Genomic DNA, 55,864 nt, shown 5'->3' with positions numbered 1-55,864 from the left:
GCCCAGATGGCTGCCGGAATCGTGTGCGAACTGCTCGGCGGCGGCGCGGGCGTTGCGCGTGGCTTCGGCGATCATCGCCGGTTTCAGCTGGTTGAGTCCGTTGAACAGGTAGCTGGGCGCGCTGCCGCCGTTCTGATCGCTCAGCACTACGCCGGCGTCGACCAGTTCGCCGGTGGCCTGCGAGGCCTTGGCCACGGTGTCGACCTTCGGCGTGCGCACCATCACCGTGCGCGTGATGATGAAGCGGTTCGGGTAGTTGGCGTTGCCGTAGGCCTGCGCGGCGCGGTCGGTGACTTCGAGCTGGCGGAAGTCGATGGCGTCGTCGCCGATGCCGTGCCGCTTCAGGAAGGCGTCGACGCTGGTGTCGTCGCGCTGGATCGCGGTCTGCACGGCCTTGAGGTGGTTGCCGGCCTCGACGAAGCGGATCGGCCACAGCGCCAGGTCGGCTTTCACGTCGCGCTCGGCCAGTCCCTTCACGGTGACGGAGCGATGCGTGCGCCCGGCTTCGAAACCGTGGCCGATGAACCAGCCTCCGGCGATGAGTCCCACGGCGACAAGCGCGGCGGCGAGGATGCGTTTCATGACGGTGTCCTCCGAGCGAATGTGTCGGCGACCCGCGTCGCCGTGCCGTCCATGCTAGCGCCGGGTGATGACCATTTCCTGTCCCCGCGCGGGCGTCGTGTGGATCAGGCCTGCTTGCGCTTGAACAGCTTGCGCAGGAAGGCCGCCACGGCCGCGACACCCGCCAGTACCAGCTTCTTCGCCGCCAGCAGCATGGCGAACAGTTTCGCGAACAATCCCGCCTTGGCCGCCAGCGTGCCGGCGATCAGCGCACTGATGCCGTAGGCGGCGACACGATCGGTGTGGGCGTCGAAGTCGGCATAGCGCGCGCCCTGATCGAATTCGACCATCGGCAGAATCTGCTGCATGCCCGCCTTGACGCTGTCGAGCTGCCCCATGCGGGCCACCGCGTTGAGACTGAGATAGCCGTGCCGGCCCAGCGCGCGAATGTCGTAGTTCAGGGCGTCGCTGGAAAGGCCGTCCACGCGCAGGTCCTTGGCCCAGTAGAGCTTGTGCTGGCTGCGGTCGTAATGCGGCGACTCGGCCCAGCCGACCAGCTTCATGGTGCGATAGCCCTGTTTGCGACGCTCGTCGTTGGCGTTGCGGGTCGCCTTCTGCATCTTCTGCAGAAGCTCGCTGTAGTCGATGTCGGCTGCGTCCTTGTCGGACACGTAGCCATCGTCGGCGTAGGTGATGACCACGGCATAGCCGTCGTCGGCGACCAGGCTGCGGGCGTTGTCGCCCGGCACGATCATGCCCAGCACGCTGGTGTCGGGCGGGTTGCGCCACAGTTGCTCCAGCACCTTGCGCGCGTCGGCGGCGTCGAGGTAGCTGAAGGCCGGCGTCAGCTCCAGCGAGGCGTGCGCGCCGGGCACTTCGATGTGGCCGTGGCGGAAATGCAGCGAGCGCAGCAGCGCGCGGGCCTGGTCGACGTTGAGCGGCTGGTTGGCGGCCTGCGCCGGCCGCCACGCGGACAGCGACAGGCAAGCCATCGCGATCATGGCGATGCGACGAAACATCATGGCGGTTCCCCGGTGATCCCTCACGGGCGGCGCCCCCTGCGCCGCCTAGGCCGAACGTTCTACCAGATTCCCGCGCGGGGTGTCATGTTCGATCTGCGTCCCGCGCCGTGCCCGGTGCGCGAAGGACGTCACGTTGCGGTGCAGGCGACGCACCGCAGCTGAACTTCCCGTCCACCGCCGCGGTCGGAGGCTTTACGATCCGGATGTGCTTCGTGCGTCGGTGCAAGCAAAACACCGCGCACTCATAGTATGGTTCCGGGTTCATGCGCCGCAGAGGCCGCTTCGACGGTTGGCGTGTGGGGATAATGCGCACGGAGGGGGTCGTGCGTGCTGATGATGATCCGGGAGGGATGATGGTTTCTCTGGCGCAGTCCATGCGTCCGCAGCTCGAACAGGTGCGCCGTGCCTGGCGCGGTTCGCCGTTGCCCGGATTCCTGCGCTGGTGGGGCGCGGAGTTGCGCGCCTGTCTGCCGGCGCGCTGGCGCGCCAGCCTGAGCGGCGGCGCGCAATGGCGGATACTGCTTCCGGACGGCGCACGCTGGCAGGTGCGCGCGCCCGGCGATGAAGCGGTGCTGGTGCAGATCGACGCCAGCCTGTCTCCGGCCCAGCAGCAGGCCGCTCTGCGCGAAGCCTGTGCCGGCATCGACCCGCAGGATCTGCACCTGGCGCTGTGTTTGCCCGCGCAGGCGGTGCTGCGCCGGCATCTGAAACTACCGACGGCGGCCACCGCCAATCTGCGTCAGGTGGTGGCTTACGAAATGGATCGGCAGACGCCGTTCACGGCCGATCAGGTGTATTTCGACCCGCTCGAGCGACCGATCGGTGGCTCGAGCGATGCGCTCGACGTGGAGCTGGTGGCGGCGCCGCGGCAGCGTCTGGAGCCGATGCTGACCCAGTTGCGCGAGGCCGGCATTGAGCTCGACGCCGTCGATGCGCTGGATGGCGACCGACGCCTGGGCGCGAACCTGCTGCCGCCGGACCAGCGCCGACGCCGCGTGCACCCGCGCAAGCGACTGAATCTGGCGCTCGGCGCGCTGTTCGTGTTGCTGGTGGTGCTGGCCATGGGCCAGTGGCTGCACAACCGCCGCGCGGTGATCGACGCCATGCAGGCGCACGTCGACGCCATGCACGATCAGGCGCGCAGCGTGATGAAGCTGCGTCAGCGCTTGGTCGCCAGCGCCGGCGCGGCCGGATTCCTGGCGCGCCAGCGATCGCAGTCGCCGACCGTGCTGGCCGTGCTCGACGATGTCAGCAAACGCCTGCCGACTGATACCTGGCTGGAGCGCTTCAACATCGGCAACGACGGCAGCGTCGGGATGCAGGGGCAGAGTCCGCAGGCCGCGCGACTGGTCGATCTGCTGAAGAAGTCGCCGTATCTGTCCGAACCGGGCTTCCAGGGCGTGATCCAGACCGATCCGCGCACGCACAAGGAGCGTTTCTTCCTGACTGCGCATCTGAAGACCGACGACGCCGGCAAGCCGAACGACAAGGGGGGCGACGATGCAGCTCAAACCCGTTGAGAGCCGCGTGCTTGCTGTGTTTCTGGCGCTGCTGACACTGGCGCTGGCCTATCTGCTGCTGGTGCACTGGTGGTTCGTCGCGCCGCAGTTGGGCATGGCCGACCAGATGCAGCAGTTGCGCGCCGATGAGCACCGCTACGCGGCGATCATCGCCGAGCGCGTCGATCTGCAGAAGCGCCTGGCCAAGTTGCAGCAGGGGCAGGCGACCAGCAGTGCATTGCTGGCCGACAGCGATCCCAGCACGGCGTCGGCCAATCTGATGCAGCACGCGGTCGAGGTGGCCGCGGCGCATACCGGTCTTGGACCGTGCTCGGTGACGCAGAAGATGCCGGTGCAGAGCGACCCCGGCGACGGCCCCTATCGCAAGGTCACGGTGAACATCAGCCTGCGTTGCGGCATGCATGCCTTGGCCGGGGTGCTGCACGATCTCGAAGAGGGAACGCCCTACCTGTTCATCGATAACTTCAGCGCCTACCGCAGCCCGGTGCACAGCCCGGACGGCAGTCTGCAGCCCTTGCAGGTGCAGTTCAGTCTCAGCGGCTACCTGCGCCAGCCGGCATCGGCGGGAGGCAAGTCATGAACGCCGCCGATCAACGTCGCCTGACGCCGGTGCTGGGCGTGCTCTGCGCGCTTGGCGCGGGGCTGCTGGCGGCCCTGTCCATGGGACTGGGGCGCACCGTGCACTGGGATGCACCGGGTCCGGCGGCGAAGCTGCCACCGACCGCTTCGGTGGCGCGCCGCGCGGCGCCGCCGCTCAAGGATTTCGCCACGACCTGGGAAAAACCGCTGTTCACCACCGACCGCAAGCCTGCGCCGGAAAGCGACAGCGGCGGCGGCAACGTCGCCCTGGGCGACCTGCAGTTGACCGGCATCATCATCACGCCGGATCTGCGCATGGCCCTGATGCACGACCGCTCGGGCAAGGACGTGCAGGTGCGCGAAGGCGCTACGCTGGCCGACAGCAGTTGGACGCTGTCCAAGCTTTCGCCGCGTAGTGCCGTGTTCACCGGCAATGGCCAGCGCACTGAGCTGAAGCTGAAAGTGGCCAAGAGCATCGATGCCAATGCCGGCCCCGGCCAGCCGGGCGGGGGCGGCAAGGCCGAGGCCAGTGAGGTCCAGCCGTCGTCGTCGAACAAGCCGCCGCCGCAAACCGGACCGCATGGGCGCGCCCTGCAGTTCCAGCGAACGCCGCAGGGCCGGAAAGCGGCGTCTTCGGCGCGCGACCAGGCCGGTCAACGCGAAAAGGAGCGCCGCATCCAGGCGCTGAAAGCACGCATCGAAGCCCGGCGCCGCCAGATGCAGGCGCAACAGAATCAGGGACAATGAAAACCATGCAAAAGTCGATCGCCATCCTCCTGACCGCGCTGGTGGCCCTGCTTGCCGGGTGCAGCACCCTGCCGCAGCCGCGCGACAACAGCGCGCTGCAGCGTGAAGCCATGGCCGGGGTCGACCAGCCGCCGCCGAAACCGCCGGCGCGCCCCCTGCGCGGACAGAATCCGCCCGTGGCGCCGCCCAACAGCGAGATCGCCAAGGGCACCGGGGTGTTCGTGCGCAACACGCGCGCCGGCGCCGGCAAGGCCGCCGAGTCGGCGGGCAAGGTGACGTTCAACTTCGAGAATCAGCCGATCCAGGCCGTGGTCAAGGCGGTGCTGGGCGATCTGCTCAAGCGCAACTACGCCATTGCTCCGGGCGTGAAGGGCAGCATCACGTTCTCGACCTCGCAGCCGGTCGCGCGCAACCAGGCGCTGCCGATCCTGGAGACGCTGCTGTCGTGGACCGACAACGCCCTGGTGGAGAAGAACGGCAGCTATCTGGTGCTGCCGGCGAAGGAAGCCGTGGCCGGCAACATCTCGCCGAGCCTGGGCGCGGCTGCGCCCAGCAGCGGCATGCAGGCGCGTCTGTTCCCGTTGCATTACATCTCGGCCACGCAGATGCAGAAGCTGCTGAAGCCGTTCGCGCGCGACAAGGCGTTCCTGCTGGTCGACCCGGCGCGCAACCTGCTGGTGATGGGCGGCACGCCGCAGGAGCTGGCCAACTACCAGCGCACTATCCGCACCTTCGATGTCGACTGGCTCAAGGGCATGTCGGTGGGCGTGTTCGGTCTGCAGCGGGCCAATGTCGCGAAGCTGATGCCCCAACTGGACAAGATGTTCGGCCCGAAGAGCGACACGCCACTGGCCGGTATGCTGCGCTTCATCCCGATCGAGCGCACCAACTCGATCGTGGTCATCACGCCGCAGCCGGCCTACCTCAGCGAAGTGCGCGACTGGATCGAGCGCATCGACCGCGGCGGCGGCAACCAGCCGCAGCTGTACGTGTACGACGTCAAGAACGTGCAGGCGACGTACCTGGCCGACTACCTCAACCAGATCTACAACGGCACCTCCAGCAGTGGGAGTTCCGATACCGGCGGGTCGGTTGGGCCGGGCCTGAGCAGTGGCACCATCGGCGGCTTCGCCGGCAACGGTGATGGTTCGAAGACGGGTGGCAGCACGTCTTCGGGGCGCGGCAACATGAATTCGTCGAGCAGTTTGGGTGGCAGCTCGGGACTGAGCGATAGCGGCGGCGGTGCGTCGTCGTTTTCCGGTTCGGGTCTGCCGCAGCGGCAGCAGGCGCAGGCCACCACCGGAACCCTGGGCCAGGCCGACAAGGGCGGCATCGGCATCACCGCCGTGGACGCCAACAACCAGCTGCTGGTGCGTTGCCGGCCCTCGCAATGGGCCGAGATCGAGTCGGCCATCCAGCGCCTGGACATCGTGCCGCTGCAGGTGCAGATCGAGACGCGCATCCTCGAGGTGCAGCTGACCGGTCAATTCAGCTTCGGCGTGCAGTGGTATCTGGAGGGCCTCATCAACGGCCAGGCCAACAGCAGCGGCGGCTTCACCCCGGGCCAGCCGGGCAACCAGCAGCAGTGGGCGCTGGGCGGCGGCGGTGCGAGTTTCGTGCCGGGTACGGACAATTTCTTCTACTCGTTCGTCAACCACAATCTGCAGGCTGCCGTGCACGCGATGGAGACCAGCGGCAACACCAAGGTGCTGTCGGCGCCATCGCTGGTGGTGATGAACAACCAGGAAGCCAAGATCCAGGTCGGCACGCAGGTGCCGGTCAACCAGACCTACATCGCCGGCGGCATCGGCACGGGCTCGAACAATGACCTCAGCACGCTGGGCCAGGTCAGCTACAAGGACACTGGCGTCATCCTGCAGGTGCGTCCGCGCGTCAATCCGGGCGGATTGGTCTACCTGACGTTGGATCAGGTGGTCAGCAAGCCCGGTATTGCCGACAAATTCGGCAATTTCCCCATCGACAAGCGGGAACTGAACACGCAGATTGCGGTCCAGAGTGGTCAGACCGTGCTTCTGGGCGGCTTGATTCAGCAGGATGAAGGCAAGACGGACACCGGCATTCCCGGATTGAACCGGATTCCGGTCATCGGCCGCCTGTTCGGCACCACCAGCCGGCACCGCAACCGCACGGAACTGATCGTGCTGATCACGCCACGCGTCATCACCAGCAGCAGCGACGCGCAGGAGATCACCGACGAATATGCCAGCAAGTTCGAGTCGCTGGCTCCGCTGCGCGAGGCGAAGGACGCCAAGAAACAGAAGTGAGCATGGGCCGGTCCGATCATCGCGGTTCAGCCGCTTCGGGCCAGGCTCTTGCTATGCTGAACAACTTGCACGCATTGGAATCGGCGTTTGCGCCGACGAATTCAACACAAAGAGGTACTACCATGTTTTCACATCGTGTCGTGATCGCCGCCGCACTGGCCGGCCTGTTCGCGCTGCCGGCGCTCCCGGCCCACGCGCAGTCCTCGCTGGGCGGCAAGGTGGCCGGCGTCTGCATGCTTTCGCGCGATCAGGTGCTGGCGCAGTCGAAGGTCGGTCAGGCCGCCAGCGCGCGCATGCAACAGCTTGCCCAGCAGGCGGGCGAAACGGTGAAGAAGCTGCGCGAGCCGCTGCAGAAGGACATCCAGCAGTTCCAGCAGCAGGCGCAGAGCATGCAGCCGCAGCAGCGTGCGGAGAAGCAGAAGCAACTGCAGCAGCGCATGGCCACGGTGCAGCAGGAAGCGCAGCAGTACGACCAGCGTCTGCGCATCACCCGCGCCAAGGCGATGAACCGCATTGGCAACGAGATCGGCCCGCTGCTGTCGGGCATCTACAAGCGCCGCGGATGCGGCATCCTTGTCGACCGCGACTCGGTGCTGGGCGGCAACGAAGCCAACGATCTGACCAATGACGTGGTCAAGGCGCTGGACGCCAAGATGAGCACCATCAGCTTCAGCCTGGCGCCGCTGCCGAAGCAGAACGGCAAGTAAGCCGTCGTAACCGCTGCATCGATAACGCCCCGGTCGCTCTGCGGCCGGGGCGTTTCGTTTTCAGGTACGGCGGAACGTCACCACCAGCACGTCGCGATGGGCCTCGCGGCTCGCGTCGTGCGGGGTCACCGGCGTCACGCCGTGGAACACGCGGGCGTCGTCCACCAGCGCGGCGTCCAGCGGTCGGGCCAGCGTGAAGCTGCCCAGCTCGGTGCCGTCCGGAGCGTGGATGGTGGTGGTGCCGCTGTCGATGTTCCGGCGGTCGACCAGCAGCACCAGCACATAGTCGACGCCATCGCGATGCACGCCCTCGGGCGTCGGTCGGCCGGCCCAGTCGGGGTGCGCCTCGATGCGGAACTGGTGGACTTCCACGTGCCAGGCCGCCACTGTCGGTGCCAGCGTGCCGAACAGCGACCAGGCATATTTCAGCACCGTGGTCAGCGTCGGGCCGGACGCGATGGCCGGTTCCACCGGTTGGTACCAGCGCTCGATCCCGCCGTTCAGGCGGTTGTATTCGATACTCTGGAAGTGCGGCTGCGGCGGTTGCGCCTGGATGCCGTGCTCGCGATCGATCCGGAACGCGGCGTGCCTGCGCCGCCGGTAGCGGCCCTGGTCCGCCATGTAGGTGTCCAGCTGCAGCCGGTTCCAGCTGTCGGCGAAGGCATCCCAGTCGCGCAGGTCGCCGGTGTGGGTCAGCAGCGCGTGAAGCGCCGGGCCCTGGACGAAGGCATAGCCATGCTCGGCCAGGGAGGCGAGGCTGGGAGCCTCTTGGGGGGAATGCGGGGTCTGCATGGCCGAATGGTAACCGTTCGCGGAGGTTTTCATGCTGCCGGCTGAACGCGTAGCGCTCTTCGGCGCGGGAATTGACCGGGGTCAAGATTTTCCGTGCGTACGGCGCGCATGCTTATCGAACGGTGCCCGACAGGCACTGTGTCGTGTTCGATTTCCATCGGGAGATTCAGGTCATGAAACGTATCGTTCTTCTTTCCATGCTGTTGGCGGTCACGCCGTTGGTCATGGCGCAGACGCAGGATCGGACCCGCAGCCAGGATCAGACCCGTGTCCAGGATCAGACACGCACGCAGGATCGCATCTACGGCAGTCAGATGATGACACCGGCGGAGCGCGCCGCGTACCGGCAGCGCATGATGTCGGCCAAGACCCAGGCTGAGCGCACGCGCATTCGCGCCGAGCATCACAAGGCCATGCAGGAGCGCGCGCGGGCGCGTGGCATGACCTTGCCGGACATGCCGATGCGGCCGATGCATCGCGGCATGCAGGGACAGGGCCAGGGCGGCGGCATGATGCAAAAGCAGGGCGGCGCCAAGGGCGGCGGCCGGGGCGGCCGAAACGGCGGTTGACCGTTCGCGGACGCCCGTGTGGCGAGGCGGTTCGCGGGTGTTCGCGGGCCGCCTCAGCTGCGCATGCCGATGCCGCGGTGCAGCAGGAACAGACCGAAGCCACCCAGTACCACGGCGAAGAACACCATCACCGCATAGGCCACGCCGATGTGGATGTCGGACACGCCCAGCAAGCCGTAGCGGAAGGCGTTGACCATGTAAAGAATCGGGTTGGCCTTCGAGATGGTGTGCCAGGGTTCGCCCAGCTGGTCGATCGAGTAGAACACGCCGCCCAGGTAGATCAGCGGCTGCAGGACGAAGCTGGGGATGATGGCGATGTCGTCGAACTTCTTGGCGAACACCGCATTCACGAAGCCGGCCAGCGCGAACACCATCGAAGTCAGCATCGCCGTGGTCAGCGTGATCAGCGGGTGTTCGATATGCAGGTGCGTGAACAGCAGCGAGATCAGCATCACGATCACGCCCAGCGCCAGGCCGCGCACCATCGCACCGATGATGTAGCCGGACAGGATCACCCAGCTGGGCATCGGCGAAACCAGCATCTCCTCGACGAAGCGCTGGAACTTGGCGCCGAAGAACGAGCTGGTGATGTTGCCGTAGCTGTTGGTGATGACGCTCATCATGACTAGGCCCGGCACGATGTAGGTCATGTAGTCGAAGCCGTGGATCTTGTGCAGGTGGCTGCCGATCACGGTGCCGAAGATGATGAAGTACAGCGTCGAGGTGATCGCCGGCGGAATCAGCGTCTGCGACCAGATGCGCACGATGCGCATGACTTCGCGGCGGACGATGGTCCTCAGCGCGACCAGGTTGTGGGCGAAGGTATGACTCATGCGGCCTTCTCCTGCTTGCCGTTGTCGACCAGACGCACGAACAGTTCCTCCAGGCGATTGGCCTTGTTGCGCATCGAGGTCACGGTGATGCCGGATTGGTCGAGCATGGTGAACAACGAGTTGAGATCGTGCCCGCGCGCCATTTCCGCCTCCAGCGTGTGGTCGTCGCGGCGGCGCAGTTCGATGCCGTCGATGCTGGGCAGGGTTTGCGGCAGTTCGCCGGTGTCGAGCACGAAGGTCTCCACGTCGAGCTTGGCCAGCAGCTGCTTCATGCCGGTGTTCTCGACGATGGTTCCATGGTCGATGATGGCGATGTTGCGGCACAGTTGCTCGGCTTCCTCCAGGTAGTGCGTGGTCAGGATCACCGTGGTGCCGGCCTCGTTGATGCCGGTGACGAATTGCCACATGGAGCGGCGGATCTCGATGTCCACGCCGGCGGTGGGCTCGTCCAGAATCAAAAGCTTGGGCTCGTTCATCATCGCGCGGGCGATCATCAGGCGGCGTTTCATGCCGCCCGACAGCGAGCGCGCCGGATGCTGGGCCTTGTCCCACAGGCGCAGTTCCTTGAGGTACTTCTCGGCGCGACGTACCGCCTCGGCGCGCGGGATGCCGTAGAAGCCGGCGGCGTTGACGCAGATGTCGAACGGCTTCTCGAACTGGTTGAAGTTGATTTCCTGTGGCACCAGACCGATCAAGTGCATGGCCTGGCTGCGCTGCTCGTGGATCGACACGCCGAAGATCTTCGCTGTGCCGCCGCTGGCGTTGACCAGCGAGCTGATGATGCCGATCAGGGTCGACTTGCCTGCGCCGTTGGGGCCGAGCAGGGCGAAGAAGTCGCCCGGCTGCACGGTCAGCGAGACGCCCTTGAGCGCCTCGGTGCCGTTGCCGTAGGTCTTGCGCAGATCGGTGATTTCCAGTGCCGGAGCTTGGGTCATGGCGCGGGGTTCCGAAGGTTCAAGCCATCGAGAGTGATGGCCGTGCGGGGAAAATCAAGCAACCGGCGCGGTTTCGGCCCCCGGAAGCGCGTGCAGCGCGTTCCCGGGCGGCGGTTTCCAGCCGGAGCATAGCCTTCTATGATAGCGGGCTTGTCCACACGCACCATGCCGGTGCCGTGCACGCAGCGTTTCCCGGCATGCCGAATCCATGATCGAACACTTCCCGCTTCGCCTCGTCGACAGTTTCATGCTCGCGCCGACGGTCCGTCACCTTGCCTTCGAGCGCACGGACGGCGCGCCGCTGTCGTTCAAACCCGGCCAGTTCCTGCAGGTGCACTTCCACTACGACGACGGCAAGCCGACCAAGCGCAGCTATTCGGTCGCGACCGTGGGCGAAGAGGGCGCGGAATCGGTGCAGCGCATCGAGATCGCGGTCAGCTACGTCGACGGCGGTGCGGCGACCCAGCTGCTTGGCGAACTCGAGCATGGGCAGGAGATCGAGGCTAGCGGCCCCTACGGGCGTTTCTGCCTGATGGACGAGGACGCCAATCAGCGCTATCTGCTTATCGCCACCGGCACCGGCGTCACGCCCTACCGCGCGATGCTGCCGCAAATCGGCAAGCTCATCCGCGAGCGCGGCTGCGAGGTCGTGCTGCTGTACGGCGCACGCAACGAGACCGAGCTGCTCTACGGCGAGGAATTCGAGGCGTTCGCGCGCGAGCACGCGGGGTTCCACTTCCATCCCTGCCTGAGCCGCGGCGCGCGGCCGGATCCGCGTCCGCACGACCGTCTGGGTTACGTTCAGGCGATCCTGCCGGAATTCGAGCCCGATCCCGAGCGTGACATCGCCTATCTCTGCGGCAACCCGAACATGGTCGATGCGGCCTTCGCCGAGCTGAAGGAACGCGGCCTTTCGGTGCGTCAGATCCGTCGCGAGAAGTACATTTCCTCGCGCTAGGCGCCTTGACGGCCTCCGTGAAGCAGTTCGCATCCCCCAGATCGGATGGCCATGGATCTGAGATCTGTTTCCGAAAACGTGCATGGCACGAAAAAAAGCGTGACGTAGCGCACAACACGGCATCGACCGAAAGGTCTATTCGCAAAATTGTGCGGAATTCGTCACGAAATTTCGAGTGAAAACGGTTACATCCTGTACTCGCGCTTCCAGCGCCAAGATGTTGCGAGGACACGGACATGCCCGACCTAATTGGCAGGAACAAATGGGTTCAGCGCACCTTGAGTGCGATGTGTCTTGCTGTGTTGATGGTGCCGGCGGCGCAGGCCGCCAATGGGCGGATCACGTTCCATGGCGGGGTGCGTGCGCCGACGTGCAGCCCCGTGCTGCCTGTGACCGGTTCGGTGCAGGGTGCGACACTCCACGCCTGCCCGAGCGCCCGGCGTCCGGCCGAGGGGGCGCCTGCGCGGCAGTATTCGATGGAGGTCATGCCGATGCCCGGTAATCTCCTCGACGGTCGCGTGCGCGCATACTTCCCGGACTATCTGCAGCATCGCGGCGCGATGAAGCTGGTGGTGCAGCGCTTCGAGTGAGTCACGGCGCGGTCGATCGCACTAAGCGACTGATCGGCGGGCTGCAAGCTATGTGCGTCGTGAGTCTGCCAGTTCGGTCCGGGATAGCGTTGACGAAGACCGGGCCGACTTCGCGCAGACATTGCCGGTATCGCATGGCGTTGACCGCTTCGGCTCGATGGCGCGGTTCGTGCGATGGTTCCGCCTGATAGTGGCGTCGAGCGGTTCGGTGTGCAGGCAGGGGCGTCACGCCCGGAATCGGGTCACTGATAATTGATCGTGTAGGTGGCCACGCCCTTGACGTTGCCGCTGGAGACCGTGGTGGCGGTCTGGTAGTAGCGCGCATAAAGGTCAATCGTGTAGCTGCTGGCCGCCGTGGTGCCCGTGTTGATGGCTGAGCCGAACGTGACCGGCGTGACACCGTCCGCCTGAAGGATCTGCACGCCGACGCCGCTCGCGTAGCCCGTTCCCGTGGTCGGCGCGATCACGCCGGTGGCGCCGGCTTGTGGGGTGCTGGTATCGAGCGTGATGAACACGTGCAGGCCGTTTGGACACTGCGTAAGCAGCAGGCTGAAGGGTGTGCTGGCGGCGGTGGTGCCCTGGGCGGTCAATTGCTGGGTATTGACGAACGGCAGCGTGACCGACTTGGTGACCGAGCCCGGATCGATCGTGCAGGTGGGCACCTGGATGTGGATGATGGCGTTGACGTTGAAGGTTTCGACCGGCTGCGGCGATACGGAGCCGCGACATCCCCGGTAGGAGTAGCCGAAGAACTGATTGCCGTTGATGCGCGGGTTGTCGCAGATATCGATCTTCCACTGCGAAAGCTGTCCGCTCAGTGTGCTGTTGTCGGGCGGCAGGTACGGGCCGGTGTAGACCAGCTGCAGGTTGGTGGGCACGCTGAACGTGCCGCTTCCCGTGGGGTAGTAGGGGTACAGCGCCAGCAGGGTGCTGGAGTCCGGGTGCAGCAGGCGATAGGAGATGCCGGGGATGCCCGTGGGAAAGAGTCTGTTGTCACCGTTCACGGGGGTCGACGCGGCGATGGTGTTGAAGATGCCGCCGTTGGTGTTTCCGTCGCAGGCGAGCTCGGGCGGATTGGCAGGACTCGCCGAGTTCGATGTCCACAGTACCGCGCCGACCTGCGTGCTGGGGGTCAGCGTGATGGTGCCGGCGTTGAAGGTCACGGTGGTGGCCGAGCCCGATACGAACCCGCAATCGGCGCGCGCCGCGCGCGGCAGGAAGAGCAGTCCGAGCAGCAGGCTCACCAGCAGCAGGGCCTGGCGCAGGTGTCCGGAGGAGCGGTTCGGGGTGGTGGCGTGGCGCATCATGATTTCCCCTCGCTGGACGGCGTGGCCGGATGTGCGTTGCAGGTGACGTCGATCACCGACTGGGCATTCGGGCGGCTGGCGTCGGCAGGCAGCGCGTATTCGAATTGGCAGCGGTGGGAGGATTCCTGCGGTCCTTTCCACTTCGCGCTCAGGCGTCCATTCTTGTCCTTCACCCGCAGCAATGCGAGTCCGCCTTGGCCGACCACGCCCTGGTTGTGCCCTTCGGCATCGACGACTTCGGCCCCGAAGGGCACCGGCTTTCCGTCGGCCAGATGCAGGTGCGCGATCAGTGCGCGCCCCTGGCGGGTCTTGAAGTCGAGCATGACCACAGCGCCAGCGTAGGGCGCGACCTGCTCGCTGGTGCTGCCCAGTTGCACGCCCAGGGAAAGACCCTGCGGGTCGAGCCGGACGGTATTGAGCTGGTACGGGTTCATGTACGGCACCAGCGCATAGCCCGAGTCGTCCACGCGCACGCCGGGCGCATTGGTGACGCGCGCACCCGCGGCGCCGGGTGCGTGGACGATGCCGATGGTGTCGCCGGTCGGCTGCCCGAACGTGATGCCGCCCGAGTGCGCCACCACCGCGCCACTGGCGTTGAATGACGCCTGTGAATACGAGCTTCCCTTTCCGTAGCTGGCGCCGAGCACGGCGTAGCGGCCGCGATAGGTGCCGTTGACCGAGCCGGCGCTTCCGGCGCCGTTGTCGACATGCGAGGCGGTGACGCCGTAGGTGAACTGGTTGGCTGAGCCGAGGGTGCCATTGACCATGGCTTGCTGCTGCGAACCGTTCGCGTCATCGTGATTGAGGTTCAGGGTGAAGCTCGGCGCACGCGCGGATTCGCCGAGCGGAATGCTGACGCCGACGAAGAACTGATCGTCGTACCGCCCCAGCGGACCGCGCGTGCGTGTGGCCGAGACGTTGTAGCTGATCTCGCGGAACCGGTTGTTGTAGCCCACCTGGAATTGCGTGTCGTGGCCGCTGCGCTGCCAGTAATCGCTGATCGAGGCATTGGCGTACAGCGAGCCGGCATCGCCGCCCAGTTGCTGGTTGAGCGACAGTGTGAAGTGGTTGCGGCGGTGTATCAGGCCGGTCGCTACGGGAGTGATGGAGCTGGTGGAGGCGTTGCCGGACAGCGCGGCCTGCTGGGCCGGCGTCAGGCCGTTGATGATGGAAACGCCGTCGACGGTCGTCTGCTCCGAAGGCAGATACTGGGTCAGGCTCAGGCCGCGGCGCGCGTAGTCGCGCGCGCGAACGGCGTCGGACAGGCTCAGGTAGCCGCTGCTGGAATAGCGGTAGGCGGCCACGGTCAGCGCGGTCCTCGAAGTCGGGATGAGCTTGCTGTAGCTAAGTCGGATGCTCTGACCGTCCATGGCCCGGTGGCCGGGAAGAGTGGTGCCGGCCTGGGTCAGGTCCATCGCGAACGCGCCGTAACGGGTGTTGAAGGCGCCGCCGACCAGTGCCGCGGCGTATCCCTGCGATCCCTGCAGGCCGGCATAGCCGGTGAACAGGTTGCTGAAACCGTGCTGGACCGTGGCCTGGATCAGGTTCGGCTCGTGGTCGATGGCCAGGTTGCGCAGCCGGCCGAAGGCGACGTCGAAACGGGTGGTGCCGGCGCGCAGCAGCTGCGAGACCGAGGCGTAGGGCACCGAGAAGCTGTGCGTGCGGCCGTTGGCCTCGGTCACCGTGACGCGAAGATCGCCGCCGTACCCGGTCGGGTACAGGTCGTTGATCGTGAACGGACCGGGCGAGACGCTGGTCTGGTAGATCTGCACGCCGTTCTGGGTCACGGTGACTTTGGCATTGGTCTCGGCTACGCCGTGAACCACCGGCGCGTAGCCGCGCAGCGACTGCGGCAGCATGCGGTCGTCGGTGCCCAGCTGCACGCCGCGCAGGCCGAGGCTGTCGAATATTGTGCCGTCGGTGTAGCTGTCGCCGACGGTCAGCGTCGAGCGCAGCGAAGGCAGGTCGCGCTGCGCATAGGCGGCGATGTTGTTCCAGCGTTGGCGCGACGGGGCGCCGTTGCTGCTGGACTGCCAGGTTGCGGTCGACTTCTGCCGCAGGTGCCAGGGGCCGATGTTCAGGCCGGCATTCAGGCCGAGGTAGGTGCTGGTCTGGCTGATGCCGTTGCTGTCGGTGCGATAGGCATTGAAGTTGTAGTTCAGCAGCGCGGCGGGTACGCCGGCGTCCCACGAGGACGGGTTCACATAGCCGCGCGGCAGCTGGTGCATGTAGGCCTGGGGCACGCTGATGTCCAGGCGCAGGTCGGGCTGGTCGAAGTGCGCGTGGGCGCCGGGCACCAGCTGCTCGATCTGCATGCAGGCGTGATCCGGACCGAAAGCGGGTGCACCCTCGGCCGGCTTCAGCCCCATCCGATCCATCAGTTCCGGCGTGATGCAGGGCAACGCGCTGGCGCCGGGTTTCGGTGCGATGAAATGCACGTTGAGGCGGCCGACCCAGTCTCGATTCAGGTAGACATCGAGGTTGTAGATGCCTGGCAGCACCACGGCACCGCGCTCGAAGCGGCGGAGGTCGATGGCGTTATGCGAGCCGCCGGACAGCATGCTCGGGTCGAAGTCCGCAAAACCGCCTTCGGCGGAGGTGTTGGCCGCGCTCGCCGGTCCCGCCGCGGCAGCAAGCGACGCGTTGGACAGGCCGAGCAGTACGGAGGTCATCGCCACGCCCAAGGCCAGCCGCGCGGGCAGCTGCCCGCGAGCTGGCGAGACCGGGTGCGTGGCGCGACGGCGGCTCATTGGGCGGCGATGGCCCCTTCGTGGGCGTCTGCGGCGCCGTAGTCGTTGATGGTGGTGAACGCAATGTGCGTTCCCGCGGCCGGCGCGTGATGAAGATCGGACAGTGCGATGTGCTGATCGCCGAACGGGGCGACCATGCCGGACTTCGCCGTGACCTGTGTATCGCCGCTCTTCAGCGACACCTTGGTGATGGTGATGTAGTAGGGCGTGGGGTTATGCACGGTCAGCTGCACGCCCTGGCTGTCGGTCGAGGCCTTCCAGATCAGTTTCCCCGGCGCTTTCAGCGGATTGCCGTCCAGATTGGCTGGCCGATAGAACAGTTTCAGCCGCGAACGCACGGCAAACTGCAGGATGTTCTTGTCCGCGGCCTGCTTCGGCTTGGGCGGAATCTCGAGCACGTTGAGCCAGAACAGCGATTCGCGGTCGCTCGGCAGGCTGTCCGTCTGGCCGGTGAACAGGATGCGCAGGCTCTGGTCCTTGCCGGCCTCCATGCGGAACAGGGGCGGCGTGATCAGGAACGGGGCGTGCGTGTTGTTCGGGGTGGAATGCAGGTTGCCTTCGTCGATCCAGGCTTCGACCAGCGCCGGCTGCTTGCCCTGATTGCTCAGGCGAAGCGTCGTTTCACCCTGGCTGGCCGAAAACACGACCCGCGTGCCGCCGATGACGACGTTGGCCTGGGCGGTGCCGGTCCAGAAACAGAGAGCTGCTACGAGGATGCACAGGATGCGCGAAGAAAAATTCATGGGGACATGTACCGGATGAGACAAAAATCACGGGAGCATGGCGCTCACTCTTCGCCCGGTGCCCCCTGTCGCTGCGGCGGCGGTGCGCCGCAGCGAGGGACGCCAGACTTACTGGTAGATCAGCGTGAAGTCGACGGTCGACTTCACCGCACCGGCGCTGGAGGCGCCCGTGGCGTAGTAGCGCGCCTTGTAGCTCAGCGTTGCGGCGCCGCCGGAGAGGGCGACCTGCTGCGAACCCTGGGCCGTGGCGTCGGCGCCGCTCAGATCCATCGGGGTGCCAGAGGCGTTCAGCAGCTGCACCTGGACATTGCTGGCCGGGCTGGCGGCGATGTTGTCGAGGTAGCCGTCGCCGGTGTTGATGTTGCCGCCGCTGAAGTAGGTCTGCACGGACGACAGGCTCGAGTCGCAGCCGGTGACGCTGATGCTGAAGCTGGTGTCGCCGGCGGTGTCGCCGCTGCTGGCCAGTGCGGTGGTCAGCACGTCCGGCAGGTTGACGACCTTGTTGTCCGCCGTGCCAGTGGCGTTGCCGTCGACCTGGCAGGTCTGGGCGATGACCTTGCCGTTGATGGTGATGCTGCCGTCCGGACCCGAGTTCTGGTCGGCGTTGGCGACGCCGCTCAGGCCAAGAGCGAGGGCGGCGGCGAGAAGGCTGTACTTCATCTTCATTACTGGTTTCCCCGGTGTGTTGGTTGGGCAAAAGGCATAAAGCAAAAGTTATGCCAGTTATTGTTGACATATCACATGTCAAGGCATGTGCTGGAATTTTTCGAGATCGGTGCGGGCGCTGTCCGAGGGCGAAGTAGGAGAAAACTGACAAACTTCGGCACCTCATGTGCGAAGCGCGTCACATTTTCCGAGGTTCGCCGAGAAGCGCTCGGCCGGAGGGATTTGCCTTTCAAGGCGGGATTTTCCGCGTCAAAAGTCGGACATTCTAAAATAAATTATGAACTTATGTTCACGCGAGGCGAGCTGCCCTTGCTTTGGGCGCGGAGTGCGCGCTGGCCGGATTTGTGACCGAGTTCTCCAATGACGTGGAGGCGATGTCGGGCCGCGTGCTCGGGCAAGTGGGCGTGTCGTCGTGAAATCATGAAAATTGTGACGAAATGCCGATTTGAGTCGTCGTTGCATGTGCGGCCAGTGAAGCGTTCGCGCGCGGACTTGCGGATGAGGGGCAGGGCGCGGTTGCGCTGCCAGTCCGGCACGGTTTCGGCGAGTCCCGGTCGTCACCCGGCATGCGGCGCAGGGGCCGTGCATGCGTGGCGGATGGTTGAAGTGAGGCGGGATGGCTCGCCGCGCGTGAGATGAGCGCGGCCGAGTCCCAGGTGAGTAGGAGCGTTGCCGATCAGCGCACGACCATTTCCACGCGGCGATTCATGGCGCGCCCGGCTGCGGTGGCGTTGCTGGCCACGGGCGCATACGGACCTACGCCTTCGGCGGCGAGACGCGTCGCGGCGATGTGGAATCGCTGGATCAGCGCGTGCATGACGCTCTGTGCCCGGCGGCGGGATAGCGACAGGTTGTGCTCGAGCGTGCCGGTATTGTCCGTATGCCCGACGATGAAAACCTTCAGTGCGGGCTTGCGCTTGAGCAGTTCGGCCATCGCCGAGAGCGTCGGATCGGAGGTCTTCGTCAGTGTGCTGCGGTCATGCGCGAAGTGGATACCGCGCAGGGCCATGTGGCCGGAGGACGTCAGGCTGCGATCCAGCGCGTCCGCGTCGATCTTCACTTCGCCGGTCTTCATGGGGGCGTGACGTGCCGTCTGGATCAGGATGCCGGTCGGTCTGCCGTTCTGGTGACTGACCAGCAGCACGCTGTCCAGGACGCCGTCGGCTTTCTTCAGGCGTGTGGTTTCCACGTATACGTCACCACCGCTGGCCAGCAAGGTGTTGTTGCGCAGGATCTTCTGATGCAGGCCGCCGCTGAGCTGGTTTGCCACGGGGGCGTAGATCGCCTTGGCCATGGCATAGCCGCTTCCGCATCCGTTGTTCCCATGGCAGCGGAAGCGCGTGTGAAAGCCTGCCTGCAGCATGGCCTGGTGGAAATTGTGGAACACTTCCAGTGCCGAGACACCGGTTGGCGCGATGTATGCAATGCGACGAATTTCGCCGCGGGCCGGTTCGGATTTCGATATCTGGTGATGGCGATAGGCGCCCAGCGGCAGCGTGACTTCGCCGTAATCGGCCGCCTGGTATCCGACGATGGTCGAACCGGCAAATCGATGGATGACTTTGCTGTCATGACTTCCGGGCAGGTCCCCGGAGGTCGTCGATGCGGCATGCGCGCAGCACGCGAGCAGCCATCCGGCGATCGAAACCCATGCGAGGCGACGTACATGGACGGAGAATGTATGGGAAACGAGCATGGGACATCCTGTCGTGCGAAGCGGGCCGCGGGCAGTCTACGCATCGCTTGCGCGCGGAAGAGTTGCATCCGGGTGGCTGTCCCGATATTTTGCGACGAGGTCCTCAAATCGAGGACCAGGCCTGTGCGTCTTCACGGAACTGTAGCCATTGCGGTGTAGGTTGGAAGTCGCCAGGCCCCTGGAGGGGGCCAGGTGAAACGTGATTCATGATGAATCGCACAGGGGGCGTTTCTGATTCAGTAGTTCGTCTCGCGAGGGGTTCGCGGGATGTTTTGGAATCTGGACACGCAATGGGGAAGCAACAATGAAACTGCACAGCGAACGCCGAAACGGAATCCGCGTCCGGCAGCGCGGTCAGGGAATGACCGAGTACATCATCATCACTGCACTGATCGCCATCGCCGCCATCGGCGCGGTCACCTACTTCGGCCACACCGCGCGCGAGCAAGTCGGCGCCATGGCTCAGGAGTTGTCCGGCAACTCGGGCAAGACGCAGATGGACAATGCGGGCCAGCAGGCCAGCAATGCGGCCACCGAGGGCGACAACGCGAAGAACCTCGCCAACTATCACAGCGATGTGAACAGCGGCGACGGTGGCGGCTGATCTCCGCGCGATTTTGCGCTGACCGCGGTTCGGCTGTCGGTCAGCGCAAAATGCGGATATCGCTCCCGGTTTTTACTCAAGACATCACACGCTGCGTCTGAACGTTCTCGACTTGCGGGTCGGGAGCGCGGGTTTCCGTCGATTCGAAACGGGCAGTGAGCGCGTTGGAGCGCGTTGACTGTTCGAACTCAGGAAGAAGCGAGAACGGGAACTGCGTGCGTCGGATGCAGCGCGATGCGGGGCATTGTTTTCGCGTTGCCCCGGGGAAGGGGGACATCATGCTTGCACGGATCAGAAATGGAGTTCCGGTGTTCACGGCACGTGCCGTGAACCGCCTGCGCGTGGTCGCGTGCGCATCGCGCATGCGCGGCCAGGCGTTGGTGCTGGGCATGATCGCGTTGCTGGTTCTTTGTATCGGCGTGATCGTGCTGTTCAACACCGGGCAGGCGGTCAACAAGAAAGTGCAGCTGGTGAATGCCGCGGATGCGGCCGCCTACAGCGCGGCGGTGCAGCAGGCGCGCGCGTACAACCTCGTCGCCTACATGAACCGTGCGGAAGTCGCCAACGAAGTGGCCGTGGCACAGTTCGTCAGCTGGTACTCATGGATGAACTTCGCGTTGCGCGGCACCGACAATTTCAAGGATGCGGTGCAGGCCATCGCGATCCTGTTCGACTTCAGCATCGTCGGCGCCGAGATCGGTGCCGCACTGCAGGAAGTCGTCACCGTGCTGAACGAGGTGAAGACGGCCGTGCAGGAGATGCGCGATGTCATGCAGCACGTGTTCTCGGTGGCCACGACCGCGATCGCGATTCTCAACGACGCGTACTCGAAGGCATCCCGGCTCATCACGGTGGGCGAGGCCTGGGAGGCTCAGAAGATCGTGCCCGACATCATCGCGAAGAATACCGATGGCAAGGCCCAGCTTGACTGGCGGGGCCGCACGATTCTGCTCAAGGGCATCCAGGAAGCCATCACCTACACGCGCCGTTACCACATCAGTACCCGCAGCGCGGACCGTGACGGCGCCGAGCGTTTCGCCAACGTGGTGATGGAGGCGCGCGATGGATTCTCCAAGCAGCGCAACGGCAGCATCGGCCCGATCAAGAAGCGCGGCGGAACCGATCTCATCGACTACAAGAACTGGGTCGGCATCGACACGCTGAATGTGCGGTTCAAATGGCTGTGCGGCTTCTGGGGGTGCGTGATCAATATCAATGTGCCGCTGGCCTGGGGCGGCGGCGCCGCGGTCAAGAATCCGCCGCAGGAATCGTTCCGCAGTCTGGCCAGTCCCGGCTATCACAGTGGTAGTGGATGGAACGCGGGCTACGAGACCGACAACCGGCACTACGACCCGTATTCGGGTGCGCTCAGGAACAATGCGGCCAGCAGCCTGGTGCTGAGCAGCCCTGCGATGGGCGGTTCGGACAAGGTCTGGATCAAGACGTACGGCACCGCGCCGGGGCTGCAGGATTACGACGACATCGATCCGAACAAGGCCACCGTGCCGTACCTCAACGGAAAGAGTGCCGCGGACAATGGTGTGGAGGCCAACGATGTCGGGCCGATCTTCACCGTGCTGGTCGAGCAGCCGATGAATACCGTGCACACCAGTGACAACCTGGACGGACTGGGCAGTACGGATGCGCCGGCAACTTCGGCCAGCAGCAATGCCCTGGCCAAGCCCAACTTCAAAGTGCCGGACAAGACCCTCGCCGATCAGATGACGGCCGTGGGTTCCGCACAGGTCTACTTCAGCCGTCCGCGCAGTCTGTTCGCGAATCTGGTCAGTCCGGGCAAGCGCGAGCTCGGCAGCCTGTTCAGCCCGTACTGGCAGGCGCGGCTGGTGGACACGCCATGCAGTGTGCGTCATGGCATCGAGGTGCTGTATGCCGGCAGCGGCGTGACACCGGTGCCGTTGCCGTGCCTGTTGCATTGACCATGAACAACCCATCTGTTTCGAGGAACTACATGTACCGTCCGATCGCCCTTGCTGTCCTTCTGTCGAGTCTGGTCTCCATCAGCGCATGCAGCGCCGGGGACGCGCCTTCATCCAGTGATGCGGTCGTCAACGTGGCCAGCAAGACGCCGCCGATCCATCTGCGCCAGACCGCGGTGACCCTGCGTGACGGCCAGCCCGTGGTGCAGCACCAGTATCAGCAGGCGAGCGCGGATTGCGGGCATGCCAGCGGGTTCACGCCGATTCCGGCGAAGGACGTGGGCAAGCTCGGGCGCACCTATTACGAGGCCTGGTACGAAGGCGATCGTCTGAGCGTGAAGGCCGATACTTGGGGTTTCACGCTTTCCGGTCAGCAGCCGTGTGTGTTCAAGGTCACGCACCTGTCCCAGCGCTGGTTCTATCAGCCCGGACTGAGCAGCGCGAAGCATCAGCTGGGCCAGGGTGCGGATGCGCACATTGTCTACCTGGGCGGTCCTGTGGTGCATCGCGCGAAGGCGGCCGTCACCCAGGCCGACAAGGACGAGGAAGCCGAGGTGATGGCCGAACTGCATCAGCGCGGCTATGGCGGCACCAGCAAGCAGGAAGGGCAGCGCAAGGTGGACGGCCAACTCTGCACCGTGCACGTCGACACCACACGGCGCTACTGCGCGTTGTCGGCGGCCGAAGACTGGGGCTTCGACGGGGCGAACGATGTGGCGGGAGCCGGTGGCGCATATGGCGATTCGCCGTACACCGACGCCATCAACCTGTGGGAGAAGCCGGCTGACGGTGGCGATGGGTCCTATCTGACGACGCAGTCGATCACGGTAGGGAAGCCCTTTGACGAACGTGTATTCAGCGTGCCCGACACGGTGCGCTGAACGAAGCGGGCTGTGGCCCGAGGGGACATGTCGTGCAGGAAGCAAGGACATCGACAAGACACTGGAAGGGCGCTGCAAGCCGAGGATGCGCCCGGCATCGCCAACGCGGCCAGAGCCTGGCCGAGATGGCGATCATGCTCGTCGCGCTGGTGCCGCTGGCCGCCGGCATCGCGCTGATCGGCCAGTACGTCCACCTGCGTCAGCGTGCCCAGGCGGCGGCGCGCGAAGCCGCCTGGGCGGCCACGGCCGATCCGGCGCTGATCGACGAATCGCTGCCGCAGAAGGAGCACATGCAGACGGTGATCCTTGCGCGCCAGTTCGGTTCGGCCGATGCCGCCATCCAGAGCGACGTGCAGGCGCCGGAAACCCTGGGTGACCCGATGCTGACCACGTTTGCGGACAAGCCGCTGCTCAAGCCCGAAGGCGTGACGCTTTCGGTGTATTCGCAGGCGGCTTCGCCGAGCTACCTGGACAAGGGACTGAACATCATCGGCAAGGCGACCAAGCACCTGGGCAATCTGCCGCCGAACACGAAGGGCCTGGTCACGGCCGAGGTGCATGTCCAGCCTGAACAGATTGTCGGACGGGACGGCACGCCGCTGTCGTTCCTGGGTTCGCTGGCGACCGAGAAGCTGGACTTCTCGGCCAGGACCGTGGTGCTGGCCGACAGTTGGGATGCGGCGGGCGGCGGCGAGAGCCTCGACGGCAAGGGCGTGGACACGGGCAACCGGCGCACCGTGCGCAACGTCATCCGCCCACTGGTGCCCACGGCGCTGATTGGCGACAAGTTCGACAAGGCGCTCAGCACCATCGTCAACGTGCTCGGAAAGATTCCGATCGTGAACCGGATCTTCACGCCCGGTTTCGATCAATTCCGTTTCGGCAAGACTGCGCCCGACGTGATGCCGCACGACAAGCTGGTGGAGTACAAGGATGCCAAGTAAGCGATGGTTCGCACTCGTGCTTGCCTGGCCGTTGATCGCGGCGGCCGCTTCCTGGCCGAAGGTTCCGGTGCCGGAAGCGACCCGGTCGACGATGGTCGCGCGACGCATGATCTTCAACGGTCTGGATATGCAGGCGCGCATGTTCCGCTCGCAGAAGAGCCAGGCCGAGATCATCGACTTCTATCGCAAGGCATGGCACGGCAAGACCGTGGTCAATCCGATGGGCGAGGCGAAAGTCATCGGGCATCGCGAGGGCGACTACTACATCACGATCAAGGTCAGCGACTACGCCGGCGGCAGCAAGGGCGAGATCGGCATCGTCGACGTGGGCGATGCGCCCAAGCATTTCGAACCCGGCAAGGGGCTGCCGCATCCGATGGGTTCGAAGGTCTTCAACGACATTCGTTATCCGGACGACCCGGTGCCGGCGCGCACGGTGGCCATGACCAACACCCTGTCGCCGCTGCAGAACGCCGGCTATTTCCGCGAGCGCCTGGAGGGCGACGGCTGGAAGCCCGATGGCCGGCAGCGCTGCACGGACCCGGATGCCTGCGTGCAGCACTACTCGCGTGGGGACAGCCATTTGACGCTGGTCGCCGAGCGCGGGCGCTCCGGGTATTCGAAGGTGATCATCAATGTGCAGCGGCCGTGAGGGAGGGAGCGAAATGGTGCACAGGCTGATCCGCAGGAAACGGTGTCCGCGGCGCCGGGACCGGCAGCGCGGTAGCGCGGTGATCGAGTACGCCATCGTGGTCGGCATCCTGATTTTCGTGCTCCTCGTCGGTACGTCCGGCAACCCCGCGCCAGTCACCCAGCTCGTGGATGCACTGCGCGATGCGTACACCAGTTTTGTCTACACACTTTCCATTTCCTGGTTCTAGGACGGACTTGCATTCGACATGCCGAAGATCAATCGCAATTTCATTTTTCTGGGGGTCGCTGTTCTGCTGGGCGTGATGGCCAGCGTCCTGGCGGTGCACTACGTGAACACGCAGGTGGCCAAGCGCACGCACACCACGCCGCAGCGCACCGTGAAAGTGGTGGTGCCGGTGCGCGATCTGGCCAAGGGCGACATGCTGAGCGCGAGCGGCGTCGCCGCTCGCGACGTGCCGGCCGAATTCGTGCCGGCCGACGCGATCACGCCGGCCGATTACCGCAACTATCTGGGGCAGGTGCTGCGCGCGCCGCTGCAGCACGGTGCGCCGATTCCGGCCAGTGCGGTAGAGCGGCTCAGCGATCACTTCTCCAACATCATCGCGCCGGGCAAGGTGGCCTATTCGATCCAGGTCAACAGCACCAACTCGATCTCCGGACTGATCACGCCCGGCGATCACATCGACCTGATGCTGCTGACATCCGAGGACAAGCACGACCGAATCCGTCCGCTGCTGGGCGACGTGCTGGTACTGGCGACGGGCCGCCGCGCCAAGGGCGTGCGCAGTGACGGCAGCGGCGACGACCACTATTCCAATCTCACGCTCGAACTGACGCCGGTCGAGGCGCAGCGCGTGGGCATCGCGAAGAAAGTCGGCGCTCTGCGCGTGATGTTGCGTCCGCCGAACAGCAATGAGCCGTTCCATCTGAAATTGCTCAGCAAGGCCGATCTGCTGCGCATGCAGCGACGCGCGCGCGGAAGCGGCATTCAATTCATCATCGGGGGGAATGGTTGATTCATGGACGTTCGTAAAGGATTTACACGCGCTCTCGCGATCGCCGCATTGACGCTGCTCGGGTACGCGCATGTTCCGCCGTCATCGGCGGCGGCCGAGGTGACCGCGACGCCTGTCATTGCCGACCAGGTGACCATGTACAGCGGTCAGGCGCTGGTGCGCATGGCACCGGGACCGCTGCGTCGTGTAGCGGTCGGCAACGGCAAGCTGCTGGAGGTGCGCACCATCGGTCGTCGGGAAATGGTGCTGATCGCCAACAAGACCGGCGACACGTCTCTGCAGCTGTGGATGCGCGACGGCTCGCAGCGCAGCGTCGCCGTGCACATCGGCGCCGGCAACGCCGGCCAGACGGCGGTGCTGGTGCGCAAGCTGCTGGGCGCGGACTCGGCTATCGCCGTCAACAGCATTGCGGGCAAGGTCGTGCTGACCGGCAGCAATTTGTCGCAGGTCGACATGGCGCATGTCGCGGCGATCAAGAAGATGTATCCGCAGGTGCTCGACTTCACCACCGCCAACGCCGTGCAGATGAAACCGATGGTGATGATGAAGGTGCGCATCATGGAGTTCCGCAAGAACGCCATGAACAAGATCGGCGTCAAGTGGGATTCGGTCATCGACGGCCCGACCGGCGGGCTGGTGCACGACTGGCGCACCAATTCGCTGTACCGGACGCCGACCAAGTTCATGGGTAGCGATCTGCCGTTGCAGGTGTCCGGAACGGCCGCCTATTTTGGCATCGCGACGTCGATCGCCTCGAAGATCAACCTGATGATGCAGACCGGCAACGCCTGGGAACTGGCGGAACCGCAGCTCGCCGCGCGCAGCGGCGGCGTGGCCGATTTCCTGGTCGGCGGCGAAGTGCCGATTCCAGTCGATCAGGGCCTGGGCACGACTTCGGTGCAGTACAAGAACTACGGCATCAAGCTGCACATCGAGCCGGTCGTCAACAGCGCCGGTGACATCTCGACGGACCTGGAAACCGAGATCAGCCGCATCGATCCCAGTGTCACGGTCAACGGCTATCCCGGTTTCATCACCCGCCGCGCGCGGGCGGAAGTCAATGTGCATACCGGTCAGACCATTGTCATTTCCGGGCTGGTCGACGCCAATGCGGCCAAGTCGTTCGACAAGATGCCTGGCCTCGGGCAGATCCCGATCCTCGGCGCGCTGTTCCGCTCGCGGGACTTCCAGGCCAACCGCACCGACCTGGTCATCTTCGTGACGCCGTTCGTGGTCAATCCCGATTCGCCGGAGAACAAGAAGATGATCGACAAGAGCAACCGTCTGCGCGACGACTTCCGCAAGACGATCGGTCGCGACATCGTCGAGTGAGGAGACGCACGTGTTCGAAGTCCTGATCGAAACCAAGAACCGCACGCCGCGGCAGGTGCGTTGCCTCAATGAAGTCTGTGGGGTGGGGCGCGGCGAGGACAATCTCGTCGTGCTGCAAGGCTGGAACATCGCGCGCGAGCACGCGGTGTTCGAGTTCCGCAACGGCGGCGTGTTCATCCAGGTCTGCGGCGGACGCGCGGCCGTGGCGGTCAACGGCTCGCGCGTGGACGGCGAGTACGGCCCGCTGCACCGCGAGGACGTGGTCAGCATCGGCGCCTACGAGCTGCGCGTGCTGCTGGACCGTGCCGTGGAGACCGAGACGGTCGAGGCGCCGAAGAAGGCGGCCAATCATGCCCGCGCCGATGAAGCCGTCGCGGAAACGGACGCGCGCCCGGCCGGCGAGGTGCCCGAGCACAAGCACGCGAAGCCGGCGGCGGTCGAGGAGAAGCCCGGCCTGCCCGCGGTGCGTGTGGACAAGGACATGCTCGAGTGGCGCACCCAGGTGCACAAGTCGCTGGTGCGGCAGATGGACCTGCGCCGGGTCGATGTGCGCGGCATGAGCGACAGCGATCTGCGCGAGAAGACCTCCGCGCTGATCCGGGACATCATCGAGGGTGAGTTCGCCGACCGCCTGCCGAAGACCATCAACCGCCGTCGCCTGGCCAAGGAAGTGCTGGACGAGGCCATTGGCCTGGGACCGCTGGAGGATCTGCTGGACGACGACAGCGTGACCGAGATCATGGTCAATCGCGAAGACGAGATCTTCATCGAGCGCGAGGGCCGCATCGAGACCTCGCCGGTCACCTTCACCAGCGCCAAGGCGGTGCTCGCCGCCATCGAGCGCATCGTCGCGCCGCTGGGTCGCCGCATCGACGAGAGTTCGCCGATGGTCGACGCGCGTCTGGCCGACGGCTCGCGCGTGAATGCGGTCATCAGCCCGGTCGCCCTGCGCGGCCCCAGCCTGACTATCCGAAAGTTCAGCAAGCGCAAGCTGACCGGCGACGATCTGCTCCAGTTCGGCTCGATCAGCGAGGACATGCTCGAGTTCGTGCACATGGCCGTGCGCGAGCGCCGGAACATCATCGTCACCGGCGGCACCGGCTCGGGCAAGACCACGTTGCTGAACATTCTGTCCAACGCGATTCCGGACAACGAACGCATCGTCACCATCGAGGACGCCGCCGAGCTGAAGCTCAGCCAGCCCAATCTTGTGTCGCTGGAGGCGCGTCCGGCGAATCTGGAGGGCAAGGGCGAGATCGCCATCCGCGATCTGGTGCGCAACGCGCTGCGCATGCGTCCGGATCGCATCGTCGTCGGCGAGTGCCGCGGCGGCGAGGCGCTGGACATGCTGCAGGCGATGAACACCGGCCATGAGGGCTCGCTGACCACGGCCCACGCCAACTCACCGCGCGACGCGCTGTCGCGTCTGGAGGTGATGGTGCTGATGTCGAGCATGGACCTGCCGGTGTCGGTGGTGCGCGAGCAGATTGCCTCGGCAGCGGACCTGATCGTGCATCAGCGCCGCTTCCCCTGCGGTTCGCGCAAGGTCACCTGCATCTGCGAGATCACCGGCATCGAGAGCGGCACCATCCAGACCCAGGACCTGTTCCGTTTCGAGGCGCGCGACCAGGGCGGCCCCAACGGCCGCGTGCGCGGGCATTTTCACGCTACCGGCGCGGTGCCGGAGTTCTACGAGGAGCTGGCCAACCGCGGCGTACCGGTCGACCTGTCGATCTTCAAGCCGGATGGGGAGGACGATCGATGAATCCCGCCATGCTGCCGATCGTGGTGACGGTGTTCCTGTGCGTGGCGCTGATCGGCTACCTCGCGCTGCGCAGTTCGACGGTATTCTGGGGTCGCTACCAGGAGACCTTCACCGAGCAGGCGCGCTTCAATCTCGCCGACCTGTTCCTGTTCATGGACACGCGGCATCTGTTCCGGCTCAACGCCGTGGCGCTGGCCGCCGTGCCGCTGCTGCTGTGGTGGATCACCGACAATCCGCTGGTGGCCGGTATCGCCCTGGTGGTGCTGTTCGTGCTGCCGAAGAAGGTCTATCGCTGGCTGCGTCAGCGCCGCATCGACAAAGTGCAGCAGCAGTTGCCCGACGCGTTGATGATGATGGCCGGCAGCATGCGCGCCGGACTCGGCCTGACGGCATCGCTGGAAAGCATCGCCCACGACGTCGATCCGCCGCTGTCGCAGGAATTCGCGCTGGTCCTGCGTCAGCAGCGCATGGGCGTGAAGCTGGACGAGTCGCTGCAGCACTTCCACGATCGCGTGCCGGTCCAGGACGTGGGCCTGTTCGTGTCGGCCGTGAACATCTCGCGCGACGTCGGCGGCAATCTCGCCGACATCATGGCCTCGCTGGCGGACACGCTGCGCCGGCGTCTCATCATGGAGAACAAGGTGCGTTCGCTGACTGCGCAGGGGCGTCTGCAGGGCATCGTCATGGCCATGATGCCGGTCACCCTGGTCGCGTTCCTGACCTTCGCCTATCCCGACACCATGCGCGCCATGTACCACACGCCGCTGGGCTGGCTCGTGTTCGCGATCGCCGCGGTCATGGAGTACCTCGGCTATCGCATGTGTCGCAAAATCATGAGTATCGACATTTGAACCCGATCATTCTCATTCTGGCGTTGACGGCGGCCGGGTGCATCGGTCTGGCGTTCTGGGCGTTGTATGGCTTTATCCGCGAGGTGCCCGAGGCCGACCGCGACTATCAGGATCCACTGCCCTACGGGCTGCGCATGATCTGGCCGCTGGTCAACGTGGCGACCCATCTGCTGGGACCGCGCCTGACGCCCGACAAGCTGGAAAAGGCGCACCGCGAACTGCAGACCGCGGGACAGGATTTCGTGCTCAGTCCGGAACAGTTGTACGGCCTGCGCCTGGTGGGGGCGGGGCTGGCGGCGGCGTTCTTCTGGGTGCTGCTGCTCATGCTCGACAAGGACAAGGTGGGTCTCTACGTCACCGCCACGGTGCTCGGGCTGGTCATCGGCTGGCTGTACCCGTCGCTGTGGCTGAGCGAGCGGCGCAAGCGCCGACGCCGGCGCGTGATCAAGGATCTGCCGACGTTCCTCGACTTCATCACCATGTCGGTGGAAGCCGGACTGAACATCAACGGCGGCATCGAGCAGGCCACGCGCAAGGGGCCGAACGGTCCGCTGTCGCAGGAGATGATGCGCTTTCTGCGCGATGTGCGTTCGGGCCTGCCGCGTTCGGAAGCGCTCACACGCATGGCCGAGCGCATGGACATGTCGCAGATCTCCAGCCTGACCAGCGCCCTGATCCAGGCCGACCGGGTCGGCGCCAGTCTCGGTGCGACCCTGCGCGCGCAGGCGGCGCAGCGGCGCGAGGAGCGTTTCCTGTATGCGGAGAAGCTGGCGCTGGAAGCGCCGGTCAAGATGATGATGCCGCTGGTGATGTTCTTTTTCCCGCTGATCTTCCTGGTGCTGGGTTACTTCATCTTCCTGCGCATGAAACAGGAGGGTGTCCTGTGAAGCACGGAACGATCCGACGCGATGGCAGCGTGCTGGTGCCACAGGCCTGGCGCGCCGATCGACCATGGAGCCGCATGCGCGGCCTGCTGGGTCGGCCGGCGCTGCTCGACCGGGCACGCCAGGCACTGTGGCTGACGCCGTGCGGCAGCGTGCACACGGTCGGGATGCGCTATCCGCTGGACATCGTCTTTCTCGATCGCGACGGGTGCGTGCTGGCCATGCACGAGCATCTGCGCCCGGGCCGTTTCCGCGGTTGCCGTGGCGCGCGTCACACCGTGGAACTGGCACCCGGCGGGATCGCGGCGCTGCAACCGCAAACAGGAGAGGCCTGGCAATGGCATATGCAATGAATCGACTGCGTGCATGCGGCGGGGCGCTCGCCGCAGTCTTGATGCTGACAGCCTGCGCTTCGGCGCCGCATCGCGCGCTGCAGCAGGAGGTCGCGCTACAGCAGCGTGCGGCCGGGGCCTACGCGAAAGGCGACTTGGCTGTTGCGCTCAAGGCATATCGGCAGCTGGCTGACGACATGCCCGACGACACCGCTTCGTGGTTTCGCCTGGGCAATGTCTACGCGCGACTGAACCAGCCCGATGCGGCGATGAAAGCCTACCGGCACGTACTGCAGCGCGATCCGGAGCACGCCAAGGCCTGGCACAACCTGGGCGTGATCTACCTGCATCAGGCCGCTGCGGCGTTCGTGCAGAGCGCGCGGACGGCGGATCGCGATGCGGAGTTGCGCGACCAGAGCATGCACATGGCCACGAAGCTGGAAGACATCGCGGGCGCCGATGCCGGTCACGCGCCCGCGCAGGGGACGCCAACGGCTGCGCAGGCGCCGAACGCGATGGGGAGGCCAGTCAAGGGAGAGGGGCCATGAAGGCTGCAACGGTTCAACGTCGTCAGCGCGGACAGAGCCTGGTCGAGGCCGTCGTGGTGATCCCGGTCTTCGGGGCCGTGATCCTCGGCATCCTGCAGGCGGTGCTGTTCTATCGCGCCAAGTCTGTGGTCGACTACGCCGCGTTGCAGGCCGCGCGCAGCGGCGCCACGCATTTCGCGCAGATGTCCGCGATGAAGGACGGACTCACGCGCGGCTTGCTGCCGTTGTACACGCACGAGCCGAGCAACACTGCGGCGGAGAAGGCATACGCCAAGGCGTGGCTGGATGTCACGACGGGCGCGAGCAAGATTCAGATCGTCAATCCGACCCAGCAGATGTTCGACGCCTGGAAGGAACCGCAGTACGACGGCGTCGAGGCGATCCCGAACGACAGCCTCGCCTTTCGCGGCAACGTCCCGAAGGCCGGCGTGACGGTGCAGGACGCCAACCTGCTGAAGATCAAGGTCCGCTACAACTATCCGCTGATCGTGCCGGTGATCGATCGCCTGATCGGCCATCTGGACCCGGTGCGGTCCGCCGCCACCTGCCTGGAGCCGGGAGGCTGCCACAGCGTCTACAGTCTGCCGATCGTGGCCCAGGCCATCGTGCGCATGCAGACGCCGATCCGGGATCGGGATCTTCTGCCCAACGCCGATGACACGAGCGGCGGCGGAAGTGGCGGTGGCAGTGGCGGATCGGGTGGAGGCGGAACCGGCGGCGGGTCGGGTAGTGGTGGCTCGGGCGGCGGCTCGGGTGGCGGAGGCACGCCTCCGGACCACGTATGCGTGTGAGCACGATGGAGCGGGACCGTATGGAAAGCAGAGTGAAAATGTGGGGACTCGCCTTCGTGTGGGCGTTGACGGTGTGCTGGTCCTGGGCGGCGCAGGCGTCGCCGTGGCAGTCCGGCCAGGGGCTGCGCAGTTACGACAAGGCCGTGATGCAGCAGTCCGTGCCGTATTCGAATCCGTTTGTTCGAAGCGTGGGCACGGGCAAGCTGTCCACGCAGGGGCTGCTGGATTCGGGTTCGAGTCTTCCGGCCTGCCCGCATATCTGTCTGATCGTGCCGGACGGCGAGTCGGCGGATCAGGCCATCAAGGATTTCGAGCAGGCGAACCACTGCTCGGTACAGGCGCAGAACCCGCCGGGTGGCGGAGGTCAGTGCACGGGGGTACAGACGAATGCGACCGCGGCGTCCGGAGGCAGTACCGGAAGCGGTAGCGGATGCCCGACGCAATGCGACCCGGATCCGCCGCTGCCCGGCAACAAGACGGCCAAGCAGTACGAAACCGACAAGCTGAAGACGTACGAAGGCGACTCGCCGTGGATGTACATCGACACCACGGGTCACGTCACGGTCGGCATCGGCGACAATCTCGAAAGCAAGGGGTCGAGCAAGACCGAATCGGAAGCCGAGGCGCTACCGTTCTATATCTGCGACCGGAAAACCAACAAGTCGTGCATCTGCGACGCCACGCACAAGTGCGCCAAGGCAACCAAGCAGCAGATCAAGGACGGACTTGCTGCCGTGCAGAAGGAGACGCAGCCGGCGGCGTGCAAGACCGATACCAGTCAGTGTTATACGGTCAATCATTACAAAAGCATTTCCGATCTGCGTTTGAAGGAAAGCGATCGCGAGCAGTTTGTCGAGGACAAGCTCGGTGATTTTCATGGCGACCTGGTCAAGCAGTTCCCTGATTTCGACACGTATCCTTCGCGTGTTCAGGCGGCCATGTACGACATGATCTACAATCTCGGCGCCGCAGGACTCAAGAAATTCAAGAAGTTCGCGAAAGCGGTCAAAGCCAAGGACTGGAAGACGGCTGCGGCCGAATCCAAGCGCGGCGGCGTGCAGCAAAGCCGAAACGATTACGTCAAGAACCTGTTGATGGAAGCTTATAATGACGAGCAGAAATGCAAGAAATCAAAATCAAGTGGAAGTGGCTCGAATTAATCGCATGACATGCGTTTCGAGTGATTTTTTGCGTCCCTTTTTGCATCGGGGTTTTTGTCGTGCATTGATTTTGTCGATGCAAATATTCCTGGTCGCCGTGCTGGCCACGGGCTGCGCCGAAGCGGGCAATGCGTTTCCGGTCAAGGTGTATGGCGGCTTCGTGTTGAAAGGGAGCGCGAAATCGCCGCAAGGCGTCGACCAATGGAATCAGTGGCTGCAGCAGGCCTGGCGCAATCCGGATGGCGATCCATTGGCGTTCGCCGTGGGCAAGGACGGCGCGAAGAAAGCCGAGGTCGGTAATTGCGAACAGTTGTTCTCCGCTGATCGACAGGGGCTTGAGCTGGTGCAGCCTCTGGATCGGATGATTTATCGGGGCTGGGCGGCGAAATGCTATGCGGCTCGTCTGATTCGCGATGGAAAGTCGTCCCGCGTCAGTCATGTCTCCGGCTTCCGCTTCGACCGCGCACATGTCGACCGCCTCCCCGTGGGCATGCGTTTCGTGGTGTCGCCGTCCGATCAGGGCGACGATGGTCACAAGACACTCGGTCCTTTTCTGCGCAAGGCGAAGATGGAATTCAGCAATCAGGAGGACAGCATGTACGCGTTCGTCACGTACCCGGACGGGCGGACCCAGGCCATCACGCTGGTTGCGCGCGGCGATTTCGACCATGACGGCACCGAAGACCTGCTTTTCCGTTCCTACAACCGCATGAACGGGGGCGGCTCCTACGCATCCCTGGCCATGTACCTGGTATCCAGGTCCGGCGGTGCGTCGGCGATGCGCGTGGTCAAGCGGATCCCCGTGATGGGACCGGGGTACGACGACTGAGCGGACGGCATGCTCAAGCGCCGGATGCTGTTGCGTTCGGCGCGGCCCGTTTCGTGAAGCCATGGAGGAGCTTCCGTGAAAAAGTTCGTGCGACGAATGGTCTGGTGCGTGTTGGCTTCCGGCTTGCTGGCGGCTTGTTCGAGCCCGCATGAAGCCGCGCCGAAGGCATCGGCTTCGGGCGGTGCGCATGCCGGGACAGCGGTTGTCGATTCGCCCGCGGCGCAGGTCGACTGGACGCAGATGCAGGCGTTCTGGACGCGTTCGATGCAGCGGACCGGCATCGACACGGGGCCGGCCGACAGCGACAAGCGCATGCTGGTCTATTTCGATCCCAATTGTCCTGTCTGCGCCCGGCAGTGGCGCGTCCTCGAACCGTATCTCGACCGCGTGCGCATCCACTGGGTGCCGGTGGCCTACATCAATCCGATGAGTACGAAACGTGCGGCAGCCATCCTGGCAGCGTCCAACCCCGTGGATGCGCTGGAGACGAACGAGCGGCGCTACGACTTCAAGCGCGATGAGGGTGGATTGCCTGTGCCACGGAATGTTCCGGCCTGGGCGATCGAAAAGGTCGAGGCCAACACCCGGGAATCCATGCATGCGAAGGATCTCGTGGCCACGCCGATCCTCGGTTTCGAGCTGTATCCGGGCAAGCGCTACTACCGGATCATGGGGTTGATGGATGCCGATGCCATACAGCGCGCCGTGGACGAACTCGGTCACACGATGGACCCCTGGCATCACGCCGCTACCGGCTCCAGGTCGACTGCGGCGCGACGTCCGTGAACCGGCGTTGGCGCAGGGAGGTTGTCGTCGTGCCGGTCGTGCGCATCGTGCGTCGCGTCGTCATTCAGTTGGTTCGCCTGTGTGCTCTGGTGTCGCTGTTCGTTGCCGCCGCGGCGCAGGCGCACGCGGCGGACATACGAGTCGATGCGGTGCTTTCCGGGACGGCGATTCCCAAGTCTTCCGGTGACATGGGACGGCCCGGGACGCTGGTGGAAACGATCTACGTCTCCGGCGAACGGGTGCGTGTCGATTTCAAGGCGTCTTCGCGGCTTCGCGGACGGATCTACCGCAACGGGGGCAGAACCCTGCTTCGCCTGCCTTCCGGGCGCGTGCTGCCGACCGGTTGGCTGCACCTTTCGCAGCATGTGCGCCTCCCGGTGCGGGAGCCTTGTTTCGCGCTGGATCTCGCCTGTCATGGCATCGGGTCGCGTCGGATTGCCGGTCGCGAGGCCGTGGGGTGGCGCTTTCGCCACGCTGGTCAGCAGGGACCGTTGGGTCTGGATCGCGGCACCTTCTGGCTCGATGCCAAGACAGGCATGGTGCTGGAACTGAAAGGGCGCAATCTGGCCGACCAGACACTCCAGATGCATGCCGTGGCGGTGCGTGAAGCGCCACTCCCGGATGCGCTTTTCTCTGTGCCGGAATCGCGCCGACGCAATCAGGATGCGCGCTGAGCGAGCCGACGTCCTGACCCGTGTCGCATGCGCCATTGTCATGCGCCATTGTCTTGTGGCCGTCCAGGTCGCGCAGACGGCATTCCCGAAAAAGTAAAGTGTGCTTGACATGGTCGGCGGGCCGAAGCACACTCCTACATGTCAAGTTTGCTTGACATCGGGGCGAGCTGTACGGAGGGCGTCCGAATCCTCCGTTCCGTCGTCACGGCTTTTCCGAAGGAGAGCGATCGGCATGCGCAAGGCAGAGGGGACCAGCAAGCGCCGGATGTTGCGGCGCATCGGAGCGACCGCATTGGCGCTCGGCACGGTCGCGTGGATCGCGGGCGAGGTGTTCACATGGTCGTCGCTGCAACGGCTCGGCGTCCTTGGTCTGGTGCTGGGCGGCGTGTGGCTGCTGTTCTCGCTGTACACCCGCGACGAACCCCTTCGTGCGCCGCAGCGGCGCTATATGCGCGAGTTCTTTCCGGCCATCGTGGCCTATGTGGTGATCCTGTTCTCGGTGTGGCCGCTGCTGCAGCATGTGCATGCGAATGGCCTGCGGGTTCTGATCGCGCTGCTGCCGGTATTGCCGGTGGCCTTCGTGGTGCGCGCCATGGTGCGGCTGGTGCTGGCCAGCGATGAACTCGAACGTCGTATCCAGCTGGAAGCCATTTCCATCGCCAGTCTCAGCGTCGGTCTGGTGAGTCTGGCACTCGGCTTCATGGCCGCCGCCGGCGTGGTGCTGCTGAAGAACGCGCTGGTGCTGGTGCTGCCGGCCATGTTCGCGGTGTACGGCGTGGCGGTGTGGTGGATCCGTCGCCGCTACGACGGTGGCGAACCATGAACAATCACCTGCGCGCATTGCGCGCCGAACACGGCTGGTCGCAGGCCGATCTGGCCGAGCGCCTCGATGTCTCGCGGCAGACGGTCAACGCCATCGAGACCGGCAAGTACGACCCGAGCCTGCCGTTGGCCTTCCGCATCGCGCGGGTATTCGGGTCGTCGATCGAATCCATTTTTGATCCGGGGGATCAAGCGTGAAGATGAAACCAGGAGTACGCATCGCGATCGCCGTGGGCATCGCGGTGGCGATTTTCGGCGGCAGGCAGGTGTTCAAGCACGACGCGTCGGCGCCCGCCGGTGCGGCGTCGACGCAGGCGCCGGCCAAGCCCGTGCACGTCGAGGTCAAGCCGCAGGTGTGGAAGCGCGGCCGGCTGACCTTCAAGCCCTGCGAACTGACGCGGCCGGGTTCCGGCCGGCGCGCGGCGGCCTGGTGCTCGCCGTTCCGGGTGCCGGAGAACCGTGCCGACCCGCACAGCCGCAAGATCGGCCTGAAGCTCGCCATCGTGCGCAGCGCGGCGACCGTGCCTGATCCGGACATGGTGGTGTTCCTCGCCGGCGGTCCGGGCCAGGCGGCCACGCGTGAATACGTGATGGCGGCCAAGGGCTTCGAGGAACTGCACAAGCACCACGACATCCTGCTGCTGGACCAGCGCGGCACCGGCGATTCCAACCCGTTGACCTGCGCGCAGACCGAGAAGGACGCCGACCCGAACATCGACTACAGCCAGGACCCGGACGCGCGTGCCGCGTACCTGAAAAAGTGCCTGGCCGAAGTCGAGAAGAAGGCCGATCCGCGCTACTACACCACGACCGACGCGGTGGCCGACCTGGAAGCGGTACGGCAGGCGCTGGGTGCGCCGAAGTTCGACCTGCTGGGCGTGTCCTACGGCACGCGCATGGCGCAGCAATACGCCATGCGCCACCCCGACGCGGTGCGCAGCATGGTGCTGGACTCGGCGGTGCCGAACACGGTCGCACTGGGTCAGTTGATCGCCCAGCATCTGCAGGACGCGCTGCGCAAGGACTTCGCGCTGTGCACTGCGAATGCGGCGTGCAAGAAGCGTTACGGCGACCCGTACCGGACGCTGCAGAAACTGGTGGCCGACGTGCGCGCCCATCCGCACATGGTCACGGTACGCGATCCGCGCACGTACAAGCCCAGCCAGCGCATGTTCAATCAGAAGTCGCTGGCGACCGTGGTGCGCCTGTTCGCCTATTCGCCGGAAACCATCGCGCTGCTGCCGCTCAGCATCGATGCGGCGGCGCACGGCGATCCGGGTCCGCTGATGGGACAGGAGCGGCTGGTCAGTGGCGATCTCGGCAGCGACATCAATTCCGGCATGGGTCTGAGCGTGACCTGTGCGGAGGACGCCGACCTGATCCACCCGCGTCCGCAGGACAAGGACACGTTGCTGGGCGATGGGTTCGTACGCGAACTCAAGGCCAACTGCGCGATCTGGCCGCACGGCACGCGCCCGGCCGATTTCCATCAGCCGCTGCGCGGAAAGATCCCGACACTGGTGTTGTCGGGACAACTGGATCCGGTGACGCCGCCCGCATGGGGCAAGCAGATCGTGACCGACCTCGACAACGCTCGGCAGCTGGTGCTCAAGGGGCAGGGCCACTCGGAATTTATGCGCGGTTGCATGCCCAAGGTGATCCGACGCTTCATTGACCAGCCCGATCCGAAAACGCTGGACGCGAAGTGTCTGGATCGTCTCGGCCCCACGCCCCCCTACGTCAATTTCAACGGAGCCACGCCATGATCGAGGTCAAGGATCTCCACAAGACCTTCGGTGAGGTCAAAGCCGTCGATGGCGTCAGCTTCAGCGCGCGCGACGGCGAGATCACCGGCCTGCTCGGCCCCAACGGCGCCGGCAAGACCACCACGCTGCGCATGCTCTACACGCTGATGTCGCCCGACCGCGGCCAGGTGCTGGTCGACGGCGTCGACCCGGCCGTCGACCCGGTGGCGGTGCGCAAGCGGCTCGGCGTGCTGCCGGATGCGCACGGTCTGTACAAGCGGCTGACCGCGCGCGAGAACATCGACTACTTCGGCCGTCTGCAGGGCATGGACGAAGCCGCGATCGCGCAGCAGCGCGAGGCGCTGATCGAGGCGCTGGGCATGGGCGATTTCGCCGCCCGCCGCACCGAGGGCTTCTCGCAGGGTCAGCGGGTCAAGACTGCCATTGCCCGCGCGCTGGTGCACGGCCCGGACCACGTGATCCTGGACGAGCCGACCAACGGCCTCGACGTGATGGCCACCCGCGCCATGCGCGCCTTCATGCGCAAGCTGCGCGACGAGGGCAAGTGCGTGCTGTTCTCCAGCCACATCATGCAGGAGGTGGCGGCGCTGTGCGATCGCATCGTGGTGATCGCGCACGGCCGTGTCGCCGCTGACGCGTCGCCGGACCAACTGCGCGAACAGACCGGCGAATCCAATCTCGAGGACGCCTTCGTGAAGATCATCGGTACCGAGGAGGGCCTGGCCGCATGAACGCCACCCTGACCGTATTCCTGAAAGAGGTCCGCGAGAACCTGCGCGACCGCCGCACCATCACCAGCGCGCTCGTCATGGGCCCGCTGCTGGGACCGTTCCTGTTCGTGATGCTGATGAACGTCATCATCCAGAAACAACTGGACAAGGCCGAGACGCCGCTCAAGGTGCCGGTGATCGGCGCCCAGCGCGCGCCCAATCTGGTCCACGCGCTGGAGCAGTACGGCCTGGTGGTCGAGCCGGCCATCGAGCACCCCGAGGCCGCGGTGAAGCAGCAGTTGGCCGATGTTGTGCTGCGTATTCCGGCCAGCTATCCGAAGGCCTGGAACAAGGGCGATCCGGCGCAGGTCGAGGTGATCTACGACGCCTCGCGCCGTGACGCGAACACTCCGGTCAAGCGGGTAAGAACCATGCTGGAACGGTATTCGCGCACCCAGGGTGCGATCCGCCTGCTGGCGCGCGGTCTGTCGCCCGCGGTGGCGACGCCGGTGGTGGTGGCTACGCGCGACCAGTCCACGCCGCAGTCGCGCGCCGGGCAGCTGTTCGCCTTCATGCCGTACTTCTTCGTGGTCGGCGTGTTCATCGGCGGCATGTACCTGGCCATCGATCTGACCGCGGGCGAACGTGAGCGCAAGTCGCTGGAGCCGCTGTTCGTCAATCCGGTGGCGCGCTGGCGCATCCTGCTGGGCAAGCTCGGTGCGACCGCCGCGTTCGCCACCGCCAGTCTGGTACTGAGTCTGGTCGCGTTCCATCTGGCCGGCTACATTCTGCCGACCGACAAGCTGGGCATGGCCATCGATCTGGGGCCGGCCTTCGCCGGCACGGTGTTGCTGTTGATGCTGCCGTTGGCGGGACTGTTCGCTTCGCTGCAGACGCTGGTGTCGGCCTTCGCCAAGAGCTATCGCGAGGCGCAGACCTATCTGTCGATCCTGATGCTGCTGCCGATGCTGCCGTCGATGATCCTCAGCTTCATGCCGGTGAAGTCGGCCGACTGGATGTACGCCGTGCCGCTGCTGGGTCAGCAGCTGGGCATCACCGAGCTGCTGCGCGGTGGTTCGGTCACGGGTGTGCAGGTCGGGCTGGTGCTGGTCAGCGGCTTCCTGACCGCGCTGGTGGCGGTGCTGGCCACGGTGCGGGTCTACGCCTCCGAGCGCCTGGCGATCTCGGCTTGAGCGAGTCCGTGCCCCGTCGCGTTACGGCGCGGCGGGGCACGGCTGTATCGACCGCGGCATCCCGATAGACTGGACTCTCCATGTTCGGGGGAGAGTTCCATGCGTACGTCCATTCCTGCACTTGGCCTGCTGCTCGCTTCGGCGGTGCTGCTGACGGCCTGTCACGACAAGCCCGCGGCGACGCCGGACCAGGCGGCCGCGAAGCCGGCGGCCAGCACGGTCGCGCCGGCCGCGGCCTCCAGCAGCGCCCGTTACGCCAGTCGTCATCTCGGCGACTACGCCACGGTGAAGCTGACCGCGGATCTTTCGCACCTCGATGCGAAGCAGAAGAAGATGGTCGGTCTGCTGATCCAGGCGGCCGATCAAATGAATCCGATCTACTGGAAGCAGTCCGTGGCCAACGCCGACGCCCTGCGCGCGCGCATCCACGACGACGCCACGCGCGAGCTGTTCGACATCAACTACGGCCCGTGGGACCGGCTCAACGCCGATCATCCCTTCGTCGCCGGCGTCGGTCCGCGCCCGCCCGGCGCGCAGTTCTATCCGGCCGACATGACCAAGGCGGAATTCGACAAGTCGCCGCTCAAGGACAAGACCAGCCTGTACACGCTGCTGCGCCCGGTGCTGCACCGCGAGGACACCGGCGAGCTGGTCACGGTGCCTTACCACGTGGCCTACAAGCCGCAGCTGGACAAGGCGGCGGACCTGCTGCGTCAGGCCTCGACGCTGGCCGAGGACCCCGGCTTTGCCAAGTATCTGAAGATGCGTGCCGACGCGCTGCAGACCGACGACTACCAGCCCAGCGACTTCGCCTGGATGGACATGAAGAACAATCCGGTCGACATCGTCATCGGCCCGATCGAGACCTACGAGGACCAGTTGTTCGGCTACAAGGCCGCCTACGAATCCTACGTGCTCATCAAGGACCAGGCCTGGAGCGAGAAGCTCAAGCGCTTCGCCAAGTACCTGCCGCAGCTGCAGCGCGACCTGCCGGTGCCGGCGAAGTACAAGGCCGAGAAGCCCGGTTCCGACGCCGACCTCAACGCCTACTTCGCGGTGTACTACGCCGGCGACGCCAATGTCGGTGCCAAGACCATCGCCATCAACCTGCCCAACGACGAACAGGTGCAGCTGAAGAAGGGCACGCGCCGCCTGCAGCTGGAGAACGTGATGCAGGCGAAGTTCGACAAGATCATGAAGCCGATCGCGGCGACGCTGATCGCCAAGGATCAGCTCGACCACGTCACCTTCGACGCGTTCTTCCAGAACACCATGTTCCACGAAGTGGCGCACGGCCTGGGCATCAAGAACACACTCGACGGCAAGGGCACGGTGCGCAAGGCGCTGAAGGAATACGCCTCCAGCTTCGAGGAAGGCAAGGCCGACATCCTCGGCCTGTACATGGTGCGCAAGCTCGGCGAAATGGGCGAGCTGGACAAGTCGAAGTTGATGGACAACTACGTCACCTTCCTCGCCGGCATGCTGCGCTCGGTCCGCTTCGGTGCCACCGACGCCCACGCCCAGGCCAACATGCTGCGCTTCAACTACTTCCTCAAGCACGGCGCGATCACCCGTGATGCCGACACCGGCCGCTACCGCGTGCATTTTGACAAGATGACCCAGGCCATGACCGCGCTGACCACGCGCATCCTGACCCTGCAGGGCGACGGCGATTACGCCGATGCGAAGAAGATGGGCGACGCGATGGGTGTCGTCGGCCCGCAGCTTGCGTCTGACCTGAAGCGACTGGATCAGGCCGACATTCCGGTCGATATCCGTTTCGAGCAGGGGGCAAAGGTGTTGGGTCTGGATGACAGCGAACCGAGCTCTGAGTCGGTGCCCCGTTAGGACGAGAGTGATGCTTTTCGTCGCGGGAATGTGCTGAGCTGCGACGAATCATGGCTCCAATTGGGAAGTTCATGCGCGAAGATGAAATTACAAACGAATTATCAGGGTGTGCCTTTAGATTCTTTTATCGATTTTCTCGATTTGAGTTCTGTCTCAAAGAAAATCGATATTTGAGGTGCGAGAAGCCGGGCTCAAAGGCGGAGCCCGGCTGGGATACCTTTGTTGAAAGACATGCAGAAGCGTTCCATCTATCCGCTGAAGCTAAGTCGTTGATTGAATCTTCGCCAAAGCGTCAAGTGGTTGAATCAAATGGGGGCTGGGATGGCATTGCGTTGGTCTTGAAGACTGCAGGTCTGATCTCGCGAAAGTCGTGCGGTTAGTTAAGACTGTTCGCAACAATCCTTTTCATGGTGGTAAGCATGGTGTAGAAGATTGGGATGACAAGGTTCGAGCGAATTTTTTAGTTTCAACAAGCATCACTGTTTTGGATCAGCTTGCTGAACTTGGCGATTTTGAGTCTGACTATAAGCGCATCTATTAGCAAAAAAATAGCTCTTGAATTAAGTCTGAGCGTAGTTATTTAATTTAACTCACGAGCTATGTTTCACGCTCTAACAACATGCGATGGCGGGCCAGGCTTGCCGTTGGCCAATGTTCCTTACGGTCGTAGTAGACCGGCACGGCGGGCGTGCCTTCGGGCAGAACCACCCAGGGCTGCTTGGATTCGGTGAAGATATGGATGTCCGGCGGCAGGCGGTCCGGGTCGTCCAGCGTGCCGACGCGGACGAAGGCCATGCGCGGGCCGGCGCCGTTGTAGTGGCTCCACAGCGCCACGAAACAGGTCGGGCAGCGCGCGATGCGCTGGCCCTTGCCGCTGGCCGAGGGTGTGTCCACGAACAGCGGCTCGCCTTCGAGCACGTCGACGCGGTCGGTTTCGATCATGGCGTTGATGGCGAAGGCGCTGCCGGTCTCGCGCTGGCACCAGCGACAGTGGCAGCCGTGCACGAACAGTGGCGGACCCTCGATCGCATAGCGGATCGCGCCGCAGTCGCAGCCGCCTTCCAGGATTTCGCCTTCACGCATGCGCATGGTCGTGCTCCACAGGAATGCCTGTATCGATTGTAGAGGTGGATGGCGGGCGGTTATGCGAAGTGTTCGCGCATAAGGGTGGCCACGGTTTCGGGATGTTCCAGATGCAGGTGGTGGTGGCCATCGAGCGATTCGATGCGGAGGTCGGCGACGTGTGCGGCGCGTTCGCGCATCATCGTGTCGGGCAGGTAGGGCGTCTGCGGGCGCGCAAGCAGCAGGAGCGTCGGCGCGGCGATGCCTGCGAGCAGGCGGCGGATCTGTGCTTCGTCCATGCGCACCGGCGTGGGCAGGGTCAGGCGCGGATCGCTGGACCAGCGGTAGCCATCGCCAACTTGGATCAGGCCGCGCTCGACGATGCCCTGCGCCTGCTCCGCGGGCAGATCAGTGGCGGCGGCACGTGCGGCGACGGCGCTGTCGACATCGGGGAAGACGCTGAGTCGACGCGTACCGCGGCGCAGTCGCCGCGCGGTGGCGTCGCGGAAGCGCTGCAGGCTGCGCGCGGGATCGTCGGCGAGCGGTCCGAGCCCTTCGATCAGGCCGAGCCGGCGCACGCGGTCCGGCGCGGCGGCGGCGACCAGGCTGGCGACGCCCGCACCCAGCGAGTGGCCGAGCAGGTCGAACTGCTGCAGTGCCAGTGCGTCGGCCGCGGCGAGCACGGCGGCGACGTATTCGGCGATGCCGTAGGCCACGAACGGACTGGCTGGTAGGTGTGCGGAACGGCCGTGGCCCGGCAGGTCCAGCGCGATCAGGCGATGGGTGTCCAGGTGCGGCGCCAGTCGTTCGAAGCTGGCGGCGTTGTCGAGCCAGCCGTGCAGTGCCAGCACGGGCGGAGCGTCGGCCGGGCCGTGGATGCAGGCCTTCAGCGCCAGGCCGGCGGCGTCGAGATCGCGTTCGATCATGATTCGCGCAGAGCGGATGCGCGGCGGTGCGCGTCCGCCAGTGTTGCGGTGGCGCGCGCGGGATCGTAGTCGTCGGCGACTTCCGGCCAGCCCTGCATGTGCCGCAGGGCGAGGTCGGTCAGCGCCCTGATGTGGGCCGGCTGGTCATTGAGCGCGGGGATGTAGCGCAGCGTCTCGCCGCCGGCTTCGACGAAGAAGTCGCGGTTCTGCATCGCCATTTCCTCCAGCGTCTCCAGGCAGTCGACGGCGAAGCCCGGGCACAGCACGTCCAGCTTGCGCACGCCATCGGTAGCCAGCTGGCGCACGGTTTCGTCGGTGTAGGGGTGCAGCCAGCGTTCGCGGCCGACGCGCGACTGGAAGCTGACGACGAGTTCGTCCTCGCCCATGCCCAGTCGCTCGCGCAGCAGGCGCGCGGTGGCCTGGCACTGGCAGAAGTACGGATCGCCAGCGTGGAAATAGCGCTCGGGGATGCCGTGGAAGGACAGCAGCAGCTTGTCGCCGCGCCCGTGTGCGTCCCAGTGCGCGCGCACGCTGGCGGCGAGCGCGTCGATCACGGCGGCCTCGGCGTGGTAGTCGTTGACGATGCGCAGCTCGGGCGGCCAGCGCAGGGTCTTCAGGGTGTCGGCCACGGCATCGAGGACCGATCCGGTCGAGGTGGCCGAGTACTGCGGGTACAGCGGCAGCACCAGCAGCCGGCGCACGCCTTCGCGCTGCAGTTGGGCGATGGTGTCGGCCACGCTCGGCTGCCCGTAGCGCATCGCCAGGGCGACCCGGATCGGGCCACGGTGGCGTCGGCCCAGTTCGGCCTGCATGCCGGTAGCCAGCGATTCGCTGAACACGCGCAGCGGCGAACCCTGCTCGGTCCAGATCTTGGCGTAGGCCTCGGCCGAGCGCGGCGGGCGCACGCGCAGGATCACGCCGTGCAGAATCGGCATCCACAGCCAGCGCGGGTACTCGATGACGCGCGGGTCGCCGAGGAATTCGGCCAGATACGGACGCACGGCCTTGGCCGTCGGCGCTTCGGGCGTGCCCAGATTTACCAGCAGTACACCTGCCGCCGGTAGGCTGTCATGGCGATAGCCGGCCAGGCCGGTATAGTTCGTGGATGCTTGCATCGGGCCAGGATTCGCGCGGGATTCGATGCAGTCTGCCACAAGCCCATGCGCGCTTGCCGGGACGAAGCCGGCGGTGCGTTTGAAGTTCTACAGCGTTCGGAGACTTTTCATGTCCAAGCAGCGTTTTCACGCTTTTCTGCTGGTCGCGGTCAGCGCCTTCCTTCCGTTGGCGGCGGCGCATGCCGACGATCGCGGCGAAGCGCTTCAGCGCGCCAGCAAGGCCGTCACCGTGCTGGCGCAGATCCAGCAGGCGCCGGACAAGGCCATTCCGCAGGAGCTGCTGCGCAACGCCAAGGCCATCGTGGTGGTGCCGGACGTGGTCAAGGCCGGTCTGATCTTCGGCGGCCAGCACGGCCGCGGTCTGGTCTCGGTGCGCACGGCCAACGGCACCTGGTCGAACCCGGTCTTCGTCAGCCTGACCGGCGGCAGCATTGGTTTCCAGGCCGGCGTGTCCGCGACCGACGTGGTGCTGGTGTTCCGCACCCAGCGCGGCGTCGATTCGCTGGTCGACGGCAAGTTCACGCTGGGCGTGGACGCGGCCGCCGCCGCCGGCCCGGTCGGCCGCAACGCGCATGCCTCGACCGATGCCCAGTTCAAGGCCGAGATCTACTCCTATTCGCGCTCGCGCGGTCTGTTCGCCGGCGTGTCCCTGAACGGTTCGGTATTGCGCATCGATTACGACGCCGACGCCGCCGTCTACGGTCCCGGCATCACTCCACGCCGCATCTTCGAGGGCGGCGTCACCAACGTGCCCAATCCGGTGGTGGATTTCCGCGACCGCCTGGAGGAGTACACTGCGAAGTAGCCCGGCACGCGAAGGCGGTCCGGACCGGGCGATCCGCGTGGCGGATCGCCCTTTTACTGTGCTGTTTTGATTGAGGAAACCCCGTGAGCGTAGGTCCCTTCCAACTGCTGCTGATCGTGCTGATCATCGTGCTGCTGTTCGGCACCAAGAAACTCGGCAATATCGGTTCCGACCTGGGCAAGGCGATTCGTGGCTTCAAGAAAGGCATGAGCGACGACGACAAGGAAGACGACGCCTCCGAGAAGCTGAAGGCGGATGCCCCGGCCCCGGCGGCGGACGCCAAGCGCGAGAGCGAGAGCGAAAAGTCCTCGCAGGATACGTCCGGTCACTGACCGGCTCCGTCCCGCCTCATGTTCGATATCGGTTTCGGCGAACTGCTGCTGATCGCGGTGGTGGCCCTGGTGGTGCTCGGTCCCGAGCGTCTGCCGGGTGCCGCGCGCACGGTCGGCACGCTGCTGCGCCGCCTGCGCAACGGCTGGGAGAGCGTGCGCGCGGAAGTCGAGCGCGAGATCGAGGCCGAGGAGATGAAGCGCAACCTGAAGGAAGCGCAAGAACACATCCGCCGGACCAGCGAGCAGGCCAAGGACACGGTGCGCGAAGGCGCCGATCGCGTGCGCGAGGCCGCCGACGCGATGAAGGGCCAGCCGCTGCGCGAGGACGACGATCCCGAGCGCCCCGCGGAGCAGTCCGCCGCTGCGGATGCATCCCCGAAGCCGGACGATACGGCACGCGCCGCCTCCGGCGAGGAGCGCCGCGATGAGCGCTGAGACCGAGCAGCCGCAGGTCGAGGAAAGCCTGATCTCCCACCTGATCGAGCTGCGCTCGCGCATCATCCGCAGCGTGCTCGCCGTGGCGGTGCTGTTCGTGGCGCTGTTCCCGTTCCGCGAATGGCTGTACACCGAGCTGGCCGAGCCGCTGGTGCGACACCTTCCGCACGGCGGGCACCTGATCGCGACCGAGGTCTCCAGCCCGTTCTTCACCCCCATCAAGCTGACCGCCGTGCTGGCCCTGGTGCTGGCGATGCCGGTGGTGATCTACCAGTTCTGGGCCTTCGTCAGCCCCGGTCTGTACCGGCACGAGAAGCGACTGGCGCGTCCGCTGCTGGTGTCGGCGGTGCTGCTGTTCTACACCGGGTGTGCGTTTGCGTATTTCCTGGTCATGCCCGCGGCTTTCCGCTTCCTGACGGCGGTGACGCCGCAGGGCGTGGAGATGATGACCGACATCAACCACTACCTCAGCTTTGTGCTGACGCTGTTTTTCGCCTTCGGACTGTGCTTCGAGGTGCCGGTGGCGGTGGTGATCCTGGTCGCGATCGGACTGCTTTCAGTGGACAAGCTGCGCAAGTCGCGGCCCTACGTGGTGGTGGTGTGCTTCGCCGCCGCAGCGGTGCTGACGCCGCCGGACGTCATGTCCCAGGTGCTGCTGGCGGTGCCGATGTACCTGCTGTTCGAGGCCGGGATTCTGGCCGCGAAGCTGCTGGTGCGTCCGGGCGACGACGCGTCCGACGCGTAAGAGTGACGCTCTTGCCGCGCTAGTGCGTGGTGGTGGACGTCTGTCGCCGGCTCAGCGCCAGTCCCTTCAGCACGTTCAATGCTTGCGCCAGCGCGTAGTCGCTGCGCGCCAGCGCCCCGTCCTCGTCGGGCTTGATCGGCGTCGGGCGGGAGACGTCCGGCTGCTCGTTGGCGAGGTGGTTGGGCAGATCGGCTTCCGAGCCGATCAGTGACGGGCCGTGGTCGCCCTGCCGCGCGACGAGGTCGGCGATGCGGATGTCCGGGGCAATGCCTTCGGCCTGGATCGAGCGGCCGTCCGGCGTGTAGTAGCGCGCGGTGGTCAGTTTGATGGCATGGTTTTCGTCGATCGGGATGACGGTCTGCACCACGCCCTTGCCGAAGGTGCGTCGACCCATGATCAGTGCGCGATGATTGTCCTGCAGCGCGCCGGCGACGATCTCGGCGGCCGAGGCGGTGCCGTGGTCGACCAGCACGATCAGCGGCGCGCCGTGCAGCAGATCTCCCGCGTGCGCATCGAATGCCATGTTGGCATCGGGCAGGCGGCCGCGGGTGCGGACGATGCGGCCGCGGTCGAGAAAGGCGTCGCTGACACCGACTGCCGCCGTAAGCAGGCCGCCCGGATTGCTGCGCAGATCCAGCACCGCGCCTCGCTGGGGACCGTTCGCCTTGACCAGCGCGGCGAACTTTCGCTGCAGGTCGTCGCTGGTGTCTTCCTGGAACTGGCTGACGCGCAGGTAGGCGTAGCCCGGCTCCAGCTCGCGCAGGGTCACGCTGGTCAGGGCGATGCGTTCGCGCGTCATCGCCACGTCGACCGGCAGGCCGGATTTGTCGTGCAGCACGGTGAGCGTGATGGGCGTGCCGGGTGCGCCGCGCAGCTTGGCGATGGAGGCGTTGATGTCGGCGGGATCGACCGGGGCCTGATCGACCTTGAGGATGACGTCGCCGGGGCGGATGCCGGCGCGCGCGGCGGGCGAGCCGTCGAGCGGCGCGACCACCATCAGCTCGCCGTTGACCTGCGCCACTTCCACGCCCAGCCCGCTGTAGCGGCCGCTGGTGTCCTCGGCGAGGTTGTCCAGTCCCTTGCGGCCCAGATAGGCGCTGTGCGGATCAAGGCCGGACAGCATTCCGGCGATGGCCTTGTCCATCAGCTCGCGGTTGCTGATTTTCTCCACGTAGGCCTGGCGGATGATGGCGTAGGCGCGGGTGAAGTTGCGGATGTCGCGCAGATCGACGGTGTCGTCCTGTGCCATCGTGCTGGCGGCGGAGGCGGGAGCGGTCGTGGATGGCGGGTCGGAGGCGTGCACGACGCCGGGTAGACAGAGCGCCGTGAACAGTGTGAGCAGTCGCATCGCAGTCGGGCGCATGAAGGTCTCCGGTCAGTGCGTTGCCATCATCGGTGTCGCGTCAGCCAGGGAAGTGGGTTGACGGCCTTGCCTTTGTGCCGCAGTCCGAAATATACGCCTTCGTGGCCGCCGGTTTCGACGCCCACGGTGCCGAGCTTCTCGCCGGCGTCGACCCAGTCGCCAACGTCGCGCAACAGCGACTCGTTGTCGCCGTACAGGCTCATCCAGCCGTTGCCGTGATCGACGATGATGAGCATGCCGTAGCCGCGCAGCCAGTTGGCGAAGGCGACGCGCCCGTGGGCGACGGCGCGCACGGTGCTGCCGCGGCGGGCGTCGATGGTGACGCCGTCGCCGCTGCGCGTGAGCTTGCCGCGCACCGGCCAGGGCAGGTGCCCGCGGCGCTTGGCGAATGGCGTGTCGTCCGGCAGCTTGCGCGGGATGTCGGCGAACACGTTGCGCAGGCGCGCGATGAGGTCGTTGAGCTGCTTCTGGTTGCGCTGGAGCTGATCCAGTTGCTTGCCCTGTTGCTTGAGCTGGTCCTGTGCCTTGGCGAGCAACGCGCGCTGCCGGTCGCGGGCTTCGCTCAGGGCCTGCACGTGTGCCTGACGCTGTGTGCGCTCCTGCTCCAGGGCCTGCTGCTCCTGGGCGATGCGTTGCTGCAGGTCCTGCAGCTTGGCGAGATCCTGCATCAGGCTGTGGATGCGCTGGATGCGGTCGCGCTGGAAGTAGCGCGAATACGCCAGCGCGCGACCGATGCGGGCGATGTCGTCGTCGCCCAGCAACAGGCGCAGATCCGAACCGTGGCCGAGCGCGTAGGCGGCGCGCAGCAGATCGCCCAGGGCGGCGCGCTGGGCACGCAGCTTGGCGTCCAGCGGCTTGCGCTGGGCGTCGAGCGCATCCAGCTGCTTGCGCTTGGCGGCGATCGCGGCATCGCTCTCGCGCACGGCGCGCGCGGCGGCATTGAGCCGGTCGGCCTGTTGGCCCAGTTCGGCGCTGATCTTGTCGCGGCGGGTCGCGGTGTCGCGCTGCGCACGGGTCAGCTGCGCGATCTGCTTCTTCACCGCTTCCAGTTTGGCCTTGGCCTGCGCCTGTTCCCGGCTGTTCGCGTCGGCGTGCGCCACGCGCGGCAGCGCGCCAGCCAGCAGAACCAGCAGCATCAGGATCGGCAGGACGCCGGGGCGGAGGAAGCGACGGGTGAACGACATGCCGTTCGATTATGCCTGCCGACCGGGCCGGAAGCGATGCGTCGCGACTGGCGGGAAGGCGGCGCGGTCATCGACAATACAGTTCGGTTCACGGAGTCTTCGCGCATGTGTCTGATCGCTTTCGCCTGGCAGGCGCACCCCCGCTGGCGGTTGCTGCTGCTGGCCAATCGCGATGAATTCCATGCCCGCCCGACCGCGCCGCTGGCGACCTGGGATGGCAGGCCGGGCATGGCGGCGGGCCGCGATCTGCGCGCCGGCGGCACTTGGCTGGGCGCCTGCGCGGACGGCCGCGTGGCCACGGTGACCAATGTGCGTGATCCGGGTCACGGTGGCGACGGCGCGTCGCGCGGACTGCTGGTCAGCGACTACCTGCGCAGTACGCAGCCTTGCCGCGCATGGGGCGAAGCCCTGCATGCCCGTGATGTGACCTACCGTCCGTTCAACCTGCTGTGCTTCGACGCCGAGGAGGCCTGCTACCTGGGCAACCATCCGCAGGCCAAGCAGCGTCGGGTGGAACCGGGCGTGCACGGTTTGTCCAACGCCGATTTCGATACGCCGTGGCCGAAGACGCAGGCGTTGATGCAGCGATTGACGGCGTGGATCGAGCAGGAGACCGACGCGTTCGCGCCGCTGTGGGCGGCGCTGGCCGATTCCGGCGAATGGCCCGACGCGATGCTGCCGGATACCGGTGTCGGCATCGAGCGCGAGCGCATGCTCTCGGCGGCCTTCATCCGCGGTCGCGACTACGGCACGCGCGCCAGTACCCTGGTCGCTGTCGGGCACGACGGGCGGGTGTGGATGAGCGAGCGCCGCTTCGGGCCGCTGGGCGTCTTCGAGGGCGAGCGGGCGCTGGAACTGTGCTCAGGAACCGGCTGACGTGCGCGTGGCGTCGGCGCCGAGCTTGCGATAGAGCGTGCTGCGGCTGATGCCGAGACGGCGCGCGGCGGCGGACACGTTGCCGTGGCAGGCGTCGAGTGCGGCGCGCATCGCCTCGCGCTGCAGTTGCTCCATGGCGGGAACGTCGCCGTCGGCCAGTCGTGTCGGCATGGCGCGGCCGGTTTCCCGAGCCGGCTGCAGGTTGGCGGGAAGGTCCTCGGGAGTGATGGTCTGTCCGGGCGTGCCCAGCGCCAGCAGCGTGCGCAGCGCGCCGATCAGCTGGCGCATGTTGCCCGGCCAGGACAGCGCGGCGAGGTGCTGCAGGGTTTGCGGCGCCAGCGGCATGTTCTGGTCGTCGCCGCCGAGCGCGCGCCACAGCTGCGTGATGCGGTCGGCCAGATCCGCCTGTTCGCGTAGTGGCGGCAGGCACAGCGTGGTCTGTGCGATGCGGTAGTACAGGTCGGCGCGGAAGCGGCCGCTTTCGACGTCGGCGGCGACGTCGCGATGGCTGGCGGCGATCACCGCGAAATCCACCGGCGTGGCGCGACCGCCGCCGAGTGGCGTGATTTCGCGTTCCTGCAGCACGCGCAGCAGACGCGTCTGCAGGGCGGCCGGCATGTCGCCGATCTCGTCCAGGAACAGCACGCCGCCGTCGGCGTCGCGCAGCAGCCCGGTGGCGCCTTCGCGGCGCGCGCCGGTGAAGGCGCCGGGCCGATAGCCGAACAGTTCCGATTCGATCAGGTTTTCCGGCAACGCAGCGCAGTTGATCGCCACGAAGGGCGCGTCGGCGCGCCGGCTGCGGCGATGAAGTTCGCGCGCGGCGACTTCCTTGCCGCTGCCGGTCTCGCCCTGCAGCAGCACGGGAATGTCGGCATCGAGCAGGCGCGCGTGGCGCTGCAGGGCGTCGCGCATGGCGTCGTCGAAGAGCGGCGCGATCCGCTTGGTCGGCGTCGACGGGGCGGCGCTGCGCCGCGCGGTGCGTGGCAGCCGCGCCGGGATCACGTCGCGCTGCGCCTGGAACGCGATCCCGCCCGGACCGCGCAGTTCCTGCACGCCCCGGCCTCGCGGCTGCGCCGATTCGAACAGGCTGCTGTAGCGGCAGCGGCCGACCTCGTCCCAGTCCACGCCCAGCATGTCCAGCGCGTAGCGGTTGGCGGCGACCAGGTGGTGGTCCTCGAACACCAGCACGCCCTCGCGGTGCGTGCCGAGCAGGGCGGCGTCGGCATGCAGGCGGATGACCTCGCGTCCGGCCAGCTCGCGTTCCAGCAGGCGGCGCTCGATCTGGTCGACGGCGAAGCGCACCATGCCCAGCGCGTGCACGTGATGCACGCTGGCCTCGCCGGACAGGTCAAGCAGGCCGACGATGCGACCGCGTCCGTCGAGGATCGGCGAGGCCGAGCAGCTGAGCACGCGGTGCGCGCCGAAGTAGTGCTCCGCGCCGCGCACCTCGACCGCGCGCTTGTCGTGCAGTGCGGTGCCGATGGCGTTGGTGCCGGTGTGGTCCTCGCTCCAGGTCACGCCCGGTCGCAGGGACACCCGCGCGGCCTTGTCGAGAAAGTCCGCGCTGCCCATGGCGTCGAGAATGAGTCCGTCCGGGGCCGTCAGCATGACCACGCTGCCGGTGGCCTGGGCGTCGGTGTACAGCGCTTCCATCTCCGGTCGACACAGGCGGCACAGTTCTTCGTAGCGCTCGCGCAGCGCGCGCACGGCGGCCTGTTCCAGCGGGCCGGCGTCCAGCCGTGCGTCGCTGGCCAAACCCAGTGCGCGGCAGCGGTTCCAGGATTGCGCGATGGTGTCGGAGACCAGTCCCCGCGGCGGCAGACCGGCTTCGAAGAAGCGGCGGCGCGCGGAACGGATGCTGTCGGTGGAGAGGGTACGGCGCATGGCGAACTCCCGACTGTCGCATTCTGCGACAGTGTCTCAGGCGACTGTCTCCCTACAGAGCACACAATCCGTGCCCGGCGCAAGTGCAGTGCGCGACGGATTGTCTCGGCTTGAAACGGTATGCGCTCATAACTTCATGTAATAGAAGGCATTGCTCGCCACGCTTCCGAAGTGCGAATCGTTCCTGCGCGTGGTTGGCACGACCTGTGCGTTGTCCTGTACACCTTGCACACAACGGGAGCCGAGGACATGACCAAGCTGGAACAACACCACCTGCCGGTACAGGTGCCCTTCAAGCAGCGCTACGACAACTTCATCGGCGGCCAGTGGGTCGCGCCGAAGGCGGGCCGCTACTTCGAGAACATCACGCCGATCACCGGCAAGCCGTTCTGCGAGATCGCACGCTCGGACAAGGACGATGTGGAAGCCGCGCTGGATGCCGCACACAAGGCCAAAGATGCCTGGGGGCGGATGTCCGTGGCCGAGCGCGCACTGATCCTAAACCGCATTGCCGACCGCATGGAGGAAAACCTCGAACTGCTGGCGCATGCCGAGACCTGGGACAACGGCAAGCCGATCCGCGAGACGATGAACGCCGATCTGCCGCTCGCGGTGGATCACTTCCGCTACTTCGCCGGCGCGATCCGCGCCCAGGAAGGCGGCATCAGCGAGATCGACCACGACACGGTGGCCTACCACTTCCATGAACCGCTGGGCGTGGTCGGTCAGATCATCCCGTGGAATTTCCCGCTGCTGATGGCGACCTGGAAGCTGGCGCCAGCGCTGGCCGCCGGCAACTGCGTGGTGCTCAAGCCCGCCGAGCAGACTCCGGCCGGCATTCTGGTCTGGGCCGAGCTGATCGCCGATCTGCTGCCGCCGGGCGTGCTCAACATCGTCAACGGCTTCGGTCTGGAGGCGGGCAAACCGCTGGCGTCCAGCGACCGCATCGCCAAGATCGCCTTCACCGGCGAGACCACCACCGGCCGCCTGATCAGCCAGTACGCCAGCCAGAACCTGATTCCGGTGACGCTGGAACTGGGCGGCAAGTCGCCGAACATCTTCTTCGACGATGTCGCCCGCGAAGACGATGATTTCTTCGACAAGGCCATCGAGGGCTTCGTGCTGTTCGCGCTCAACCAGGGCGAGGTCTGCACCTGCCCGTCGCGTGCGCTGGTGCACGAATCGATCTACGAGAAATTCATGGAACGCGCGATCGAGCGCGTGAACGCGATCAAGCAGGGCAACCCGCTCGATCCCGAGACCATGATCGGTGCGCAGGCTTCCAACGAGCAGATGGAGAAGATCCTGTCCTACCTCGACATCGGCCGGCAGGAAGGCGCCGAGGTGCTGGCGGGCGGCGGGCGCGCCGAGTTGGGCGGCGAACTCAAGGACGGCTACTACGTCCAGCCGACCGTGTTCCGCGGTCACAACAAGATGCGCATCTTCCAGGAAGAGATCTTCGGGCCGGTGGTCTCGGTGACCACGTTCAAGGACGAGGACGAAGCCATGGCGATCGCCAACGACACGCTGTACGGGTTGGGCGCCGGTGTGTGGAGTCGCGATATCAATCGCTGCTACCGCTTCGGTCGCGGCATCCAGGCCGGTCGCGTGTGGACCAACTGCTATCACGCCTATCCGGCGCACGCCGCGTTCGGCGGCTACAAGCAGTCCGGCATCGGTCGCGAGAACCACAGCATGATGCTGGAGCACTACCAGCAGACCAAGAACATGCTGGTCAGCTATTCGCCGAAGAAACTCGGTTTCTTCTGATCGGAAGCGGTCGCCGGCCGGGTTTTCGCTGCCGGTCGGCGACCTTTCGAAAAGGGTATCCGCATGTCCGCATCGCTTCCGCCCGAGCGGGTTCGGGTCACCGGGGCCGCCACGGCCCTGATCGAGGAGCTGCGCGCGCAGCACGGGCCGTTGCTGTTCCACCAGTCCGGCGGCTGTTGCGACGGGTCGTCGCCGATGTGCTACCCGCAGGACGATTTCATCGTCGGCGATCGCGACGTGCTGCTGGGCGAGGTGGCCGGCGCGCCGTTCTACATGAGTCCCTCGCAGTACGAATACTGGAAGCACACCCAGCTCACTCTCGATGTGGTGCCCGGGCAGGGTGGCATGTTCTCGCTGGACAACGGCACCGGGACGCGCTTCCACATCCGCTCGCGCCTGTTCACCGATGACGAGGTCGCGGCGTTGCAGGCGGCCGGCCGCTTCTAGCTGCGAGGTTTCGCCGCGCTCGCACGCTATGATGCGCGCGGATGGAGATTGCTCTGGGGAGCGCGCAATGACGGGGATGCATCACGAACTGGCCTATGCGGTCACGGTGTTCATGGGGCTGTTCGCGATCATGAACCCGATCGCCAACGTGCCGATCTTTCTCGGACTCACCGATGGCGACGATGCCGCGACTCGGCGCAAGGTCGCGGCCCGTTCGTTGGCGTTGGCATTCGTCATCGTGGCGGTGTTCGCGGTCGCCGGCAAACTGATCTTCGACCTGTTCGGCATGACCATGCCGGCGCTGCGCATCACCGGCGGCCTGCTGGTGTTCCTGATCGGTTTCCACATGCTGCAGGGAAACGGGTCGAAGGTGCATCAGCCCAGCAGCGATGAGGCCAAGGGCGCGCGCGAGGCGCAGCTCGGCGTGGCGGTTTCGCCGTTGGCGATGCCGATTCTGGCCGGACCCGGCACCATCGCCACGGCGATGAACTTCGCGGCCGACGATGGCGTCACTTCGATGCTGGTGACTATCGTCGCCTTCGCCGTGTTGTGCGCGATCACCTATCTGCTGTTCGTCTTCGGCGAGCGCTTCGTGCGCCTGATCGGCGCCAGCGCGCTCGGCGTCATCACGCGGATGATGGGCCTGATCCTGGCAGTCATCGGCACGCAGATGGTCATCGCCGGTGTGCACGGTGCGATCCGGCTGGCCGGCTGAGCGCATGCGGGTGTCGGTGACCTCCCTGCGGACGGCATCATGCTGAATCGTCTCTGGTTCGGTTTCTTCCTGGCGGCGGCGATGGCCGGCCTGGCCAGCTGGCTGGTCGGCGGTCATGCCGACGTCTGGGCGGCGATGGTCGAAAGCCTGTTCCAGATGGCCAAACTGTCGGTGCAGGTGATGGTGCTGTTGTTCGGCACGCTGGCGCTGTGGCTGGGGTTCCTGAAGATCGCCGAGCGCGCCGGCCTGGTCGATGCGCTGGCGCGGTGGCTGGGGCCGCTGTTCCGGCGGCTGATGCCGGAGGTGCCGGCGGGTCATCCGGCGGTCGGTCTGATCTGCCTGAACTTCGCCGCCAATGTGCTGGGTCTGGACAACGCCGCCACGCCGATCGGCCTGCGCGCGATGCGCGAGTTGCAGACGCTCAACCCCAGTAACGATACCGCCAGCAACGCGCAGATCCTGTTCCTGGTGATGAACGCTTCATCGCTGACCTTGCTGCCGGTGACGATTTTCGTCTATCGCATGCAGCAGGGCGCGCACGATCCGACCCTGGTGTTCCTGCCGATCCTGCTGGCGACCAGCGCCTCGTCGCTGGTCGGGTTGCTGTCGGTGTCGGTG

General features: G+C 65.7%; 57 protein-coding genes (2 of these 57 running past the window's edge). 41 read left to right on the top strand and 16 right to left on the bottom strand.

Going from position 1 to position 55,864, the window contains the following annotated elements:
- Both HF690_RS06610 and HF690_RS06605 read right to left on the bottom strand, forming a co-directional pair.
- Positions 1-582, bottom strand: the 5' portion of a protein-coding gene (locus tag HF690_RS06610; protein ID WP_168608884.1) for an SIMPL domain-containing protein. Its footprint begins 132 nt before the window's first position; the window shows 582 of its 714 coding nt (coding positions 1-582); the start codon lies at positions 580-582; the stop codon falls past the left edge of the window.
- A 104-nt stretch (positions 583-686) separates the two neighbouring features.
- Positions 687-1,583 (bottom strand): DUF2167 domain-containing protein, encoded by an 897-nt coding sequence (locus HF690_RS06605; protein ID WP_168608883.1) that lies wholly within the window; start codon positions 1,581-1,583, stop codon positions 687-689.
- A 323-nt stretch (positions 1,584-1,906) separates the two neighbouring features.
- On the opposite strand from HF690_RS06605, the gene HF690_RS06600 reads away from it, so the two are divergent.
- From HF690_RS06600 to HF690_RS06580, 5 genes are all read left to right on the top strand, one after another.
- On the top strand, positions 1,907-3,103 hold the full coding sequence (locus HF690_RS06600; RefSeq protein ID WP_338042883.1) for a PilN domain-containing protein: 1,197 nt from the start codon (positions 1,907-1,909) through the stop codon (positions 3,101-3,103).
- A complete protein-coding gene (gene gspM, locus HF690_RS06595) occupies positions 3,084-3,683 on the top strand; it encodes a type II secretion system protein GspM (RefSeq protein ID WP_113064085.1) in 600 nt (199 codons plus the stop codon). Before HF690_RS06600 ends, gspM begins: the two co-directional genes overlap by 20 nt.
- Positions 3,680-4,429, top strand: coding sequence for a general secretion pathway protein GspN (locus HF690_RS06590; protein ID WP_193568407.1), 750 nt, complete (start codon positions 3,680-3,682; stop codon positions 4,427-4,429). The genes gspM and HF690_RS06590 overlap by 4 nt, the downstream gene beginning before the upstream one ends.
- Positions 4,430-4,434: 5 nt before the next feature.
- Positions 4,435-6,714 (top strand): type II secretion system secretin GspD, encoded by a 2,280-nt coding sequence (gene gspD, locus HF690_RS06585; RefSeq protein ID WP_240151624.1) that lies wholly within the window; start codon positions 4,435-4,437, stop codon positions 6,712-6,714.
- Positions 6,715-6,836: 122 nt separating this feature from the next.
- Complete coding sequence (locus HF690_RS06580; protein ID WP_168608882.1) at positions 6,837-7,421, top strand: OmpH/Skp family outer membrane protein; 585 nt, start codon at positions 6,837-6,839, stop codon at positions 7,419-7,421.
- A 60-nt stretch (positions 7,422-7,481) separates the two neighbouring features.
- Here HF690_RS06580 and HF690_RS06575 read toward each other — a convergent pair whose 3' ends face one another.
- On the bottom strand, positions 7,482-8,246 hold the full coding sequence (locus HF690_RS06575; RefSeq protein WP_240151623.1) for a 2OG-Fe dioxygenase family protein: 765 nt from the start codon (positions 8,244-8,246) through the stop codon (positions 7,482-7,484).
- A gap of 140 nt (positions 8,247-8,386) precedes the next feature.
- On the opposite strand from HF690_RS06575, the gene HF690_RS06570 reads away from it, so the two are divergent.
- Entirely contained in the window at positions 8,387-8,782 is a 396-nt protein-coding gene (locus tag HF690_RS06570) for a hypothetical protein (protein ID WP_113064528.1), read from the top strand.
- A gap of 53 nt (positions 8,783-8,835) precedes the next feature.
- On the opposite strand, the gene HF690_RS06565 is transcribed toward HF690_RS06570, so the two are convergent.
- Complete coding sequence (locus tag HF690_RS06565; RefSeq protein ID WP_113064088.1) at positions 8,836-9,615, bottom strand: ABC transporter permease; 780 nt, start codon at positions 9,613-9,615, stop codon at positions 8,836-8,838.
- Positions 9,612-10,550, bottom strand: coding sequence for an ABC transporter ATP-binding protein (locus HF690_RS06560; protein WP_168608881.1), 939 nt, complete (start codon positions 10,548-10,550; stop codon positions 9,612-9,614). Before HF690_RS06560 ends, HF690_RS06565 begins: the two co-directional genes overlap by 4 nt.
- A 208-nt stretch (positions 10,551-10,758) precedes the next feature.
- Between HF690_RS06560 and HF690_RS06555 the strand changes: the two genes are divergently transcribed.
- Positions 10,759-11,508, top strand: coding sequence for an FAD-binding oxidoreductase (locus HF690_RS06555; protein ID WP_168608880.1), 750 nt, complete (start codon positions 10,759-10,761; stop codon positions 11,506-11,508).
- Positions 11,509-11,744: 236 nt separating this feature from the next.
- Entirely contained in the window at positions 11,745-12,098 is a 354-nt protein-coding gene (locus HF690_RS06550; RefSeq protein WP_168608879.1) for a hypothetical protein, read from the top strand.
- 242 nt (positions 12,099-12,340) lie between these two features.
- Here HF690_RS06550 and HF690_RS06545 read toward each other — a convergent pair whose 3' ends face one another.
- The 5 genes from HF690_RS06545 to HF690_RS06525 form a co-directional block, all read right to left on the bottom strand.
- Positions 12,341-13,405, bottom strand: a complete 1,065-nt coding sequence (locus HF690_RS06545) for a fimbrial protein (RefSeq protein ID WP_168608878.1) — start codon at positions 13,403-13,405, stop codon at positions 12,341-12,343.
- Positions 13,402-16,155 carry a fimbria/pilus outer membrane usher protein gene (locus tag HF690_RS06540; RefSeq protein ID WP_168608877.1) on the bottom strand — a complete coding sequence of 918 codons (2,754 nt, stop codon included), beginning with the start codon at positions 16,153-16,155 and terminating at the stop codon, positions 13,402-13,404. The genes HF690_RS06545 and HF690_RS06540 overlap by 4 nt, the downstream gene beginning before the upstream one ends.
- A complete protein-coding gene (locus HF690_RS06535; RefSeq protein WP_168608876.1) occupies positions 16,152-16,898 on the bottom strand; it encodes a fimbrial biogenesis chaperone in 747 nt (248 codons plus the stop codon). Before HF690_RS06535 ends, HF690_RS06540 begins: the two co-directional genes overlap by 4 nt.
- Positions 16,899-17,006: 108 nt before the next feature.
- A complete protein-coding gene (locus tag HF690_RS06530) occupies positions 17,007-17,564 on the bottom strand; it encodes a fimbrial protein (protein WP_113064095.1) in 558 nt (185 codons plus the stop codon).
- Between the two features lie 676 nt (positions 17,565-18,240).
- A complete protein-coding gene (locus HF690_RS06525) occupies positions 18,241-19,260 on the bottom strand; it encodes an OmpA family protein (RefSeq protein ID WP_168608875.1) in 1,020 nt (339 codons plus the stop codon).
- Between the two features lie 304 nt (positions 19,261-19,564).
- On the opposite strand from HF690_RS06525, the gene HF690_RS06520 reads away from it, so the two are divergent.
- From HF690_RS06520 to HF690_RS06405, 24 genes are all read left to right on the top strand, one after another.
- Entirely contained in the window at positions 19,565-19,864 is a 300-nt protein-coding gene (locus HF690_RS06520) for a pilus assembly protein (protein WP_168608874.1), read from the top strand.
- Positions 19,865-20,172: 308 nt separating this feature from the next.
- Positions 20,173-21,801, top strand: coding sequence for a pilus assembly protein TadG-related protein (locus tag HF690_RS06515; RefSeq protein WP_168608873.1), 1,629 nt, complete (start codon positions 20,173-20,175; stop codon positions 21,799-21,801).
- Between the two features lie 32 nt (positions 21,802-21,833).
- Entirely contained in the window at positions 21,834-22,682 is an 849-nt protein-coding gene (locus HF690_RS06510) for a hypothetical protein (protein WP_168608872.1), read from the top strand.
- Between the two features lie 116 nt (positions 22,683-22,798).
- Entirely contained in the window at positions 22,799-23,626 is an 828-nt protein-coding gene (locus tag HF690_RS06505; protein WP_275690259.1) for a TadE/TadG family type IV pilus assembly protein, read from the top strand.
- Positions 23,616-24,278 carry a hypothetical protein gene (locus HF690_RS06500; RefSeq protein WP_168608870.1) on the top strand — a complete coding sequence of 221 codons (663 nt, stop codon included), beginning with the start codon at positions 23,616-23,618 and terminating at the stop codon, positions 24,276-24,278. Before HF690_RS06505 ends, HF690_RS06500 begins: the two co-directional genes overlap by 11 nt.
- Positions 24,279-24,291: 13 nt before the next feature.
- A complete protein-coding gene (locus HF690_RS06495; protein WP_168608869.1) occupies positions 24,292-24,507 on the top strand; it encodes a hypothetical protein in 216 nt (71 codons plus the stop codon).
- An 18-nt stretch (positions 24,508-24,525) separates the two neighbouring features.
- On the top strand, positions 24,526-25,296 hold the full coding sequence (gene cpaB / locus HF690_RS06490) for a Flp pilus assembly protein CpaB (RefSeq protein WP_168608868.1): 771 nt from the start codon (positions 24,526-24,528) through the stop codon (positions 25,294-25,296).
- A 3-nt stretch (positions 25,297-25,299) separates the two neighbouring features.
- Complete coding sequence (locus tag HF690_RS06485) at positions 25,300-26,628, top strand: type II and III secretion system protein family protein (protein ID WP_168608867.1); 1,329 nt, start codon at positions 25,300-25,302, stop codon at positions 26,626-26,628.
- Between the two features lie 10 nt (positions 26,629-26,638).
- The gene (locus HF690_RS06480) at positions 26,639-28,393 is read left to right on the top strand and encodes an ATPase, T2SS/T4P/T4SS family (protein ID WP_168608866.1); all 1,755 of its coding nucleotides are present in this window, start codon (positions 26,639-26,641) and stop codon (positions 28,391-28,393) included.
- The gene (locus tag HF690_RS06475; RefSeq protein WP_168608865.1) at positions 28,390-29,244 is read left to right on the top strand and encodes a type II secretion system F family protein; all 855 of its coding nucleotides are present in this window, start codon (positions 28,390-28,392) and stop codon (positions 29,242-29,244) included. The genes HF690_RS06480 and HF690_RS06475 overlap by 4 nt, the downstream gene beginning before the upstream one ends.
- Positions 29,241-30,131, top strand: coding sequence for a type II secretion system F family protein (locus tag HF690_RS06470; RefSeq protein WP_113064106.1), 891 nt, complete (start codon positions 29,241-29,243; stop codon positions 30,129-30,131). Before HF690_RS06475 ends, HF690_RS06470 begins: the two co-directional genes overlap by 4 nt.
- The gene (locus HF690_RS06465; RefSeq protein ID WP_168608864.1) at positions 30,128-30,481 is read left to right on the top strand and encodes a DUF192 domain-containing protein; all 354 of its coding nucleotides are present in this window, start codon (positions 30,128-30,130) and stop codon (positions 30,479-30,481) included. The genes HF690_RS06470 and HF690_RS06465 overlap by 4 nt, the downstream gene beginning before the upstream one ends.
- A 41-nt stretch (positions 30,482-30,522) precedes the next feature.
- Complete coding sequence (locus HF690_RS06460; protein ID WP_168184663.1) at positions 30,523-31,008, top strand: tetratricopeptide repeat protein; 486 nt, start codon at positions 30,523-30,525, stop codon at positions 31,006-31,008.
- The gene (locus HF690_RS06455) at positions 31,005-31,799 is read left to right on the top strand and encodes a TadE/TadG family type IV pilus assembly protein (RefSeq protein WP_168608863.1); all 795 of its coding nucleotides are present in this window, start codon (positions 31,005-31,007) and stop codon (positions 31,797-31,799) included. The genes HF690_RS06460 and HF690_RS06455 overlap by 4 nt, the downstream gene beginning before the upstream one ends.
- Positions 31,800-31,837: 38 nt before the next feature.
- Positions 31,838-32,959, top strand: a complete 1,122-nt coding sequence (locus tag HF690_RS06450; protein ID WP_168608862.1) for a hypothetical protein — start codon at positions 31,838-31,840, stop codon at positions 32,957-32,959.
- Positions 32,907-33,788, top strand: coding sequence for a hypothetical protein (locus HF690_RS06445; protein ID WP_168608861.1), 882 nt, complete (start codon positions 32,907-32,909; stop codon positions 33,786-33,788). The genes HF690_RS06450 and HF690_RS06445 overlap by 53 nt, the downstream gene beginning before the upstream one ends.
- Positions 33,789-33,863: 75 nt before the next feature.
- Positions 33,864-34,574, top strand: a complete 711-nt coding sequence (locus HF690_RS06440; protein ID WP_168608860.1) for a thioredoxin fold domain-containing protein — start codon at positions 33,864-33,866, stop codon at positions 34,572-34,574.
- Positions 34,575-34,603: 29 nt separating this feature from the next.
- Positions 34,604-35,248 (top strand): hypothetical protein, encoded by a 645-nt coding sequence (locus HF690_RS06435; RefSeq protein WP_168608859.1) that lies wholly within the window; start codon positions 34,604-34,606, stop codon positions 35,246-35,248.
- A gap of 232 nt (positions 35,249-35,480) precedes the next feature.
- Positions 35,481-36,071, top strand: coding sequence for a hypothetical protein (locus tag HF690_RS06430; protein ID WP_168608858.1), 591 nt, complete (start codon positions 35,481-35,483; stop codon positions 36,069-36,071).
- Complete coding sequence (locus HF690_RS06425; protein WP_193568406.1) at positions 36,068-36,268, top strand: helix-turn-helix transcriptional regulator; 201 nt, start codon at positions 36,068-36,070, stop codon at positions 36,266-36,268. Before HF690_RS06430 ends, HF690_RS06425 begins: the two co-directional genes overlap by 4 nt.
- A gap of 2 nt (positions 36,269-36,270) precedes the next feature.
- Entirely contained in the window at positions 36,271-37,836 is a 1,566-nt protein-coding gene (locus tag HF690_RS06420) for an alpha/beta hydrolase (RefSeq protein ID WP_168608857.1), read from the top strand.
- Entirely contained in the window at positions 37,833-38,567 is a 735-nt protein-coding gene (locus tag HF690_RS06415; protein WP_113064118.1) for an ABC transporter ATP-binding protein, read from the top strand. The genes HF690_RS06420 and HF690_RS06415 overlap by 4 nt, the downstream gene beginning before the upstream one ends.
- A complete protein-coding gene (locus HF690_RS06410) occupies positions 38,564-39,739 on the top strand; it encodes an ABC transporter permease (protein WP_168608856.1) in 1,176 nt (391 codons plus the stop codon). Before HF690_RS06415 ends, HF690_RS06410 begins: the two co-directional genes overlap by 4 nt.
- Before the next feature lie 99 nt (positions 39,740-39,838).
- Positions 39,839-41,587 (top strand): dipeptidyl-peptidase 3 family protein, encoded by a 1,749-nt coding sequence (locus HF690_RS06405; protein WP_168608855.1) that lies wholly within the window; start codon positions 39,839-39,841, stop codon positions 41,585-41,587.
- A 597-nt stretch (positions 41,588-42,184) separates the two neighbouring features.
- Here HF690_RS06405 and HF690_RS06400 read toward each other — a convergent pair.
- Genes HF690_RS06400 through hemH form a run of 3 tightly spaced genes read right to left on the bottom strand, consistent with a single transcriptional unit; the run spans position 42,185 to position 44,690 of the window.
- Entirely contained in the window at positions 42,185-42,676 is a 492-nt protein-coding gene (locus HF690_RS06400) for a GFA family protein (protein WP_240151619.1), read from the bottom strand.
- A 53-nt stretch (positions 42,677-42,729) separates the two neighbouring features.
- On the bottom strand, positions 42,730-43,575 hold the full coding sequence (locus tag HF690_RS06395) for an alpha/beta fold hydrolase (RefSeq protein ID WP_168608854.1): 846 nt from the start codon (positions 43,573-43,575) through the stop codon (positions 42,730-42,732).
- Positions 43,572-44,690: a ferrochelatase gene (hemH, locus tag HF690_RS06390; protein WP_168608853.1), complete on the bottom strand. Its 1,119-nt coding sequence runs from the start codon at positions 44,688-44,690 to the stop codon at positions 43,572-43,574. Before hemH ends, HF690_RS06395 begins: the two co-directional genes overlap by 4 nt.
- 109 nt (positions 44,691-44,799) lie before the next feature.
- Between hemH and HF690_RS06385 the strand changes: the two genes are divergently transcribed.
- The 4 genes from HF690_RS06385 (at position 44,800) to tatC (ending at position 47,007) form a co-directional block, all read left to right on the top strand.
- Positions 44,800-45,495 (top strand): lipid-binding SYLF domain-containing protein, encoded by a 696-nt coding sequence (locus tag HF690_RS06385; RefSeq protein ID WP_113064125.1) that lies wholly within the window; start codon positions 44,800-44,802, stop codon positions 45,493-45,495.
- 83 nt (positions 45,496-45,578) lie between these two features.
- Entirely contained in the window at positions 45,579-45,827 is a 249-nt protein-coding gene (tatA, locus tag HF690_RS15220; protein WP_113064126.1) for a twin-arginine translocase TatA/TatE family subunit, read from the top strand.
- A gap of 18 nt (positions 45,828-45,845) precedes the next feature.
- Complete coding sequence (gene tatB / locus HF690_RS15280) at positions 45,846-46,262, top strand: Sec-independent protein translocase protein TatB (RefSeq protein ID WP_113064127.1); 417 nt, start codon at positions 45,846-45,848, stop codon at positions 46,260-46,262.
- Positions 46,252-47,007, top strand: coding sequence for a twin-arginine translocase subunit TatC (tatC, locus tag HF690_RS06370; RefSeq protein ID WP_168608852.1), 756 nt, complete (start codon positions 46,252-46,254; stop codon positions 47,005-47,007). Before tatB ends, tatC begins: the two co-directional genes overlap by 11 nt.
- A 19-nt stretch (positions 47,008-47,026) precedes the next feature.
- On the opposite strand, the gene HF690_RS06365 is transcribed toward tatC, so the two are convergent.
- Both HF690_RS06365 and HF690_RS06360 read right to left on the bottom strand, forming a co-directional pair.
- Positions 47,027-48,370, bottom strand: a complete 1,344-nt coding sequence (locus tag HF690_RS06365) for a S41 family peptidase (RefSeq protein ID WP_168608851.1) — start codon at positions 48,368-48,370, stop codon at positions 47,027-47,029.
- Positions 48,371-48,396: 26 nt separating this feature from the next.
- A complete protein-coding gene (locus HF690_RS06360; protein WP_240151617.1) occupies positions 48,397-49,554 on the bottom strand; it encodes a murein hydrolase activator EnvC family protein in 1,158 nt (385 codons plus the stop codon).
- A gap of 105 nt (positions 49,555-49,659) precedes the next feature.
- Here HF690_RS06360 and HF690_RS06355 point away from each other — a divergent pair, with 105 nt between their 5' ends.
- Positions 49,660-50,430: an NRDE family protein gene (locus tag HF690_RS06355; RefSeq protein WP_168608850.1), complete on the top strand. Its 771-nt coding sequence runs from the start codon at positions 49,660-49,662 to the stop codon at positions 50,428-50,430.
- Here HF690_RS06355 and HF690_RS06350 read toward each other — a convergent pair.
- Positions 50,416-52,314 carry a sigma-54-dependent Fis family transcriptional regulator gene (locus HF690_RS06350; protein ID WP_168608849.1) on the bottom strand — a complete coding sequence of 633 codons (1,899 nt, stop codon included), beginning with the start codon at positions 52,312-52,314 and terminating at the stop codon, positions 50,416-50,418. The two genes, HF690_RS06355 and HF690_RS06350, sit on opposite strands and share 15 nt — an antisense overlap.
- Positions 52,315-52,563: 249 nt before the next feature.
- Here HF690_RS06350 and adh point away from each other — a divergent pair, with 249 nt between their 5' ends.
- The 4 genes from adh to HF690_RS06330 form a co-directional block, all read left to right on the top strand.
- Positions 52,564-54,084: an aldehyde dehydrogenase gene (adh, locus tag HF690_RS06345; RefSeq protein WP_113064131.1), complete on the top strand. Its 1,521-nt coding sequence runs from the start codon at positions 52,564-52,566 to the stop codon at positions 54,082-54,084.
- 63 nt (positions 54,085-54,147) lie between these two features.
- A complete protein-coding gene (locus HF690_RS06340; protein WP_168608848.1) occupies positions 54,148-54,531 on the top strand; it encodes a DUF779 domain-containing protein in 384 nt (127 codons plus the stop codon).
- Between the two features lie 67 nt (positions 54,532-54,598).
- Positions 54,599-55,246 carry a MarC family protein gene (locus HF690_RS06335; RefSeq protein ID WP_205300803.1) on the top strand — a complete coding sequence of 216 codons (648 nt, stop codon included), beginning with the start codon at positions 54,599-54,601 and terminating at the stop codon, positions 55,244-55,246.
- A gap of 39 nt (positions 55,247-55,285) precedes the next feature.
- Positions 55,286-55,864, top strand: partial view of a nucleoside recognition domain-containing protein gene (locus HF690_RS06330; RefSeq protein WP_113064134.1) — the beginning only. Its footprint extends 651 nt past the window's final position; 579 of the gene's 1,230 nt are visible here — the first part of the coding sequence; it begins with the start codon at positions 55,286-55,288; its stop codon lies off the right edge, out of view.

Origin of the sequence: Oleiagrimonas citrea (assembly GCF_012395255.1) — a bacterium.
In the GTDB taxonomy this organism is placed as follows: Bacteria; Pseudomonadota; Gammaproteobacteria; order Xanthomonadales; family Rhodanobacteraceae; genus Oleiagrimonas; species Oleiagrimonas citrea.
This window is presented reverse-complemented; position numbering and strand designations above follow the sequence as displayed.

What these genes read in the sequence shown, in the direction of transcription:
- HF690_RS06355 (WP_168608850.1), top strand. Translation starts at nt 49,660, where the DNA reads ATGTGTCTGATCGCTTTCGCCTGGCAGGCGCACCCCCGCTGGCGGTTG.
- HF690_RS06350 (WP_168608849.1), bottom strand. Translation starts at nt 52,314, where the DNA reads ATGCGCCGTACCCTCTCCACCGACAGCATCCGTTCCGCGCGCCGCCGC.
- HF690_RS06450 (WP_168608862.1), top strand. Translation starts at nt 31,838, where the DNA reads ATGTGGGGACTCGCCTTCGTGTGGGCGTTGACGGTGTGCTGGTCCTGG.
- HF690_RS06430 (WP_168608858.1), top strand. Translation starts at nt 35,481, where the DNA reads ATGCGCAAGGCAGAGGGGACCAGCAAGCGCCGGATGTTGCGGCGCATC.
- HF690_RS06545 (WP_168608878.1), bottom strand. Translation starts at nt 13,405, where the DNA reads ATGATGCGCCACGCCACCACCCCGAACCGCTCCTCCGGACACCTGCGC.
- HF690_RS06530 (WP_113064095.1), bottom strand. Translation starts at nt 17,564, where the DNA reads ATGAAGATGAAGTACAGCCTTCTCGCCGCCGCCCTCGCTCTTGGCCTG.
- tatC (WP_168608852.1), top strand. Translation starts at nt 46,252, where the DNA reads ATGAGCGCTGAGACCGAGCAGCCGCAGGTCGAGGAAAGCCTGATCTCC.
- HF690_RS06540 (WP_168608877.1), bottom strand. Translation starts at nt 16,155, where the DNA reads ATGAGCCGCCGTCGCGCCACGCACCCGGTCTCGCCAGCTCGCGGGCAG.
- HF690_RS06500 (WP_168608870.1), top strand. Translation starts at nt 23,616, where the DNA reads ATGCCAAGTAAGCGATGGTTCGCACTCGTGCTTGCCTGGCCGTTGATC.
- HF690_RS06565 (WP_113064088.1), bottom strand. Translation starts at nt 9,615, where the DNA reads ATGAGTCATACCTTCGCCCACAACCTGGTCGCGCTGAGGACCATCGTC.
- HF690_RS06445 (WP_168608861.1), top strand. Translation starts at nt 32,907, where the DNA reads ATGACGAGCAGAAATGCAAGAAATCAAAATCAAGTGGAAGTGGCTCGA.
- HF690_RS06395 (WP_168608854.1), bottom strand. Translation starts at nt 43,575, where the DNA reads ATGATCGAACGCGATCTCGACGCCGCCGGCCTGGCGCTGAAGGCCTGC.
- HF690_RS06580 (WP_168608882.1), top strand. Translation starts at nt 6,837, where the DNA reads ATGTTTTCACATCGTGTCGTGATCGCCGCCGCACTGGCCGGCCTGTTC.
- HF690_RS06590 (WP_193568407.1), top strand. Translation starts at nt 3,680, where the DNA reads ATGAACGCCGCCGATCAACGTCGCCTGACGCCGGTGCTGGGCGTGCTC.
- HF690_RS06410 (WP_168608856.1), top strand. Translation starts at nt 38,564, where the DNA reads ATGAACGCCACCCTGACCGTATTCCTGAAAGAGGTCCGCGAGAACCTG.
- HF690_RS06510 (WP_168608872.1), top strand. Translation starts at nt 21,834, where the DNA reads ATGTACCGTCCGATCGCCCTTGCTGTCCTTCTGTCGAGTCTGGTCTCC.
- HF690_RS06405 (WP_168608855.1), top strand. Translation starts at nt 39,839, where the DNA reads ATGCGTACGTCCATTCCTGCACTTGGCCTGCTGCTCGCTTCGGCGGTG.
- HF690_RS06520 (WP_168608874.1), top strand. Translation starts at nt 19,565, where the DNA reads ATGAAACTGCACAGCGAACGCCGAAACGGAATCCGCGTCCGGCAGCGC.
- HF690_RS06460 (WP_168184663.1), top strand. Translation starts at nt 30,523, where the DNA reads ATGCTGACAGCCTGCGCTTCGGCGCCGCATCGCGCGCTGCAGCAGGAG.
- HF690_RS06360 (WP_240151617.1), bottom strand. Translation starts at nt 49,554, where the DNA reads ATGTCGTTCACCCGTCGCTTCCTCCGCCCCGGCGTCCTGCCGATCCTG.
- hemH (WP_168608853.1), bottom strand. Translation starts at nt 44,690, where the DNA reads ATGCAAGCATCCACGAACTATACCGGCCTGGCCGGCTATCGCCATGAC.
- adh (WP_113064131.1), top strand. Translation starts at nt 52,564, where the DNA reads ATGACCAAGCTGGAACAACACCACCTGCCGGTACAGGTGCCCTTCAAG.
- HF690_RS06525 (WP_168608875.1), bottom strand. Translation starts at nt 19,260, where the DNA reads ATGCTCGTTTCCCATACATTCTCCGTCCATGTACGTCGCCTCGCATGG.
- HF690_RS06475 (WP_168608865.1), top strand. Translation starts at nt 28,390, where the DNA reads ATGAATCCCGCCATGCTGCCGATCGTGGTGACGGTGTTCCTGTGCGTG.
- HF690_RS06335 (WP_205300803.1), top strand. Translation starts at nt 54,599, where the DNA reads ATGACGGGGATGCATCACGAACTGGCCTATGCGGTCACGGTGTTCATG.
- HF690_RS06415 (WP_113064118.1), top strand. Translation starts at nt 37,833, where the DNA reads ATGATCGAGGTCAAGGATCTCCACAAGACCTTCGGTGAGGTCAAAGCC.
- gspD (WP_240151624.1), top strand. Translation starts at nt 4,435, where the DNA reads ATGCAAAAGTCGATCGCCATCCTCCTGACCGCGCTGGTGGCCCTGCTT.
- HF690_RS06555 (WP_168608880.1), top strand. Translation starts at nt 10,759, where the DNA reads ATGATCGAACACTTCCCGCTTCGCCTCGTCGACAGTTTCATGCTCGCG.
- HF690_RS06385 (WP_113064125.1), top strand. Translation starts at nt 44,800, where the DNA reads ATGTCCAAGCAGCGTTTTCACGCTTTTCTGCTGGTCGCGGTCAGCGCC.
- HF690_RS06420 (WP_168608857.1), top strand. Translation starts at nt 36,271, where the DNA reads ATGAAACCAGGAGTACGCATCGCGATCGCCGTGGGCATCGCGGTGGCG.
- HF690_RS06570 (WP_113064528.1), top strand. Translation starts at nt 8,387, where the DNA reads ATGAAACGTATCGTTCTTCTTTCCATGCTGTTGGCGGTCACGCCGTTG.
- HF690_RS06425 (WP_193568406.1), top strand. Translation starts at nt 36,068, where the DNA reads ATGAACAATCACCTGCGCGCATTGCGCGCCGAACACGGCTGGTCGCAG.
- HF690_RS06575 (WP_240151623.1), bottom strand. Translation starts at nt 8,246, where the DNA reads ATGAAAACCTCCGCGAACGGTTACCATTCGGCCATGCAGACCCCGCAT.
- tatB (WP_113064127.1), top strand. Translation starts at nt 45,846, where the DNA reads ATGTTCGATATCGGTTTCGGCGAACTGCTGCTGATCGCGGTGGTGGCC.
- HF690_RS06605 (WP_168608883.1), bottom strand. Translation starts at nt 1,583, where the DNA reads ATGATGTTTCGTCGCATCGCCATGATCGCGATGGCTTGCCTGTCGCTG.
- HF690_RS06340 (WP_168608848.1), top strand. Translation starts at nt 54,148, where the DNA reads ATGTCCGCATCGCTTCCGCCCGAGCGGGTTCGGGTCACCGGGGCCGCC.
- cpaB (WP_168608868.1), top strand. Translation starts at nt 24,526, where the DNA reads ATGCCGAAGATCAATCGCAATTTCATTTTTCTGGGGGTCGCTGTTCTG.
- HF690_RS06560 (WP_168608881.1), bottom strand. Translation starts at nt 10,550, where the DNA reads ATGACCCAAGCTCCGGCACTGGAAATCACCGATCTGCGCAAGACCTAC.
- HF690_RS06485 (WP_168608867.1), top strand. Translation starts at nt 25,300, where the DNA reads ATGGACGTTCGTAAAGGATTTACACGCGCTCTCGCGATCGCCGCATTG.
- HF690_RS06365 (WP_168608851.1), bottom strand. Translation starts at nt 48,370, where the DNA reads ATGCGCCCGACTGCGATGCGACTGCTCACACTGTTCACGGCGCTCTGT.
- gspM (WP_113064085.1), top strand. Translation starts at nt 3,084, where the DNA reads ATGCAGCTCAAACCCGTTGAGAGCCGCGTGCTTGCTGTGTTTCTGGCG.
- HF690_RS06550 (WP_168608879.1), top strand. Translation starts at nt 11,745, where the DNA reads ATGCCCGACCTAATTGGCAGGAACAAATGGGTTCAGCGCACCTTGAGT.
- HF690_RS06455 (WP_168608863.1), top strand. Translation starts at nt 31,005, where the DNA reads ATGAAGGCTGCAACGGTTCAACGTCGTCAGCGCGGACAGAGCCTGGTC.
- HF690_RS06535 (WP_168608876.1), bottom strand. Translation starts at nt 16,898, where the DNA reads ATGAATTTTTCTTCGCGCATCCTGTGCATCCTCGTAGCAGCTCTCTGT.
- HF690_RS06495 (WP_168608869.1), top strand. Translation starts at nt 24,292, where the DNA reads ATGGTGCACAGGCTGATCCGCAGGAAACGGTGTCCGCGGCGCCGGGAC.
- HF690_RS06400 (WP_240151619.1), bottom strand. Translation starts at nt 42,676, where the DNA reads ATGCGCATGCGTGAAGGCGAAATCCTGGAAGGCGGCTGCGACTGCGGC.